Annotated in this window: 51 protein-coding genes and 1 pseudogene; 26 read left to right on the top strand and 26 right to left on the bottom strand. The window is 72.1% G+C overall.

What is annotated here, in order from left to right; translation table 11 throughout:
- Positions 1-322: 322 nt before the first annotated feature.
- The 5 genes from GVL05_RS12335 to GVL05_RS12315 all read right to left on the bottom strand — a co-directional run bounded on the left by GVL05_RS12335 (position 323) and on the right by GVL05_RS12315 (position 4,228).
- Positions 323-778 (bottom strand): MarR family winged helix-turn-helix transcriptional regulator, encoded by a 456-nt coding sequence (locus GVL05_RS12335; protein ID WP_111084361.1) that lies wholly within the window; start codon positions 776-778, stop codon positions 323-325.
- A gap of 186 nt (positions 779-964) precedes the next feature.
- Positions 965-1,615: a GntR family transcriptional regulator gene (locus GVL05_RS12330; protein ID WP_131845752.1), complete on the bottom strand. Its 651-nt coding sequence runs from the start codon at positions 1,613-1,615 to the stop codon at positions 965-967.
- 122 nt (positions 1,616-1,737) lie between these two features.
- Positions 1,738-2,529: a YqjF family protein gene (locus GVL05_RS12325; protein ID WP_159573306.1), complete on the bottom strand. Its 792-nt coding sequence runs from the start codon at positions 2,527-2,529 to the stop codon at positions 1,738-1,740.
- Positions 2,526-2,924 (bottom strand): hypothetical protein, encoded by a 399-nt coding sequence (locus GVL05_RS12320; RefSeq protein ID WP_123938564.1) that lies wholly within the window; start codon positions 2,922-2,924, stop codon positions 2,526-2,528. Before GVL05_RS12320 ends, GVL05_RS12325 begins: the two co-directional genes overlap by 4 nt.
- 29 nt (positions 2,925-2,953) lie before the next feature.
- The gene (locus GVL05_RS12315) at positions 2,954-4,228 is read right to left on the bottom strand and encodes a phosphopantothenate--cysteine ligase family flavoprotein (protein WP_159573307.1); all 1,275 of its coding nucleotides are present in this window, start codon (positions 4,226-4,228) and stop codon (positions 2,954-2,956) included.
- A gap of 64 nt (positions 4,229-4,292) precedes the next feature.
- Between GVL05_RS12315 and GVL05_RS12310 the strand changes: the two genes are divergently transcribed.
- Positions 4,293-5,084 (top strand): NRDE family protein, encoded by a 792-nt coding sequence (locus GVL05_RS12310; RefSeq protein ID WP_159573305.1) that lies wholly within the window; start codon positions 4,293-4,295, stop codon positions 5,082-5,084.
- A gap of 57 nt (positions 5,085-5,141) precedes the next feature.
- Here GVL05_RS12310 and GVL05_RS12305 read toward each other — a convergent pair whose 3' ends face one another.
- Positions 5,142-6,050 (bottom strand): SDR family oxidoreductase, encoded by a 909-nt coding sequence (locus GVL05_RS12305; RefSeq protein WP_159573304.1) that lies wholly within the window; start codon positions 6,048-6,050, stop codon positions 5,142-5,144.
- 88 nt (positions 6,051-6,138) lie between these two features.
- On the opposite strand from GVL05_RS12305, the gene GVL05_RS12300 reads away from it, so the two are divergent.
- The 3 genes from GVL05_RS12300 to GVL05_RS12290 all read left to right on the top strand — a co-directional run bounded on the left by GVL05_RS12300 (position 6,139) and on the right by GVL05_RS12290 (position 8,879).
- Positions 6,139-7,248 (top strand): LLM class flavin-dependent oxidoreductase, encoded by a 1,110-nt coding sequence (locus GVL05_RS12300; protein ID WP_159573303.1) that lies wholly within the window; start codon positions 6,139-6,141, stop codon positions 7,246-7,248.
- Positions 7,249-7,397: 149 nt separating this feature from the next.
- Positions 7,398-8,027, top strand: a complete 630-nt coding sequence (locus GVL05_RS12295; RefSeq protein ID WP_123938566.1) for a hypothetical protein — start codon at positions 7,398-7,400, stop codon at positions 8,025-8,027.
- A 360-nt stretch (positions 8,028-8,387) separates the two neighbouring features.
- Entirely contained in the window at positions 8,388-8,879 is a 492-nt protein-coding gene (locus GVL05_RS12290; protein ID WP_123292028.1) for a pyridoxamine 5'-phosphate oxidase family protein, read from the top strand.
- Between the two features lie 112 nt (positions 8,880-8,991).
- Here the strand turns inward: GVL05_RS12290 and GVL05_RS12285 are convergent, their stop codons facing one another.
- Positions 8,992-10,233 (bottom strand): hypothetical protein, encoded by a 1,242-nt coding sequence (locus GVL05_RS12285; RefSeq protein WP_159573302.1) that lies wholly within the window; start codon positions 10,231-10,233, stop codon positions 8,992-8,994.
- 226 nt (positions 10,234-10,459) lie between these two features.
- Between GVL05_RS12285 and GVL05_RS20185 the strand changes: the two genes are divergently transcribed.
- The gene (locus tag GVL05_RS20185) at positions 10,460-10,861 is read left to right on the top strand and encodes a RidA family protein (RefSeq protein ID WP_235035960.1); all 402 of its coding nucleotides are present in this window, start codon (positions 10,460-10,462) and stop codon (positions 10,859-10,861) included.
- Between the two features lie 101 nt (positions 10,862-10,962).
- On the opposite strand, the gene GVL05_RS12275 is transcribed toward GVL05_RS20185, so the two are convergent.
- From GVL05_RS12275 to GVL05_RS12255, 5 genes are read right to left on the bottom strand one after another with little or no spacing between them, the layout of a single operon-like run.
- A complete protein-coding gene (locus GVL05_RS12275) occupies positions 10,963-12,636 on the bottom strand; it encodes an amidohydrolase family protein (RefSeq protein ID WP_159573301.1) in 1,674 nt (557 codons plus the stop codon).
- A complete protein-coding gene (locus GVL05_RS12270) occupies positions 12,633-13,292 on the bottom strand; it encodes a bifunctional 4-hydroxy-2-oxoglutarate aldolase/2-dehydro-3-deoxy-phosphogluconate aldolase (protein ID WP_123292032.1) in 660 nt (219 codons plus the stop codon). Before GVL05_RS12270 ends, GVL05_RS12275 begins: the two co-directional genes overlap by 4 nt.
- Positions 13,293-13,347: 55 nt before the next feature.
- On the bottom strand, positions 13,348-14,325 hold the full coding sequence (locus tag GVL05_RS12265; protein WP_123292033.1) for a sugar kinase: 978 nt from the start codon (positions 14,323-14,325) through the stop codon (positions 13,348-13,350).
- The gene (locus GVL05_RS12260) at positions 14,322-15,167 is read right to left on the bottom strand and encodes an IclR family transcriptional regulator (protein ID WP_131879380.1); all 846 of its coding nucleotides are present in this window, start codon (positions 15,165-15,167) and stop codon (positions 14,322-14,324) included. The genes GVL05_RS12265 and GVL05_RS12260 overlap by 4 nt, the downstream gene beginning before the upstream one ends.
- Entirely contained in the window at positions 15,167-16,387 is a 1,221-nt protein-coding gene (locus GVL05_RS12255) for an alanine racemase (RefSeq protein ID WP_159573300.1), read from the bottom strand. The genes GVL05_RS12260 and GVL05_RS12255 overlap by 1 nt, the downstream gene beginning before the upstream one ends.
- 159 nt (positions 16,388-16,546) lie before the next feature.
- Here GVL05_RS12255 and GVL05_RS12250 point away from each other — a divergent pair, with 159 nt between their 5' ends.
- Both GVL05_RS12250 and GVL05_RS12245 read left to right on the top strand, forming a co-directional pair.
- Entirely contained in the window at positions 16,547-17,956 is a 1,410-nt protein-coding gene (locus GVL05_RS12250; protein WP_200849218.1) for an MFS transporter, read from the top strand.
- 152 nt (positions 17,957-18,108) lie between these two features.
- On the top strand, positions 18,109-18,885 hold the full coding sequence (locus tag GVL05_RS12245; protein WP_111084345.1) for an endonuclease/exonuclease/phosphatase family protein: 777 nt from the start codon (positions 18,109-18,111) through the stop codon (positions 18,883-18,885).
- A 359-nt stretch (positions 18,886-19,244) separates the two neighbouring features.
- Here the strand turns inward: GVL05_RS12245 and GVL05_RS12240 are convergent, their stop codons facing one another.
- From GVL05_RS12240 to GVL05_RS12230, 3 genes are read right to left on the bottom strand one after another with little or no spacing between them, the layout of a single operon-like run.
- Entirely contained in the window at positions 19,245-19,862 is a 618-nt protein-coding gene (locus tag GVL05_RS12240) for a methionine ABC transporter permease (protein ID WP_111084480.1), read from the bottom strand.
- A gap of 50 nt (positions 19,863-19,912) precedes the next feature.
- Positions 19,913-20,989 (bottom strand): methionine ABC transporter ATP-binding protein, encoded by a 1,077-nt coding sequence (locus GVL05_RS12235; protein ID WP_159573299.1) that lies wholly within the window; start codon positions 20,987-20,989, stop codon positions 19,913-19,915.
- Positions 20,989-21,942: a MetQ/NlpA family ABC transporter substrate-binding protein gene (locus tag GVL05_RS12230; RefSeq protein WP_123292037.1), complete on the bottom strand. Its 954-nt coding sequence runs from the start codon at positions 21,940-21,942 to the stop codon at positions 20,989-20,991. The genes GVL05_RS12235 and GVL05_RS12230 overlap by 1 nt, the downstream gene beginning before the upstream one ends.
- Before the next feature lie 146 nt (positions 21,943-22,088).
- On the opposite strand from GVL05_RS12230, the gene GVL05_RS12225 reads away from it, so the two are divergent.
- A complete protein-coding gene (locus tag GVL05_RS12225; RefSeq protein WP_159573298.1) occupies positions 22,089-22,583 on the top strand; it encodes a 2'-5' RNA ligase family protein in 495 nt (164 codons plus the stop codon).
- A 69-nt stretch (positions 22,584-22,652) separates the two neighbouring features.
- Here the strand turns inward: GVL05_RS12225 and GVL05_RS12220 are convergent, their stop codons facing one another.
- The 3 genes from GVL05_RS12220 to GVL05_RS12210 form a co-directional block, all read right to left on the bottom strand.
- Positions 22,653-23,900, bottom strand: coding sequence for an FAD-binding protein (locus tag GVL05_RS12220; protein ID WP_159573297.1), 1,248 nt, complete (start codon positions 23,898-23,900; stop codon positions 22,653-22,655).
- A 41-nt stretch (positions 23,901-23,941) separates the two neighbouring features.
- The gene (locus GVL05_RS12215; protein WP_159573296.1) at positions 23,942-25,423 is read right to left on the bottom strand and encodes an MDR family MFS transporter; all 1,482 of its coding nucleotides are present in this window, start codon (positions 25,421-25,423) and stop codon (positions 23,942-23,944) included.
- A 137-nt stretch (positions 25,424-25,560) separates the two neighbouring features.
- On the bottom strand, positions 25,561-25,842 hold the full coding sequence (locus GVL05_RS12210; RefSeq protein WP_228504877.1) for an acylphosphatase: 282 nt from the start codon (positions 25,840-25,842) through the stop codon (positions 25,561-25,563).
- A 166-nt stretch (positions 25,843-26,008) separates the two neighbouring features.
- On the opposite strand from GVL05_RS12210, the gene GVL05_RS12205 reads away from it, so the two are divergent.
- The 7 genes from GVL05_RS12205 to GVL05_RS12175 all read left to right on the top strand — a co-directional run bounded on the left by GVL05_RS12205 (position 26,009) and on the right by GVL05_RS12175 (position 32,617).
- Positions 26,009-26,707, top strand: coding sequence for an NUDIX domain-containing protein (locus GVL05_RS12205; protein ID WP_111084339.1), 699 nt, complete (start codon positions 26,009-26,011; stop codon positions 26,705-26,707).
- An 8-nt stretch (positions 26,708-26,715) separates the two neighbouring features.
- Positions 26,716-27,987, top strand: a complete 1,272-nt coding sequence (gene nadA / locus GVL05_RS12200; RefSeq protein ID WP_123338800.1) for a quinolinate synthase NadA — start codon at positions 26,716-26,718, stop codon at positions 27,985-27,987.
- Between the two features lie 56 nt (positions 27,988-28,043).
- Complete coding sequence (gene nadB / locus GVL05_RS12195) at positions 28,044-29,675, top strand: L-aspartate oxidase (protein WP_159573295.1); 1,632 nt, start codon at positions 28,044-28,046, stop codon at positions 29,673-29,675.
- A complete protein-coding gene (nadC, locus tag GVL05_RS12190) occupies positions 29,672-30,550 on the top strand; it encodes a carboxylating nicotinate-nucleotide diphosphorylase (protein ID WP_159573294.1) in 879 nt (292 codons plus the stop codon). The genes nadB and nadC overlap by 4 nt, the downstream gene beginning before the upstream one ends.
- Before the next feature lie 2 nt (positions 30,551-30,552).
- A complete protein-coding gene (locus tag GVL05_RS12185; protein ID WP_159573293.1) occupies positions 30,553-31,743 on the top strand; it encodes a cysteine desulfurase family protein in 1,191 nt (396 codons plus the stop codon).
- Positions 31,744-31,836: 93 nt separating this feature from the next.
- Complete coding sequence (locus GVL05_RS12180; protein WP_131921776.1) at positions 31,837-32,103, top strand: hypothetical protein; 267 nt, start codon at positions 31,837-31,839, stop codon at positions 32,101-32,103.
- Between the two features lie 223 nt (positions 32,104-32,326).
- Entirely contained in the window at positions 32,327-32,617 is a 291-nt protein-coding gene (locus tag GVL05_RS12175; protein ID WP_159573292.1) for a hypothetical protein, read from the top strand.
- Here GVL05_RS12175 and GVL05_RS12170 read toward each other — a convergent pair.
- The gene (locus tag GVL05_RS12170) at positions 32,577-33,089 is read right to left on the bottom strand and encodes an MSMEG_6728 family protein (RefSeq protein WP_159573291.1); all 513 of its coding nucleotides are present in this window, start codon (positions 33,087-33,089) and stop codon (positions 32,577-32,579) included. The two genes, GVL05_RS12175 and GVL05_RS12170, sit on opposite strands and share 41 nt — an antisense overlap.
- Positions 33,090-33,178: 89 nt before the next feature.
- On the opposite strand from GVL05_RS12170, the gene GVL05_RS12165 reads away from it, so the two are divergent.
- On the top strand, positions 33,179-33,775 hold the full coding sequence (locus GVL05_RS12165) for an NAD(P)H-dependent oxidoreductase (protein WP_165901113.1): 597 nt from the start codon (positions 33,179-33,181) through the stop codon (positions 33,773-33,775).
- A gap of 115 nt (positions 33,776-33,890) precedes the next feature.
- Here GVL05_RS12165 and GVL05_RS12160 read toward each other — a convergent pair whose 3' ends face one another.
- Positions 33,891-34,943 carry a Gfo/Idh/MocA family protein gene (locus tag GVL05_RS12160; protein ID WP_159573290.1) on the bottom strand — a complete coding sequence of 351 codons (1,053 nt, stop codon included), beginning with the start codon at positions 34,941-34,943 and terminating at the stop codon, positions 33,891-33,893.
- A 293-nt stretch (positions 34,944-35,236) separates the two neighbouring features.
- Positions 35,237-35,680, bottom strand: a complete 444-nt coding sequence (gene aroQ / locus GVL05_RS12155; protein WP_159573289.1) for a type II 3-dehydroquinate dehydratase — start codon at positions 35,678-35,680, stop codon at positions 35,237-35,239.
- A gap of 142 nt (positions 35,681-35,822) precedes the next feature.
- Here aroQ and GVL05_RS12150 point away from each other — a divergent pair, with 142 nt between their 5' ends.
- From GVL05_RS12150 to GVL05_RS12130, 5 genes are all read left to right on the top strand, one after another.
- Positions 35,823-37,493, top strand: a complete 1,671-nt coding sequence (locus GVL05_RS12150) for a sodium:solute symporter family protein (RefSeq protein WP_123338808.1) — start codon at positions 35,823-35,825, stop codon at positions 37,491-37,493.
- A 22-nt stretch (positions 37,494-37,515) separates the two neighbouring features.
- Positions 37,516-37,851, top strand: a complete 336-nt coding sequence (locus GVL05_RS12145) for a hypothetical protein (RefSeq protein WP_111084327.1) — start codon at positions 37,516-37,518, stop codon at positions 37,849-37,851.
- 277 nt (positions 37,852-38,128) lie between these two features.
- Positions 38,129-38,545 carry a VOC family protein gene (locus tag GVL05_RS12140; protein ID WP_131845730.1) on the top strand — a complete coding sequence of 139 codons (417 nt, stop codon included), beginning with the start codon at positions 38,129-38,131 and terminating at the stop codon, positions 38,543-38,545.
- A 49-nt stretch (positions 38,546-38,594) separates the two neighbouring features.
- A complete protein-coding gene (locus GVL05_RS12135) occupies positions 38,595-39,296 on the top strand; it encodes a DNA-3-methyladenine glycosylase I (protein ID WP_159573288.1) in 702 nt (233 codons plus the stop codon).
- 50 nt (positions 39,297-39,346) lie between these two features.
- The gene (locus GVL05_RS12130) at positions 39,347-40,159 is read left to right on the top strand and encodes a DJ-1/PfpI family protein (protein ID WP_159573287.1); all 813 of its coding nucleotides are present in this window, start codon (positions 39,347-39,349) and stop codon (positions 40,157-40,159) included.
- 63 nt (positions 40,160-40,222) lie between these two features.
- Here the strand turns inward: GVL05_RS12130 and GVL05_RS12125 are convergent, their stop codons facing one another.
- Positions 40,223-40,693, bottom strand: a complete 471-nt coding sequence (locus GVL05_RS12125) for a GNAT family N-acetyltransferase (RefSeq protein ID WP_159573286.1) — start codon at positions 40,691-40,693, stop codon at positions 40,223-40,225.
- A complete protein-coding gene (locus GVL05_RS12120) occupies positions 40,690-41,511 on the bottom strand; it encodes a LysR family transcriptional regulator substrate-binding protein (RefSeq protein ID WP_159573285.1) in 822 nt (273 codons plus the stop codon). The genes GVL05_RS12125 and GVL05_RS12120 overlap by 4 nt, the downstream gene beginning before the upstream one ends.
- A gap of 33 nt (positions 41,512-41,544) precedes the next feature.
- On the opposite strand from GVL05_RS12120, the gene GVL05_RS12115 reads away from it, so the two are divergent.
- Together GVL05_RS12115 and GVL05_RS12110 are read left to right on the top strand one after the other, a co-directional pair.
- Complete coding sequence (locus GVL05_RS12115; protein WP_123292059.1) at positions 41,545-41,934, top strand: DUF5997 family protein; 390 nt, start codon at positions 41,545-41,547, stop codon at positions 41,932-41,934.
- A gap of 38 nt (positions 41,935-41,972) precedes the next feature.
- Complete coding sequence (locus GVL05_RS12110; RefSeq protein ID WP_123292060.1) at positions 41,973-42,479, top strand: hypothetical protein; 507 nt, start codon at positions 41,973-41,975, stop codon at positions 42,477-42,479.
- Between the two features lie 19 nt (positions 42,480-42,498).
- Here GVL05_RS12110 and GVL05_RS12105 read toward each other — a convergent pair whose 3' ends face one another.
- Entirely contained in the window at positions 42,499-42,939 is a 441-nt protein-coding gene (locus GVL05_RS12105; RefSeq protein WP_159573284.1) for a phage holin family protein, read from the bottom strand.
- 197 nt (positions 42,940-43,136) lie between these two features.
- Positions 43,137-44,612 carry an MFS transporter gene (locus tag GVL05_RS12100; RefSeq protein ID WP_111084317.1) on the bottom strand — a complete coding sequence of 492 codons (1,476 nt, stop codon included), beginning with the start codon at positions 44,610-44,612 and terminating at the stop codon, positions 43,137-43,139.
- Between the two features lie 112 nt (positions 44,613-44,724).
- On the opposite strand from GVL05_RS12100, the gene GVL05_RS20270 reads away from it, so the two are divergent.
- Positions 44,725-45,291 carry a TetR/AcrR family transcriptional regulator gene (locus tag GVL05_RS20270; protein ID WP_123338818.1) on the top strand — a complete coding sequence of 189 codons (567 nt, stop codon included), beginning with the start codon at positions 44,725-44,727 and terminating at the stop codon, positions 45,289-45,291.
- Positions 45,292-45,300: 9 nt separating this feature from the next.
- The gene (locus GVL05_RS12090; protein ID WP_123292064.1) at positions 45,301-45,828 is read left to right on the top strand and encodes an Lrp/AsnC family transcriptional regulator; all 528 of its coding nucleotides are present in this window, start codon (positions 45,301-45,303) and stop codon (positions 45,826-45,828) included.
- Between the two features lie 40 nt (positions 45,829-45,868).
- On the opposite strand, the gene GVL05_RS12085 is transcribed toward GVL05_RS12090, so the two are convergent.
- A complete protein-coding gene (locus tag GVL05_RS12085; protein WP_111084314.1) occupies positions 45,869-46,300 on the bottom strand; it encodes a GNAT family N-acetyltransferase in 432 nt (143 codons plus the stop codon).
- Between the two features lie 111 nt (positions 46,301-46,411).
- Between GVL05_RS12085 and GVL05_RS20020 the strand changes: the two are divergent.
- Positions 46,412-46,763, top strand: a pseudogene (locus GVL05_RS20020) (hypothetical protein); the annotation flags it as partial.

Here is a 46,763-nt window from a genome sequence, read left to right as displayed (position 1 = left end):
GTGGTGGGGAGGTCGGGGGTGTGTCCTGGCATCGGTTCCGGTGGTCGGGCGGTTCGTGGTGCGGGACTCCGGGCTGCGCGGCACGTCGGGGCCGGTGAGCGATGCTGCTCGCGTCGAGGTGCGCGCAGCAGGGGGAGTCCGGCGAACCGGGGAGGACCGGACGGTGGTGTGGGGCCCGTCCGTCCGCCGCGACCGGCCCTGGGGAGGCCGCCGTCGGGCGAAGCCGACACGATGACTCGTCAGACTGGATGACGCGTCCAGGATCGCTGGCAGAACCGTCCGTCCACCCGTTGGTAACGGTTCGGTAACGGCTCGTTCGGACCTAGAACGTGTGAGGTTCCTGGGTGCGGTCGCCCTGGGCGACGCGTTCGAGGGCGTCGAGCGCTCCGGCGATCGCGGTGACGTCGGACTCACCGAGCTCGGCGATGAGCTCGGCGACGATCCCGGTGCGGTCCGAGCGCGCCCGTTCGACCGCCGCGATGCCCTCGTCGGTGGCTGAGACCATGAAGGCGCGGCCGTCCCGGGGGTCCGCCTCGCGCTCGATGAAGCCGCGCTGTTCGAGCTCGGTCAGGATGCGGGTCATCGTGGGCTTCGTGACCACCTCGATCCGCGACAGGTCGCCCGGGCGCAGGGGTCCTTCGCGCTGGATGGTGGCGAGTGCGGACACGATCCCGTACCCGAGCGAGGCCGAGTCCGTCCGTGCTCGCCGGTTGATCCGTCCGACCGCCGCGGCCAGACGTGCGGCGACCTCGGTACGGTCCGTCGATCGAGGACTCATGTGCTGCTCCGGGTGGGCGATTGGGTGGTCGCCAGCGATGCTATCGGCTCGCCGGATCCGCAGTCTGGGAGCGTCGTGCGCGTCGGTCGTGGGCCAGCACGGGGTGTCCGGGAGGCCCGTGGAACGCAGACCGCCCGCCTCGCGTGCGCGAGACGGGCGGGTTCCTGTACGGGGGTACAGCCGGACTCAGTGCTTCTCGCCCGGCAGCTGGTGAATCGCCTCGGTCGCGAGCTCGGCGGTGACGTTGTCGCCGGACTCGGTCGCAGTGCGCAGTCGACGGAAGTCCTCGGTCATGCGGTCCCAGTCGACCAGTTCGTCGAGGTTCGGCAGGCGCAGGCGGAAGGCCAGACCGTCCATGGTGTCGCCGCACACGCGCTGCAGGTTCTCGTTGCCGCACTCGGCGACGTAGAGCGCGAACACGTCGAGCGCGTCGTGGTTCACGGCGGGGACGTCGTGCGACTCGAGCTCGGCGATCGTCTTGTCGAGCTGCGCGAGGATCTTCTTCCGTGCGCCGGCGCCGAGGCGCGGGACCGCGAGGCGGACGACGCCACCGAACAGCACCCCGAGGGTCTGCATCGCCTCGATGACCTCAGCGGGGTTCGGCGTCGTGACGCGTGTGTACCGGTTCGGCGCCATCTCGATGAGGCCGGCACGGGAGAGCTGGCTCAGCGCCTCGCGGATCGGCGTGCGGGAGACGCCGAGCCAGGCGATGAGCTCGTCGTCGTTGAGCCGCTCGCCGGGGACGAGCGTGCCGTCCATGATCGCGTCGTGGATCTTGTGCCGGACGGTGTCGCGGAGCAGCTGGTGCTCGGTCGGGGCGCTGCGGGGGACCGGCATGCGTTCTCCTTCGATCGGGGCGCGGTCAGTGCACGCGCACCGATCAACGTACCTGATATGAGACCGGCGTTCCGCTCGGCTCAGCGCGTGTCACCGGTCGGCATCGTCCGTGGCGTGGTCGCTCACCGCACGACCCCACCCCAGGCGTACCGCACCGTGGTGCCGTCGACGACGAGCAGCGAGTCGGGTGCCCGGTCGAACAGCCCCGGCATGCCGACGGCGTCGGGCAGGTCCCCCTCGAGTCGGTCGAGGTGCGCGGCCCGAACGGTCAGCGGCGGGTGCTGTCGCTGCCAGAACAGCGTCTGGGCCAGGTACCGGGCGTGGATGCCGGCGCGGGTGGTGAGTTCGGCGGCCAGTGGCGTGTCGACGACGTCACCGGCGGTGACCCGGATCGAGGCCGCGTGCCGGGGTCTGGCCGTGCCCGAGGGGCGTTCCTGCCGCAGCGATCGCGCCCAGCGCACCGGGTGCAGTGCACGTGCGGGATGCCGGACCGACCGGTGCGCGACGACCTCGCCGCGGCGGCGCGACCGGGCGTGCGCGAAGGTGTACGGCACGCCGAGCAGCGCGTGTGCGGCCACGATCGCCGGCACGTTCGCGGTGTCCACGGTGCGGTACGCGACCCCGCGCCGGCCCTGGTCGTCCACGGTCAGGACCTCGATGGTGACCTCGGTCATGCGGCCGAGGCGGCCGGCGGAGGGGAACGGCGGCACTCGCGTCTCGTGGAAGACGTAGGCCGTGAGTCCCACCCAGGCGCTGCCGTCGACCACGTCGGGGCGCGTCCCCCGCGGGACGAGTCGCGCCAGCGAGCCCGGGTCGTGTCGCCAGTGCGCGAAGACGACGTCGTCCCACGCGTGCTGGGTCACCGGCCGGTGCAGCAGCGGTGCGGCCGCACGGGTCCAGGACGGCTGGGTCACCGCTTCGGTGCGTGCCGACCGACGCGCACGGCCCACAGGACGAGCGGAGCCTGCAGCGGGAGCCGCAGCACGGAGACGAGGCGCATCGCCCGGGTCGAGCGCGGGCTGTCGAGCAGGTCGTTCGCCATCTTCACGTTCGCAGGGAAGACCGCGGCGAACAGGGCAGCTGCAGCCCACCCCGAGGCCCGGCGAGTGGCCGGGAACACGAGCCCGGCGGCGATGCCGAGTTCGGCCACGCCGGACGCGACCGTCGTCAGCCGCGGTGGCAGTGTGTCCGGCACGATCCGGTCGTAGTGGCGCGGCTGCAGGAAGTGGGTGACGCCGGCCCCGCCGAGCAGCACCGCGAGCAGTGTGGCAGTCCGGGTGGCTCGTTTGATCCGCTCACGTCGTCGCATGCCCCCATCGTGCTCGCCCGTCCTCGGAATCAGGTCAGTGCGGTCGCGACGAGGTCGAGGACCGCCGCCGCCACCTCGGCCTTCGTGCCCGAGGTCTCGCGGACCACCTCGCCGCCCGGCACCAGGACCTCGATCGCGTTCTCCTCGCGCTCGAACCCGGCCGACCAGCCGACGTGGTTCACGACGAGCAGGTCGGCGGGCTTGCGGGCGATCTTCGCGCGCCCGAGTGCGATGCGGGCGTCGCGGTCGGGTTCGGTCTCGGCGGCGAACCCGACGATGACCTGCCCGGTGCGCCGCGCCGACACCAGGTCGGCGAGCACGTCGGGGTTCCGCACCAGCTCGAGCGTCATCCGCTCGCCCTGGGCATCCTTCTTGAGCTTCTCGGCGAGGACCTCGGCCGGCCGGTAGTCGGCGACGGCAGCGGTCATCACGACGACGTCGGCATCGACCGCCGCGGCGTGCACGGCCTCGGCGAGCTCGAGTGCTGACCCCACCGGCACGACGGTCGCGTCGATGCCCGCGGTCAGGCCGGCCTCGACGTTCGCGGCGACGACGGTGACGACGGCGCCGCGCGCCGCTGCGTCGGCGGCGATCGCCAGGCCCTGCCGACCGCTCGACCGGTTGCCGACGAAGCGCACCGGGTCGAACGGCTCGCGGGTGCCCCCCGCGCTGACGACCACGCGGACGCCGGACAGGTCGCCCTGCTCGCCACGAGCCCCGGCGCCGGACTGCGTCCCCTCGTCGGTGCCGGCGCGACGCCCCGCCCCTGCACCGCCCGGGCCGTCCAGCACGGCGAGCGCTGCGGCGACGATGTCCTCGGGTTCCGCCATCCGGCCGATGCCGGCGTCGTCGCCCGTCAAGGCGCCGACCACCGGTCCGACCAGGTGCACACCCCGTTCGCGCAGGACGGCGACGTTGGCCCGGGTCGCGGGGTGTTCCCACATCTGCGGGTGCATCGCCGGCGCGACGACGACCGGGGCGTCGGTGGCGAGCAGCGTCGTACCGAGCAGGTCGCTCGCCAGGCCGTTCGCCATCCGTGCCAGGGAGTCCGCGGTCGCCGGGGCCACCACGACCAGGTCCGCGCGACGGCCGAGGGCGACGTGGCGGACCTCGGAGACGTCGTCCCAGACGCTCGTGGTGACGGGGTTGCGGCTGAGTGCCTCGAGCGTCGGCAGCCCGACGAAGCGCAGCGCCCCCTCGGTCGGGACGACGTGCACCTCGTGCCCGCGCTTGACGAGGTCGCGGACCACGCCGACGGCCTTGTAGGCGGCGATGCCCCCGGTGATCCCCACGATGACGGTCAGGCCGCGCTCTGCTGCTGCGTTCACGCCGCTCACGCTACCGGGGGCACGTGCGAGGATCGACGGCATGTGCACCGTCGTCGTCCGCGTCGACCCCGGGTCCGCGTGGCCCGTCACCGTGCTCGCCCTGCGGGACGAGTCACCTGAGCGTCCGTGGGACCCGCCTGCTGCGTGGTGGCCCGATCGCGACCCCGGGGTCCGCGGTGTGCGCGACCGTGCTGCCGGCGGTGCGTGGCTCGCCGCCTCGGACCGCGCCGGACTGGCGGTGGTGCTCAACCGCGGCGAACCGGTGCCGAGTGTCGACGGCACGTGGACGACCCGCGGCGTGGTGCCGGTCGACGCCGTCGCCGACGACGTCTTGCCCGGACACGACGGCACGCTGCCGACCACCCGCGCGTTCAACCTGGTGCGGGCGACGGCCGACGGCGCCGCGGTCCTGACCTGGGACGGCACACGGGTCCGCACGACCGAGCTCGGCCCCGGCGTGCACATGGTGACGCACGGCGAACCGGACGACCCGGCGGCGCCGCGCATCGGGCGGTGGCTCGAGGCCTTCCGCGCCGCGGAGGCCCCGGTCGGGCCACCGGTGCTCGGACCCTTCGACGAACTCCGGACGGTGGACGCGGGCGACGACGCCGGAGACGGGTGGAGCGGCTGGTTCGGCGTCCTGGCCGAGTCTGCTGTGCTGCCGAGCGACCACCCCGACGCGATCCTCCGCGACGCGCACGAGGCCGAGGGGCACAGGACGACACTGTCGATCGTCGCCGCGGCGATCGGTCCGGACCGCACGGTCCTGCAGCACGCCCGCCTGACCGAACCCGGACGGCTGGACGGGTCGGTGGAGCTGCACCGCGCCTGACGCGGGCGGCGCACCGGACGCGCCACGGGCCTCCCGGCCGCGCCCCGCGCCCCGCGCTCAGAGGAGCGGACGCGTCCCGGTGAGGTCCTCGGCGACGGCCCAGAGCGAGCGGGCGAGGTCGGCGCTCCGTGCCGACCCGGGGATCGAGACGGCGGTCGTCGGTCCGGTCAGGCCGAAGGGTCCGGCCGGGCCGTAGTAGGCGCCGCCGACCGCGTTCGGGCCGACCGCGGCGTAGAGCAGCGGCTCGGTGCCCTGCTCGACCGCCTGGGTGAAGGGGAGCGCGCGGTTGCTGGGCCGCACCGGCTTCGCGCGTCCGAGTGAGCGCCCGGCCGACTGGAGGTTCGTGCGGGTGTAGCCGGGGTGCGCCGCGGTGCTGACGAGGGGGACGTCCGCCTCGACGGTCAGCCGGTGCAGGTGCAGTGCGAGGAGCAGGTCGGCGAGCTTGGACTGGCCGTAGGCACGCCAGCCGTTGTACCCGCGTTCCCACTGCAGGTCGCCGAAGCGGATCCGGCCGGGGATCGCGGCGAGGCTCGACATGGTCGCGACCCGCGGTGCCTCGGCGCGCAGCAGCGAGGGCAGCAGCAGGTTCGTCAGCGCGAACGGGCCGAGGAAGTTCGTGCCGAACTGCAGCTCGAACCCGTCGACCGTCTCGAAGCGCTGCGGCGGCGCCATGACGCCAGCGTTGTTCACCAGGACGTCGATCGGGCGGTCCTCGCCGACGATGCCGTCGGCGAAGCGGCGCACGCTCGCCAGGTCCGCCAGGTCGAGTTCGCGCACCTCGACGTCGGCGTTCGGGTGCGCTGCACGGATCTCGGCCGCGGCGGCATCGCCCTTCGCGGTCGTGCGCACGGCGAGCACGACGCTCGCGCCGGCGGCCGCGAGACGGGTCGCGGCTTCCTTCCCGGTGCCACTGTTGGAGCCGGTGACGACGATCCTGCGTCCGGTCTGGTCAGGGAGCTTCGGCATGCGGGCGACCGTACACGCGGGCGCTGGCCATCACGGCTCGGCCGTGCTAGTTTGATGCAAACGCATGGAAGTGCGACCAGGAGGAACCATGAGCAACGCATTCGGCACCGACCGCCCCTCGGACGTCCCGCCGCCCGCACCCGAGCGGATCGGACGCGTGGAGCTCGGCATCGACACCTTCGGCGACGTCACCGAGCTCGCCGACGGCAGCCTCAAGTCCGACGCGCAGAGCATCCGCGACGTCGTGGCCCAGGCCGTCCTCGCCGACCAGGTCGGCATCGACTTCATCGGCGTCGGCGAGCACCACCGCGCCGACTTCGTGGTGAGCGCACCCGAGGTCGTCCTCGCCGCGATCGCCGCCTCGACCTCCCGCATCCGGATGGGCTCCGCCGTCACGGTGCTGTCGTCCGACGACCCCGTGCGCGTCTACGAGCGCTTCGCCACCGTCGACGCGATCTCGGACGGCCGTGCCGAGGTCATCCTCGGGCGCGGTTCCTTCACCGAGTCGTTCCCGCTGTTCGGCCACGAGCTCTCCGACTACGAGGTCCTGTTCGAGGAGAAGCTGCAGCTCTGGGCGGCCCTGCGCGGCGGCGACGCCGTCACCTGGTCCGGCACGAAGCGCGCGAGCCTGGTCGACCAGGACGTCTTCCCGAAGCTCGAGCACGGCGCCATCCCCACCTGGATCGGCGTCGGCGGTTCCCCGCAGTCGGTGATCCGTGCGGCGTCGTACGGCCTGCCGCTCTTCCTCGCCATCATCGGCGGGCAGCCGGCGCAGTTCGCCCCGTTCTCGCGGCTGTACCGTCAGGCGCTCACCCAGCTCGACCTGCCGCAGCAGCCCATCGCGATGCACTCGCCGGGCTTCGTCGCGGCGACCGACGAGGAAGCCGCCGAGCGGTACTGGCCGTACCACAAGGCCGTCACCGACCAGCTCGGCCGGGAGCGCGGCTGGCCGCCCCTCGACGTCGCCGGCTACCACGCGGGCCTGTCCGCCGGTGGCTCGCTGTACGTCGGGTCGCCGGAGACCGTGGCGCGGAAGATCGCCCGGAACATGCGGATCCTCGGCGCCTCGCGGTTCGACATGCGCTACGCGACCGGTCGCCTGCCGCACGAGGACATGCTGCGGTCCATCGAGCTGTACGGCACCCAGGTCGCGCCCCGTGTGCGCGAGCTGCTCGCCGAGCCCGTCCCCGTCCCGTAGGCGGTCACCCCGGCGGGCCTACCCCGCGAAAGCGACAGATCGCCGCGGAACGTTCGCGGCGATCCGTCGCTTTCGCGCACCCGTCGGCCGGGAGGCGCGGGTCGGCTCCGTCGGTCCGGCTCACGGGCACGCCGGGTACGGTCCACGGCATGCCGTCACGCCCCAGCACCCCACCCGTCGAGCGCCGGTTCCGCGGCCGGATCATGGGCGTCGGCACCACCTCGGGCGTCCGGATCGTCGTCGGGATGTGGGACCGCTCGCCGTTCGGGGCGTTCACCGACGTGTTCCTCGAGCTACCCGACGGCACCAGCGTGCTGCTCGCGCCGGACGAGATCGTCGCCGCCTACGTCTCCGGCACCTACCGGTTCGACACCGTGTCCGTGGTAGACGTCCGGGCCCGACGAACGGCCCGTGGCCTGGAGCTCGACGCCGGCGCCCTGCAGGTCTCGGTCGACGTCGGCACGATCTCACCGCTCGGCCGGGTGCTGCGCGTGGTCCCGAAGCCGATCGCCCGCGACCCGCGGTGGCTCGCCGCGATCGACCCGATCGCCCGGCTCGTCGCGCCCGGATCCGGCACCGCCGGCTCGGCGGGGAACGGACGCCGCGAGTACTACGGCGTGACCGGGGCGCACGACGTCACCGGCGTGCGCGGGACCTGGGCGGGGGAGCCCCTCGGCACCTTGGTACCGCTCGACCCGCCCGTGGCGTTCGGCTTCGCGTCGATGCCGCGGGTGCCGCAGGTCGTCGACGTCGAGACCACCATCCGCGAGCCCGCCTGACGCGTTCCGTACGGGTGCATCTTCCGACGATCCACCACCGGATCGACTCGTGGACTGTCGCTCGTTGCGCATGCATCCGGTGCGTGTGCATGTTCCGACGATGCACGCGGTGATCGTCTGGTGGAGTGTCGCTGTGTGCGGACGCATGGAGTGCGCCGGTCCGGGTGCGGGCACTGCGGACCGGCCACCTGCGTGGCCGGACGTGTCCGGGGGAGTCGGCGCGTGCCTCCCGGTCGGGGTGGTGCTGCCGTGTGCCGGACGCGCCCAGCGTCGAGGGGCACACTGGCGGGAACGGTACGGCCCCGCCGGACCCGCGGTCGAACGTCGGGACGGGTGGGGCGCACGACGCAAAGGAGCATCATGACCGACACGCAGACCGACCAGCGCGCCGCCATCTCGGACATCGTCCACGGCGCCCACACGGCCCTGTTGACGACGGTGAGCGAGGACGGCCAGCTGCACGCCCGGCCGCTCGCTGTGCAGGACAAGGCGTTCAACGGGACCCTCCGCTTCCTGGTGCAGGACGGCAGCGAGAAGGTCGACGACATCGCCAGGAACCCGCACGTCAACGTCTCCATCGAGTCGCAGGGCGGCTACCTGTCCATCGCTGGCACCGCCACGGTGACGCAGGACAGTGCCGTGATCGACGAGCTGTGGTCACCGTTCGCCGAGGCCTGGTTCCCGGACGGCCGCGACGACCCCTCGATCCGACTCCTCACCGTGTCGGGCGACTCGGTCGAGTACTGGACGCAGGACACCGGCCCGGTCGGCAGCCTCGTGCAGACGCTCAAGGCCGCACTCGGCAAGCAGAGCCAGCCGGACACCGGGGACCACGGGACCGTCGAGCTGTAGGGGCGGGGCGGGGCGATCCGACTCCGAACGACGGGACCGATGTCGTACGACGTCGATTCCGTCGTTCCGCGTCGGAGCTGTCGTCGGGCCGCTGCCGGCGTCGCCGTCCTCGCTACGGAGGCCCGAGCAGCCAGAGCACCGCGACGAGCACCGGCTGCCCGGCCAGCGCCGCAGTGACGAACGTCCACCGCATCCACGGCTTCGCGACGAGCTCCGGCGAGCCGAACAACGGCGCCAGGGGCATGAGCAGCCGCGGGGTCGAGGCCATCGGCAGCGACACCGCGAAGATGTAGAGCGCGTAGGCGGCCGAGTACAGCACGGTCGTCGACCCGAGCCGCTTCGTCGACCGGCGGAGCAGCCAGATCGGGAACCCGACGAGCAGGAACACCACGATCAGGACCCCGCCGACGCCGAGCCAGCGCCCGGCGATGAGGAACCACGGCGACAAGGGCACGAAGTCCACGCGGCCGATGAAGTTCACCCACCACGACATCTCGGTCTCGAGGTAGGCGTTCGGCGTGCCGGTCACGTGCGACGCGATGACCGGCCACGCGAGGCCCGCCGCCACCATCACGGCACCGGCGGCCACGACCTGCACCTGCTCGCGGAGCGGGAAGGTGTCGAGAACCCGCCCGGTCTCACGGCGAGCCCGGACCCACCGCACCAGGGCGATGACCCCGAGCACGAGCGGGACGGCCAACGCACCCGGACGGGTGAAGGCAGCGGCGACCCCGAGCGCGGTGAGCAGCCCGTACCGGCGACGCTCCAGGGCGAGCAGCGCGCCGAACGTGAGCGCGAGGAACATGCTCTCCGCGTACCCGACCTGCAGCAGGAACGACAGCGGCCCGCACGTGAAGAAGAAGACTGCCCACATCGCGGCGGCGTTGCCCGCACGGTCGCGGACCAGGCGGTGCAGCAGATAGGTCGCCAGCAGACCGGCCAGCACGGAGATGAGCGGGGCGCCGACGGTGAACGGCAGCCCGGTCGAGGCGGTGAGCATCCGGATCGTGAACGGGAATGCCGGCAGGAAGGCCCAGGCGTTCTGCGCCACGTTGCCGACGGCGTCGAGCGGCAGCACGTCGGGGTACCCGTGCAGCGAGATCTGCTCGTAGTACTGACCGTCCCAGGCGGTGAGGAACGCCGTGAAGCCGTGCCCGTTGCCCCAGATGGCGTTGTCCGGCATCGCCCGTCCGATGAGCGGGTACGCGAGTGCCAGCCACAGCGTCGACACGATCCGGCCGCCGGTCCAGACGAGCAGCACGGCCGCCCACGCCGGCAGGGAGGTCACGGTGTCGAGTGCGCGGCGCCGTCCGGTCGCGGCGGTCCCGGTGACCGCGCCGTCGAGCCGGCTCATGCGCGTGCTCGGCGCGAGCCCGTGCGCGCTCGGCGGCGTTCGGGCAGGGAGGACGGCACCCGGCCAGGGTAGTCGCCCTCCACCTGGGTGGTCGGTGCGGCACCCCGGACGGGAGGCCCGCCCTGCGTTCTGCAATACGGAATCGGTCGGGTGCGTGGTCGGCTCTCGAGGCGGCCTTCCGCCTAGCCTGGAGTCCGCCCACGACCGACGAACCACAGGAGCAACCGTGCCGAACCCCACCGCGCCGAAGACCGCCATCGTGACCGACAACGCCCCGAAGCCCGCCGGGCCCTACAGCCAGGGCATCGTCGCCAACGGCTTCATCTACACCGCCGGGTTCGGCCCACAGGACCCCGCCACGGGTGCGATCGCCGACGACGTGGCTGGTCAGACCGCGCAGGTGCTGGCCAACGTCGCAGCGGTCCTGGCCGAGCACGGTGCCACCCTCGACGACGTCGTGAAGTCCACCGTGCACCTCGAGCACTCCGACCGCGACTTCCCAGCCTTCAACGAGGAGTACGCGAAGCACTTCTCGCAGCCGTACCCGGTCCGCACCACCGTGCAGTCGCACTTGGCGAACATCCTGGTCGAGATCGACGTCGTGGCGGTGCTGCCGAGCGCTTCGTGACGTCGGTGCAGGCTGTGTGAAGCCTCACCGAGCCGCGGCACCGTGCTGCGTCGCTGACCGTGCTGCGTCACCGGCGGTGCTGCGTCACCGGCCGTGCTGGGTCACCGACCCCCGGTGCCCGCTGCTCCCTGCCCGTGGTCGATCCGACCCGGGTGGCGACGCAGCCCGGCACCGGGGGTCGCGTGCGTCAGGGCGCCTTCGGCCAGCACGGGGACGCCGGCGACGAGGACGTCGTCGATGCCCTCGGCCAGGCGCATCGGTTCGTCGTAGGACGACCGCGCCGCGACCCGATCGGGATCCACGACCACCAGGTCGGCGACCGCCCCGACGGTGACTGCGCCCCGTCGACCGAGACCGAGTCGCTCGACCGCAGTGGCGGACAGGTGCCGCGAGGCCTCGAGCCACGTCAGGAGCCCCGTGCGGGCGAAGTCCTGCAGGTAGCGTGCGAACGTGCCGTACGCGCGTGGGTGCGGGTGGGTGCCCACGAAGATGCCGTCGGAACCGGCCGTGTGCCCGGGCAGTCGGAAGAGCGGCGCCAGGTCGTCGGCAGTCCGGGGACGGGGCACGCGCATCACGGCGGTGACCTGCAGTGCCGAGTCGACCAGGACGTCGATGGCCAGGTCCACCGGATCCGTCCCGGTCGCCTCGGCGGCGTCGGCGAGGGTGCGGCCCTGCAGCGCGTGGAACTCGGCGGCGGGCACGTGCGACAGCGTGATCTGCTCCGCCCAGCCAGTGCCGAGGTCGGCGCGGGACAGCACGCGGTCGAGCACGGCCGCCCGGACCGCGGCACGACCCTCGTCGTCGGCGATCGCGTGGGCGAGGTCCTCGGTGCCGGGGCGGGCGAGGGCCGCGGGCAGCAGCAGCATCGACAGGATCGTGCAGCCGCGCGAGTACGGGTAGGCGTCGAACGACATCGGGGCGCCCTCGGCCTCGAGTTCGGCCAGTGCCGTCACCGCGAGGTCGACGGGCGCGTGCAGGTGGGAGACGTGTGCGCGGACGCCCGACGCGCGGACGATGTCGGCGATCTCGTCGAGGCCGGCGCGGGCGTTCCCCTCGTAACCACCGCGCATGTGTGACACGTAGAGGCCGTCGACGGCAGCGACCTCGGTGCAGAGCGCAGCGAGTTCTGCAGTGCCGGCGAACAGGCCGGGGACGTAGTCGAGCCCCGTCGCCAGGCCGACCGCACCGTCCGCGAGGCCGTCGCGCACGAGCTCCCGCATCGCGGCCAGCTGCGCGCTGTCCGCCGGCCCGGGGTCGTCGCCCATGACCTCGTGCCGGACCGTGCCGGCGGGCACGAGCGTCGCGACGTTGATCGGGGTCGTTCCGTCGTAAGTCGTCAGCAGGCCGTCGACCCCGCCACCGCGGTACGTCGGGTGCGGGCCGTCGATGGCGGCGAAGTACGTGTCGGCGTACGAACCGTCACCCGGCGCCGGTCCGACGCCGTCCTGTCCGGTCACGATCGTGGTCACACCCTGGCGCAGGAGCGCGAGCTGCACGCCCTCGTCGAACACGAGCGACCCGGCGTGCGAGTGCGCGTCCACGAAGCCCGGCAGCACCAGTCGTCCGTCGCAGTCGATCACGTGCGCGTCGGCAGGGGCGTCCAGGTCGGCACCGACGGCGCGGATGACGGCGTCGGTGACGAGGACGTCGGCGCGCACCGGGGCCCCGTCCGCACCGAGGACCGACCCGCCGCGCAGCAGGACGACGCCGCCGGCGGACTGCTCGCCGGTGGGCTGCTCGGAGCCCGTCAGGTGCTCGGGATCGCCGGTGGTCATCGGTCGAGCGCCGCGACGAGCCGGCCGGCCCGCTCCCGCAGGGCGTCGAGGTCGCCCGAGGTCAGCGCGTCGCCGACGAGCGGGGACCCGAGTCCGACGGCGACCGCACCGGCGGCCAGGTAGTCCGGGGCGTCGTCGACCCCGATGCCCCCGGTCGGGATGACGTCGACGAAGTCGAGCGGTGCCAGGACCTGCTTCAGGAACGCGGGGCCGCCGAGCTGCGCCGCCGGGAAGACCTTCACCGCGCGGGCTCCGAGCCGCCACGCGTGGACGATCTCGGTCGGGGTCGCGGCACCGGGGTACCAGCCGAGGCCACGCTCGTGCGCGCGCTCGCCGAGTTCGGCGTCGAGGTGGGGACTGACGGCGAACGAGGCGCCGGCGGCGGCGGCCTCGTCGAGCTGGCGGACGTCGAGCACCGTGCCGACGCCGATGGAGGCCGCGGAACCGTACCGCTCGACCGCCCACGCGATGCCCTCGCGCCAGCGTGGGGTGTTCGTGGTGATCTCGATCGCCGTCACGCCGGACTCGACCAGGGTGGCGATGACGTCCTCGACGTGGTCGCCGGTGCCGCCGCGGAGGATCGCGATCGCCGGTCCGGCCTGGTGGCGGTGCCGTGCGCCGGCGTGCTGCTCGGTGCTCGTGGTGTCGTTCGTCATGGTGCGCTTCCTCGAGTGGTGGTGTTCGGCGGACACATTGTCGGCGGACGCGGTGTCAGCGGTCGACGTGGTCGTGCACGGTGTGGTCGGTGTCCGACGGGTCCGGGGCGTGGTGCAACGCGGCCGGGTCCGGTCGGCGCCAGTCGCTCTCGACGGTGCAGGCGAGGGCGCCGGCGTCGGCGGCCCGGTCGAGCGCCTCGGCGGCGTCCGCTCCGCCCATGCTCGCCGCGAGCCAGCCCGCGACGAACGCGTCACCGGCACCGACCGGGTCGACGACGCGCACCGGGGTCGCGGGCCGACGGACGAACACGCCGTCGATCGACGCCACGGCGCCGCGAGAGCCGAGCTTCACGACCGCGCGGCCCCGCGCCAGTGCGGCGAGGTCGTGCGCGAGTGACTCCTCGTCGTCGTCCTGTTCGTCGCGGTCGAGCACGAGTCGGGCCTCGTCGTCGCCGGCGAACACCACGGCGGACCGTGCTGCGACGGCTCGGTACCGGTCTCGTGCAGCGTCGGCGCCGATGAGCTTCGGCCGGTGGTTGACGTCGAACGACACCGGCACACCGGCGGCGGCAGCCCGGTCGAGCGCTGCGGTCACGGTGTCGTGTGCGGACTCGGAGAGCGCGAGGGTGATCCCGGTGACGTGCACGAGCGCAGCGGTCTCGACGACGCTGCCGGGCAGGTCCGTCGCGGCCAACGCCGAGCCGGCCGAACCACGGCGGTGGTAGGTCACCCGGGTGCGGCCGTCGAGCAGCCGCTCCTTCATCATGATGCCGGTGGATCGCTCGGCGTCGGGGACCGCGAGGACGTCGACGCCCTCCCCACCGATGTCGGCGGCGACCCGGTCGCCGGCGGGGTCCGTGCCGACCCGACCGATCCACGTGGCCGGCACCCCGGCGCGGACCAGGCCGATCGCGACGTTGCTCTCCGCGCCGCCGGTGTCCACCCGCATGTGCTCCAGGTCCGGCACCGCGCCGACGTCGCGCCCGGTCAGGAGCAGCATCGTCTCGCCGAACGTCAGCACCGAGCCGGTCACCGGGCACCCCGCGCGAGGGCGAGCTGCGCCGACGAGGACCCGAGCGCGACGGAGATCTCGTGGGCGGTCCGAACGACGCCGTCGCCGAGTTCGCGGACCGCCGCTGCGGGGAACCGCGAGGCCAGCCCGGAGATGCTCATCGCGCCGACCACCTGGTTCGCGTGGTCGAACACCGGGGCGGCGACGCACCGGATGTCCGGCTCGTTCTCGCGGTCGTCGATGCCGTACCCCCGTCCGTGCGTGCGGTCGACCTCGTGCCGCCACCGGTCGTCGTCGGTGATGGTGTGCTCCGTCATGACCTGGGCCGGCTCGGCGAGCACCCGGTCGAGCAGCTCCGGTTCACCGAACGCGACGATCGCCTTGCCGGACGCCGTGTTCCGCATCGGCAGGCGGTTCCCGATCCGGGAGCCCATGCGGACGGTGCCGCGGGTCTCGACCTTGTCGACGTAGACGATGTCGGTGCCGTCCGGCACGACGAGGTGGCACGTCAGCCCGGTCTGCTCCGCCGTCCGACGCAGGAACGGTGCGGCGGCGGAGCGCAGGTCGATCCCCTCGAGGTAGCTCTGCCCGAGCAGCAGGGCACCGAGGCCGAGCGTGAACCCGGCGTCCGCGGTGCGGCGCAGCAGGTCGTTCTCGAGCATCGGGGCCGTCAGGCGGAGCACCGTCGACTTCGAGGTGCCGAGCTCGGCGGCCAGCACGGACAGGCTGACGGACACCGCGCCGCTGCGGGTCCGGTCGGCGATGCAGTCGAGCAGGCGGAGCCCGCGACGCAGGGACAGTGCGGCGTTCCGGGCAGGACCGTCGCCGTCCGTCGGCACCGGGGCCGCGGTGGTCGCGCGCATCAGAACCACGTCGCGATCGTCCGGAGCACGGTGTCGTCGTCGGCCAGGACGTGCACCTGCCGCCACTTGTCGAACACCGTGCAGGGGTGCGAGATGCCGAACACGACGACGTCGCCGGGCGTCAGCTCGGGGGCGCCGTCCGCCAGCGCGAGGTAGCAGTGCTGGTCGTCGAGGCGGGTGACGGTGACCGCCCCGGGCGGCGGGACGATCTGTGGGGCGCCCGCCGGGCCTCCTGGCAGGGTCGGCCGTACCGACCGCACCACCGGCAGCCCTTCGTCGAAGGAGATGTCGCGCTTGCCCACGGCGACGAACGCGAGCCCGGGCTCCGGGCAGGACGTCACGCGTCCCCAGACCTCGATCGCGGCGACGAGCGAGCCCTCGGCCGGGTGCCGGCCGAACGGCGTGCGCTCGGCGTAGAAGCCGTCGTCGTGGGTCAGGTACGCACCCGACCGCAGCAGCACGTCGAGGTCGTCGGTGCGGGCTGCCACGGCGTCCACGACGGCGTCGAACCAGGCGCTGCCGCCCATGCTGAGGAGCCCGCGACCGTCGACGAGCCCGCGGACGTCCTCGGCGACGTCGAGCACGCCGGCGACGTACTCGCGGGCAGCGTCGACGCCGGGCAGTCCGCCCTCGTACCCGGAGACACCGCGGAGCACGAGCCCGGCGTCGTGGGCGAGCAGCGCGAGGGCACGCGCGTCGTCGGGGGAGCGGACCCCGGTGCGCCCGCCCGGGAACCCGAGCTCGACCAGGACGTGCAGCTCGCCGGCGACGGTACCCTGCGCGGCGACGGCGGCGGTGACACCTGCGGCGGAGTCGACGTAGCAGAGGACGTCGGCGTCCGGGTCGACCGTGCGCCGGGACGCGAGCCAGGCGAGGCCGGCGGGGTCGAGGACCTCGTTCGCGACCAGGATCCGGTGCACGCCGTGCTCCCACGCGACCATCGCCTGCTGGACCGACGCGACCGTGACTCCCCATGCCCCGGCGTCGATCTGCCGTGCGGCGAGGTCGGGTGCCATGTGCGTCTTCATGTGCGGCGCGAACAGCAGCCCGTGGCGGTCGACGTAGGCCTGCATGACGGCGGTGTTGTTCGCCAGGGCGGACTCGCGCAGCGTCATCACGGGCAGGTGGGCGTGGTCGAGGACGTGGTGCGGAGTGCCCGCTGCCGGGTTCCAGGCGCCCTTCGTGGTCACGGTCCGGGTCGTCGAGTCGGCGTCGGTCATCGGTGAGCCTCCTGTCGTCGCGCAGCCTCCACGCTCCCGCTCGGCGGACCCGCAGGGCAACGCGCTGGTGCGCATCATTCTGCAATGCACAACACGATCGCGGAACCTCCTGACACGATCCCCTCGCGACCCGGCACCGGGCATAGCCTTTGACGCGACATGGCGACGACGATGACGACACCCAGACGGCGGACGGGCAGCACGGCGGTCGCCGTGCTCGTGGCGGGGACCTTCTTCATGGAGCTCCTCGACGGCACGATCCTGGCGACGGCGGCGCCCGCGATGGGACGCGACCTCGGCGTCGACTCGGCCGCCGTCGGCGTCGCGATCACCGCGTACCTGGTCACCCTGGCGGTGTTCATCCCCGTCTCGGGCTGGCTCACCGACCGGATCGGGTCCCGCACCGTCTTCGCGGGCGCGATCGCGCTCTTCACGATCGCATCGGCGCTCTGCGCGATGTCGACCGGCCTCGTCGACCTGACGCTCTGGCGCATCCTGCAGGGGCTCGGCGGCGCGCTGATGGTGCCCGTCGGCCGGCTCGTGGTGCTCCGGAGCGCCGGCCGCGAGCAGCTCGTCACCGCCATCGCGATCCTCACCTGGCCCGCCCTCGCCGCGCCGATCATCGCCCCGTTCATCGGCGGCGTGCTCGTCGACACCCTGACGTGGCACTGGATCTTCCTGATCAACATCCCGCTCGGCGTCATCGCGTTCGTCGCCGCGCTCGTCCTCGTCCCGCAGGAGCGCGCCGCGCAGCGTGTGCCGTTCGACTGGTTCGGGTCGCTGCTCGCGTGCTTCGGCCTCGGGTCGCTCGTCGTCATGGCGTCGCTGCTCGCGCTCGACGTCATCCCGGTCCTGGCCGTCGTGGTGTCCGGTGTCGTCGGTGCCGTCTGCTGCTGGTTCGCGATCCGGCACTTCCGCCGGGCACCGCACCCGATCATGGGGCTCGAGGCGTTCCGGCTCGAGACGTTCCGGGTGTCGCACGCCGGCGGCAGCCTGTTCCGCCTGGCGGTCTCCGCGGTGCCGTTCGTGCTCCCGCTGCTGTTCCAGGACGCCTGGGGCTGGAGCGCCGTGCTCGCCGGGTCCGCCGTGCTGTGGGTCTTCGTCGGCAACCTCGGCATCAAGCCGATGACGACGCCGTTCCTGCGCTGGTTCGGCTACCGCCCGGTGATCATCGTGTCGAGTGCGATCGCGGCGCTGACCGTCGTCGCGATGGCGTTCATGACCGAGGACACCCCGTTCTGGCTGCTCGCGGTCCTGCTCGTCGTCAGCGGCGCCGCCCGCTCCGTCGGCTTCACGGCGTACAACACCATCGCCTTCGCCGACGTCGAGCAGGCCGACATGACCCCGGCGAACACGCTCTCGTCGACGCTGCAGCAGACCGCCGCCGGGTTCGGCGTCGCCGTCGCCGCGGTCGTGATCCGCGCGGCCGGCGGTCTCGGTGGCGACGGCCCGTACTCCGTCGCGTTCTGGGTCATCGCGGCGCTGCTCGCCGTCGCGTGCGTCGAGGGCATCCTGATGAGCCGCACAGCGGGGGACACCGTCCGCCCCGCCCGCCGGGTCCGCGCCTGACCCGGGCGGTTCTGCGCGGCCCATGACTGTCCGTTTCCGTCACGGTCACACGCGCGAAACCCGACAGGCGTTACAGTCTCAGCATCCGTTTGCGAACGCCGAGTACGGTTGCCGCGGCAGGGTGACCCGGACCACCCGGACAGGAAGGCAGCATGGCCGCGCCAGAACAGCAGAGCACGATCGCCACCGACGCAGGCGTGCCGCCCACTGCCCTCCGGGTCGTCAGCTACAACCTCCGGGAGCACACCGCGAACGGTGAACTCGCCGCCCTGGCCGAGGCCTCCGACGCCGACGTCCTCTGCGTGCAGGAGTGCGACAGCAACGACCTGGCCCCGTCGATCGGTGGGCTCTCGCTCGCCGCGTCCACCCGCACGAACCGCCTCGGGCTCGCCATCTACAAGCGCGACGACCGCTTCGAGGTGCAGGACTTCAGCATCCACTCGCTGCAGAAGTCCCTGCACGACCGGGTCCTCGCACCCGCGCACGAACGGCTCATCGCGATGCACCTGCGCGACACCGAGGCCGACGCCGAGGTCGTCGTCGCTTCGTTCCACGCCTCACCGCTGACCGCGACGAACTCCCTGCGTCGCAAGCAGATCGAGGCGGCGCACCAGTTCCTCCGCGAGCTCGCGAAGGACGTCCCCGCGGTCATGGTCGGCGACTTCAACTACCCCTGGTTCCAGACGAACCTGCGTCGCAAGATCGAGCAGGGCGGGTTCGCACTGTCGCTGTCCGACCAGCCGACGTACCTGCGGTACCGCAAGTTCACGGGCCACTTCGACTTCGCGACGAGCGTCGGGCTGCACATCGCCGGCGTCGAGACCCTGCCGGCGGGTATCTCCGACCACCGTCCGATCCTGGTGCGCGCGCACTACGAGCACCCCGGAGCGACCGGCACGATCGAGACCGTGGAGTCGCCGGCCGCCTGACCCGCGAGCATGTCGTCGAGTGGTCAGCAAGTGTCGGCCGGCGGTCCGGCAGACGACACGTCGTGACCACTCCGCGGGCGACGGCGGGAAGTCGTGACCGCTCGGCGGGCGACGCTGGGCGCGCCGGTGGAGCCGGCAACGCACTGGAGGCCCGGTGCCGGTCTCGTGTACCGGCACCGGGCCTCCAGGCGGTTGCGGCCACGGCACATGGCGAGGCGGCGAAACGCGCCGCGCCCGCCGTCGCGTGGTCACGAACTGTCGGCCAGCGTTCCGCCGAGCGACACGTCGTGACCACTCGGCGGACGTGAGCGGGGAGTCGCGAGCCCGCGACGCGCCGCGCCGCGAGCGGCGCCTCCGCGTCAGCGACGCAGGGTCGCGCGCGCCAGCCGGTTGCCGACGAACTGGCCGAGCTGCACGATGACGACGATCGCCGCGACCGACACGTACACGATCCACCAGTCGTACCGCTGCGATCCGTAGGTGATCGCGTACTCACCGAGTCCACCGCCGCCGATCAACGCACCCTGCGCCGTCATGTCGACGATGCCGATGTAGATGAACGTGTAGCCGAGGATGAGCGGCCCGAGGCCCTCGGGGATCAGGACGGTCAGCAGGATCGAGATCGGGTGCGCACCCGACGCGCGAGCCGCCTCGACGACGCCGGGGTCGACCGCGAGCAAGTTCTGCTCGACGATGCGCGACACCGCGAAGGCCGCTGCCAACGAGATCGCGAAGGTCACCGCGGGCACGCCGATCGTGGTCTGCACCACGACGCGCGACAGCGGGGCGATCGCGGCGAGGAAGATCACGAACGGGATCGGCCGGACCAGGTTCACGACGACGTTGATGATCGTGTACGCGGTGCGGTTGCCGAGCAGGTTGCCCGGCCGGGTCGCGTAGAGCAGCAGCCCGAGGGCGAGCCCGATGACGCCGGCGATGACGAGTGACACGAGCGACATCACGATGGTGTCGCGCATGGCGGCGAGGAAGACGTCGAACGTGTCGATCACGCTCTGGAACGAGTTGTTCACGCTGCTGCCTCCTCGTCGGTCGTGACCCCGTCGGCGCGCAGGGCGGCGACGGCGCGGTCGATGGCGTCCGGTGCACCAGCACCAGCACCAGCACCGGCGTCGGCGACCCCGCCGGCCGTGAGCTCGTACGTGAGCGAACCGATCCGGCGCTCGCGGATCTCGCCGACCCCGCCGTACACGAGCTCGGCGGTGACCCCTGCCGACCGGAACACCGCGTCGATCCGGTTCTGCAGCCCGGCCTCGTCGGTGATCTGCACGGTCACCAGACGACCGGGGTGGCGTTCGCGCAGGCGAGCGAGCGTGTCGACCGAGGGGCGGTCGTGCAGCGCGGTGCGGACGAACCGCTGCGCAGCACCCGTCTTCGGCGCGGAGAACACGTCGTAGACGTCCCCGACCTCGACGACGCGACCCTGCTCCATCACGGCGACGCGGTCGGCGATCTGCCGGACGGCGTCCATCTCGTGCGTGATGACGATGATCGTGACGCCGAGTTCCTTGTTCACCCGGCGGAGCAGCCCGAGCACCTCGGACGTGGTCTCCGGGTCGAGGGCGCTGGTGGCCTCGTCGGCGAGCAGCAGGTCGGGCGACGCCGCGAGGGCCCGCGCGATGCCGACGCGCTGTTTCTGACCGCCGGACAGCTGCTCCGGGTAGGCGTGGGCGCGCTCGAGGAGCCCGACGAAGTCGAGCAGCTCGGCCACGCGACGGTCCCGCTCGTCCTTCGGCACACCGGCGACCTTGAGCGGGTACGCGACGTTGCCGGCGATGGTGCGGGACCGGAACAGGTTGAACTGCTGGAAGATCATCCCGATGTTGCGACGCGCCAGACGGCGATCCCGCTCGGGGATCGCCGTCAGTTCCTTGCCCGCCACGGTAACGGTCCCGGAGCTGGGGAGCTCGAGGGCGTTCACCAGACGGACCAGGGTGGACTTGCCCGCACCGGAGTACCCGATGACGCCGAGGACCTCTCCCTGGTGCACGTCCAGGGAGACGTCCTCGACGGCCACCACGGTCTCGCCGGTGTCGGCGCGGCGGTAGTGCTTCGAGACGCCGCGGAGTTCGACGAGGACCGGCACTACTCCGCTGCCGCCTTCGCGTCGGACTCGACCGTGGTGAGCTCCTTCTGCAGCGAGGCGGCACTCTCGTCGCTCGGGACGGCGTCCGGGTAGTCCTTCGCGAAGACCTTCTGCACGGCGTCGTCCTGGAACAGCTTCGCCAGGTCGAGGTACGTCTTGTTGGTCTTGTCGGCGTCGCGGACGGCGAAGACGTTCACGTACGGGGCGGCGGAGGCGCTCTTCGGGTCGTCCTGGAAGATCGCGTCCTTGGTGTCGAGCCCGGCCGAGGTGGCGTAGTTCACGTTGACGATCGCGCCCTCGACGGAGCCCTGCTGCAGGGCGTTCGCGGTCTGCGAGGCGTCGAGCGTCTGCACGTCGACCTTGTGCGAGGTGATGTCGGCCGTGGTCGAGAAGGCGTTGCCGCCGTCCTTGAGCTCGAGCAGGTCAGCGGCCTGCAGGACCAGGAGCGCACGGGCCTCGTTGATGGCGTCGTTCGGGATCGCGACCTTCGCGCCGTCCTCGAAGTCCGCGACGTCGGAGACCTTCGTCGAGTACAGCGGCAGCGGGTAGACGGCCGTCGCGCCGATCGGCTGCAGGTCGTCGTCCGAGGTGACGTTGTAGTTCGCCAGGTACTGGATGTGCTGGAACTGGTTGATGTCGATCTGCTTGTCCTTGAGCGCAGGGTTCGGCAGCGAGTAGTCCGAGAAGTTCTGGAGCTTCACGGTGACGTTGAGCTGCTCCTTGGCGGCCTTCACGTACGTGTTCCAGTAGGGCAGCGACTTGTCCGAGACACCGATCGTGACGGTCTTCGGCGCAGCGTCACCGGCGGCAGCGCCACCGCTGTCACCACCGGAGCGCACGACTCCGACGATGACGGCGACGACGATCGCCACGACGACGATGACGGCGGCGACGATCCAGCCGATCGGGCGCTTGCCCTTCGGCTTCTCGGGCAGTGCGGGGGCTGCGGACATGCTGGTGCTCCTCGTGGGCCGTGCTGTGCGGGGGAGCCGCGGTGGTCCGCGGCGTGGAGTCGAGTGTGACGGGAGCGGGTCCCCGGTGCGAGTTCCGTTCCGCCGTGTTACATCGCCGTCACGGGGTGCGTTGGTTCACTCGGTACGTGCGCAGCATCGAACTCGTCCTCGACGGCCCCTCGGACGCGGCGGTCCGGGCACTCTGGCAGACCCTCGTCGCCGTGGAACTGCCGAGCCTCGGCCACTCGGGCACGAACGACCCGCACGTCACCCTCGTGGCCGGCGAGGCCGTTCCCGTTCCGACGGACCTCGACGTCGCGGTGCCCGAGGCCCTGCGCGTCGCCGGTGTCCTGCTCTTCCCCGCCGGCCCCGGTCGCCACGTACTCGGCCTCGGCGTGGTCGTCGACGAGCCACTGGCCCGTTTCCACCGCGCGGTCGACGCCGCCGCTCCGGGCTCGGTCGACTCGTCGCTGCCCGGTCGGTGGGCGCCGCACGTCACCCTCGCTCGGCGGATCCGCGACGTCGACCTGCCGGCGGCGCTCCGGGTCCTCGCTGCGGACGGGCCCCTGCCCGAGGAGCTCACCGTGGGCGGTCTCCGGCACTGGGACGGGGGTGCGAAGGTGGTCACCCGCTTGCGCTGACGCACGCTGCGGACCGGCACCGGGGCGCGGGTGCGCAGGTGCGCAGGAGCGTCGGACTGGAGGCGCGGGTCAGGCCCGCAGCACCCGCTCGCCGAACGCGGATGCGAACGTCCGGTCCGGGTCGGCTCGTGCGATCAGCCCACGGACGTCCGCCACCCGCGGGTACAGCTCCGCGATCGCGTCGCCGTCGAGCGAGCTCATCTTGCCCCAGTGCGGTCGCCCGTCGAACGGTGCGAGCCGCGCCTCGAGGTCGGGCAGCAGCGCGGCGACCGCCTCCGGGTGCTTCTGCCAGGTGAACGCGATGCAGAGCACGTCCTCGCCCTGGGTCGGGCTCAGCCAGAGGTCGTCGGCCGCCATCGTCCGCAGCTCGCACACGTGCAGGTGCGGCTGGATGCGGTCGGCCAGCCAGCGTAGGGCGTCGAGCGCCGCCGCCGCGTGCCGGAGCGGGACGAAGTGCTCGCTCTGCACCTCGGACCCGTGGCTCGGCACGGACTCGATGGGGAAGTGCGGCAGCCGGTCCCACCAGGGGCCCACCGAGCCGTCGCGCGCCGTGTGGTGGCCGTCGCCGGGGGAGCCGGGCAGCCGGGGAGCGCCGAACAGGTCGTCCGGCACGGCGGTGTCGTCGGCGCCGTCGGGGACCCGGGACTTCACGAGCGCCTCGCTGATCTCGTCGCCGAAGACCGTGTAGGCGCACACCGAGTACCCGGCGGCGTGGACTGCGGCGACGTGGTCGGTGAACGTGCTCCACGGGAACGGCCCGTACGAGTCCTGCCGCATCCGGTACGTGGGTTCGAGGTCGAGCGTGACCCGGGTCACGACGCCGAACAGCCCGAGGTGCAGGGCGGTGCCGGGGAACGCCGGGTCGGTGCGGTCGACGGTCCGGAGCGAACCGTCGGGGCCGAGCAGTTCGAGGGACCGGACCGCGGTGGTCAACGAGCCGAGGGTGGTGCCGGAGCCGTGGGTGCCGGTGGCGACCGCGCCGCCGACGGAGATGTGCGGGAGCGACCCCATGTTGTGCAGCGCGAACCCGGCGCGGTCGAGGTCGGGCGCGACGACGCCGTACCGGGTGCCGGCTCCGAGGGTCGCCGTCCGCCGCTCGGGGTCGACGACCAGGTCGGTGGGGACCGCGGTCAGTTCGAGCAGGACCCCCGGGGCGTCGGCGGAGTCGTTGAACGAGTGCCGGGTGCCGAGCCCGTGCACCCGCGGGGAGCGTGCGACGACCTCGGCTGCCTCGTCGATCGAGCCCGGTCGGAGTACCTGCTCGGCCGTGTACGTGACCGTGCCGGACCAGTTCAGTTCGCTCGCCGTCGACCGCATGCCGCCCACGATGCCACGTGGACCCGTGGGCGGCACCGCGGTCAGTGCGCGGGCGGGGGCGTCGGTGCGCCCTCGGGCACCGCCGGACGGGTGACGAAGACCGATGCCAGGATGCCGAACAGCGAGATCACCGCGCCGACCAGGAACGCGGTCTTCACACCGGAGGCGGTCGCAGCGGCCACGGCGTCCGCACCCGCGCCGGTCGCTGCCGTGGCGGCGCCGATCGTGAGCAGGGTGACGAACAGGGCGGTGCCGGCGGCTCCGGCGAGCTGCTGCGCCGTGCCGAGGACCGCGCTGCCGTGCGAGTAGAGCTTCGGGGGCAGGCCACCGAGCGCCGCCGTGAACAGCGGGGTGAAGGTGAGCGCCAGGCCGATGCTCAGCACGACGTGCGCCCCGAGGACGAACCACACGCTGGTGTCCACGCCGACCGTGGAGAGCGCCCAGAGCACCGCGCTGACGATGATCGAGCCGGGGATGAGCAGCACGCGCGGTCCGCGACGATCGTAGATGCGCCCGACGATGGGGGAGAGGAGCCCCATGAGCAGCCCGCCGGGGAGCAGCAGCAGTCCGACGTTCAGGACCTCGAGCCCGAGGACGCGCTCCAGGTAGATCGGCAGCAGGATGAGCGTGCCGAACATCGCCATGAAGCTCAGCGCCATCGCGACGATCGGGACGGTGAAGCCGCGGGTCTGGAAGGTGCGCAGGTCGAGCAGGGCACTGTCGGTGCGCTGCAGTCGGGTCTGACGGAGGATGAAGACCGTCAGGGCGACGGCACCGACGACGAGCGCGGTGACCGGGACGAACAGGCCGGTGGTGCCGGCCTCGCCGATGCTGGACAGGCCGTAGACGATCCCACCGAACGCGAACGCGGACAGGATCACCGAGAACACGTCGAGCGGTGCCCGGCGGGGCGTCGAGACGTTGCGGACCTTCACCATGCCGAGGATGAGCGCGGCGATCGCGATCGGCAGGACGAAGCCGAACAGCCAGCGCCAGTCGAACGCGTTGAGGATGAGCCCGGAGATCGTCGGGCCGATGGCCGGCGCGACCGAGATGACGATCGAGATGTTGCCCATGATGCGGCCACGGTGGGCCGGGTCGACGAGGGTGAGCACCGTCGTCATCAGGAGCGGCATCATGATCGCGGTGCCGCTGGCCTGGACGATGCGGCCGACGAGCAGCAGCGTGAACCCGGGTGCGAGCAGGGCGATCAGGGTGCCGGCCGAGAACAGGCCCATCGCCCAGACGAAGACGGGGCGGGTGTTGAACCGCTGCAGCAGGAACCCGGTGATCGGGATGACGACCGCCATGGTGAGCAGGAAGCCCGTGGTCAGCCACTGCCCGGTCGCCGCACTGATGTCGAGGTCGTCCATCAGCCGCGGCAGCGCCACGCCCATGATCGTCTCGTTGAGGATGACGACGAACGCGGAGACGAGCAGCAGCCCGATCACGAGTCGGGTCTCGGCAGCGGTCGGTTGCGAGACGCTTCCCGTGCGGGGGGCGGAATCGACGGCCTGGGTCATGCGGGAGCTCCTGGTGGATCACGACTGGTGGAACGAGGTAGCGCAGGACGCGCAGACAGGGCAACCGCCTGAGTGGATTCGATTATTCCGCTCCGCTCCGCACCGACATCCGCACGTGAACGGTCGGTGCGACCGGGTCAGTGCAGGATCGCGAACCCGTCGGCGTCGCCGTGCGGCACGACCGGCCGGAACTCGACGTCCGTCACGGTGGCCGACGGCGGCCCGCTCCGCAGGCACTCCATCAACGTCTCGACCGCGACCGACGGCCCCTCGGCCTCGACCTCGACGGTGCCGTCCCAGAGGTTCCTGGCGTACCCGACGAGGTCGAGCCCGTCGGCCTTCCGTGCCGTCCAGTACCGGAATCCGACCCCCTGGACGGTCCCCGACACCACGGCATGCATCCTCGTCACCGTCGTCATGATCCTCACCGTATCCACGCGGGGCCTCCCGGAGTTTTCGGCCTCGTGACGATCTGTTTCCGGTTCGTGACGACCCGGAGCCGCCTGCGGGCGCAACACACCGCGAAGCGGTGATAGTGTCATCGCAACCCGAACACTTCGAGTCAGAATGACATTAAGGTCCACCATGGACGAAGCAGGCATCCGCGTCGCGGTCTCGACCGTGATCGTCGCGCTGCGCCCGCACCCCGACACCGGGGCGCCGGCGCTGTGGATGCCGCTGGTGCGCCGGGTCGCCGAACCGTTCGAGGGGTCGTGGGCGCTGCCCGGCGGCTGGGTCGGCGTCGACGAGGGACTCGAGGACTCCGCCGCGGCCCGACTGCGCGAGACGACGAACGTGCAGCCCCGCTACCTCGAACAGCTCTACGCGTTCGGCGACGTCGGCCGCTCACCGAGCCGGGTGGTGTCGATCGTGTACTGGGCGCTCGTGCACCCGGACGAGGCGAACGTCGTGCCGGACGACTGGAACGTCCGCTGGTTCCTCGCCGATGAGCACCCGCCGCTCGCCTTCGACCACGACCGGATCGTGGAGTACGCGCTCTGGCGGCTCCGCACCAAGATGTCGTACTCCCGCATCGCCCAGGCCTTCCTGGGGGACCGGTTCACCCTCGCCGAGCTGCGCGGGGTGTACGAGGCGGTGCTCGGGCGTGCGCTCGACCCCGCGAACTTCCGTCGGCAGGTCGAGAAGACCGACGCGATCCTGCCGACCGACGAGACCACGAGCGGGGGCCGGCACCGTCCGGCCCGGCTGTACCGCTCGAACCCCGACCTGGCCTACGCGGACAACGGCCCGCTGCAGCAGGGCACACGACCGCAGAACCGATAGGAACCACCGTGTCCATCGCGACGACCATCGACCTCATCTCGAACGGCAAGGCCGGCGGCAGCACCTGCACGCCCGACCTCGCCATGCCCACGTGGGACTTCGACTCCCGGCCCGGGTACGGCCCGGGCTCGTCGATGACCGACGTCATCCCGACGAGCGCACCGCGGCAGGGCGTGCTGCCGGACGAGTACAAGACCGCGCCGACCGACGAGCTGCACGCGCGCATCGAGCGGGCGAAGGCGACGCTCGGCGACCGGGTCGTCGTCCTCGGGCACTTCTACCAGCGCGACGAGGTCGTCCGGCACGCGGACTTCCTCGGTGACTCGTTCCAGCTCGCCAACGCGGCGCTGACGAAGCCCGACGCCGAGGCCATCGTGTTCTGCGGCGTGCACTTCATGGCCGAGACCGCCGACATCCTGGCCCGCGACGACCAGCGCGTCATCCTGCCGAACCTCGCGGCCGGCTGCTCGATGGCGGACATGGCCGACATCGACAGCGTCGAGGCCGCCTGGGCCGAGCTGACCGCCGTCTACGGCACCGAGCCCGACGCCGACGGCCGGGTGCCCGTCATCCCCGTCACCTACATGAACTCCGCCGCCGACCTCAAGGCGTTCTGCGGGCGCAACGGCGGCATCGTCTGCACCAGCTCGAACGCCGCGACGGTGCTCGAGTGGGCGTTCGAGCGTGGGCAGCGCGTGCTGTTCTTCCCCGACCAGCACCTCGGTCGCAACACCGCCAAGGCCATGGGGATCAGCACCGACCTGATGCCGATGTGGAACCCCCGGAAGCCCCTGGGCGGCAACGAGACGAGCGACCTCGAAGCGGCGAAGGTCATCCTCTGGCACGGCTTCTGCTCGGTGCACCGCCGCTTCACGGTCGACCAGATCGACCAGGCCCGCCGCGAGCACCCCGGCGTCCAGGTCATCGTGCACCCCGAGTGCCCGATGGCCGTCGTCGACGCCGCCGACCACGCCGGCAGCACCGACCTGATCCGGAAGACCGTCGCCGCGGCCACCGAACCGACGACGTTCGCGATCGGCACCGAGATCAACATGGTGAACCGGCTCGCCGCCGAGTACCCGCAGCACACGATCTTCTGCCTCGACCCGGTCGTCTGCCCGTGCTCGACGATGTACCGGATCCACCCGGGCTACCTCGCCTGGGTGCTCGAGGCACTGGTGCGCGGCGAGGTCCTCAATGAGATCGTCGTCCCCGCCGAGGTCCAGGCCGACGCCAAGGTCGCGCTCGAGCGGATGCTCGCGGCCAAGCCCCGCGGCTGAGCCCCGAGCCCGAGCCCGAGCCCGAGCCCGAACCCGAACGACCGAGGGAGACCACCGTGCACGTCGTCATCGTCGGCTCCGGCATCGCCGGACTGACCGCAGCGATCCGTGCCAGCGCCGTCCACGACGTCACGCTGGTGACGAAAGGCGCGCTCGCCGACAGCGCCACCGCGTACGCCCAGGGCGGGGTCGCGGTGGCGCTCGGAGCCGACGACTCGCCGGCACTGCACCAGGCCGACACCCACGTCGCGGCAGCCGGCAGCGCGGACGCGCGCGCCGTCGAGGTCCTCTGCACCGACGGGCCGGCCCGGGTCCGCGACCTGCTCGCCCTCGGTGTGCCGTTCGACCGCTCGACCGACCCGTCGGCACTCGACCGGTACGGCGACGACCTGGCCCGCGGGCGCGAAGCCGCGCACGGACGCTGGCGCGTGGTGCACGCCGACGGCGACGCGACCGGCGCGGCGATCGAGCGTACGCTCATCGACGCGCTGCACCGCCAGCACGTCACGATCCTCGAGCGCACCTGCCTCACCGACCTGGTCGTGCGCGACGGCACCGTCGTCGGCATCGACGTCCTCGACCTGCTCGGCGAACCCCGACGGATCGACGCCGACGCCGTCGTGATCGCCTCCGGGGGAGCGGGACACCTGTACCGCGAGACCACCAACCCGCTCGTGGCGACGGGGGACGGCGTGGCCGCCGCGTGGCGTGCCGGAGCGGTGGTCGCTGACCTGGAGTTCGTCCAGTTCCACCCGACCCGCCTCGCGGTGCCGGACGGCGGGCTCGTGTCCGAGGCCGTCCGCGGCGAAGGAGCCGTCCTCCGCGACGCGCGCGGACGCCGCTTCATGACGGCGGTGCACCCGGACGCCGAGCTCGCTCCACGCGACGTCGTCGCCCGCGGCATCGCCGCCGCCGTCCGCGACCAGGGCGGCGCACCGGTGCTCCTCGACGCCACCGGACTCGGCGCGGACTTCCTGACCGGACGCTTCCCCGGACTCACCCGGGCCACCCGTGCGGCCGGTTTCGACTGGACCCGACAGGGTGTGCCGGTGTCCCCGGCGGCCCACTACTCGATGGGCGGCATCGCCACCGACGCCGAGGGGCGCACCAGCCTCCCGGGGTTGCTCGCGATCGGCGAGGCCGCGTGCACCGGGGTCCACGGCGCGAACCGACTGGCCTCGAACTCCCTGCTCGAGGGGCTCGTCTTCGCGGTCCGCGCAGCGGACGCGGTCGCCGGAACCCGGCCCGGCCTGCTCCGCCTGCGGGGGAACGCAGACCTGCGCGTGACCAGCGTTCCCCGAGTGGCGGACGTGATCCGCGCCTCCCGTCAGGCCCTGCCTGGAGGCGCGACCCACCTCGACGACGTCGGTGCCGTCCGGCAGGCGGTCCAGGCCGTCATGACCGACCGCGTCGGGCTGCTGCGTGACGCGACCGGACTGGCGAGCGCCCGGCGCGACCTCGACGCGCTCACCGCGCCCGCCACCGGCGGCGTGCGCGAGCACGAGGACCGCGCACTGCTCGACCTGGCACGGCTGGTGGCGCTCGCCGCCGAGACCCGCACCGAGTCCCGCGGTGCCCACGCCCGCACCGACCACCCCGACACCGATCCGGCAGCCCCGGCCTCGTACGCCTGGGTCGCCGAGACGGTCACTCGACACATCGCCGTTCCGCAGGAGGTTCCCGCATGACCATCGACCCCGGCACCATCCCGCCGCACGCCCTCCGCCGCGTCATCGAGACCGCGCTGGAGGAGGACGCGCCCTGGGGCGACGTCACCAGCGAGACGCTCATCCCGGCCGACGCGACCGCCACGGCGACGCTCGCGGCCCGTGAACCCGGAGTACTGAGCGGCGGGACCGTCTTCGTGGCGGTCATGCACGCGGTCGACCCGTCGATCCGGGCCACCCTGCACGCCGACGAGGGGGCCGCGTTCACCGCTGGCGACACGCTCGCCACCGTGACGGGATCGGCGCGTTCGGTGCTCCGCGCCGAGCGGGTCGCGCTGAACCTGGTGCAGCGCATGTCGGGGATCGCCACCGCCACCGCGGCCCACGTCGCGGCCGCCGCGGGCACCTCGGCGCGCATCGTCGACACCCGGAAGACCACGCCAGGGCTCCGTGCGCTCGAGCGGTACGCCGTGCGCTGCGGCGGCGGGCACAACCACCGCACGTCGCTGTCCGACGCCGTGCTGGCCAAGGACAACCACCTGGCCGTGCTGCTCGCCGGCGGCATCGGCATCGGTGACGCGATCACCGCAGCACGGCAGCGACTCGGGCACACCGTGCACGTCGAGGTCGAGGTGGACCGCATCGACCAGATCGAGCCCGTCGTCGCGGCGGGCGTCGACACGATCATGCTCGACAACTTCACGCCGGCCGAGCTCGAGACGGGTGTCGGCATCGTCGCGGGTCGCGCGCTCGTCGAGGCGTCGGGCGGGGTGTCCCTCGACACCGTCGCGGCCATCGCCGCGACCGGGGTCGACGTCATCTCGGTCGGGGCGCTCACGCACTCGGCCCGGGCGCTCGACCTCGGGCTCGACATCGCGGTGACGGCCGGGGACTGACCGTGTTCTACCTGGACCGGGCGGCCACGACCCCCGTCCGCCGCGAGGTCCTCGAGGCGATGTGGCCGTACCTGACCGGGGTGTTCGGCAACCCGTCGTCGACGCACGGTGTCGGGGACGAGGCCGCGCGCGGGCTCGCGGCCGCACGGGCCACGGTCGCCGGCGTGCTCGGCTGCCGACCGGCCGAGGTCGTCTTCACCACGGGTGGGACCGAGGGTGCGAACACCGCGGTCAAGGGGATCGCGCTCGCCGCCCCACGCGGACGCCACGTCGTCACCAGTGCGATCGAGCACGAGGCCGTGCTCGAGAGCTGCGCCTACCTGGCACGTTTCCACGGCTTCGACGTCACGGTGCTGCCGGTCGCGTCGGACGGCCTGGTCGACCCGTCGGTGCTGCGCGCGGCGCTCCGGCCGGACACGACCCTCGTGTCGATCGCGCACGCCGACAACGAGATCGGCACCGTGCAGGACGTCCCGGCGCTCGCCGCCGAGGCCCACGCGGTCGGCGCGCGCTTCCACACCGACGCCGTGCAGTCCGCGCCGTGGCTGCCGGTCGGGCTCGACGTCCTGGGCGTCGACGCACTGTCGCTCTCCGGGCACAAGCTCGGGGCGCCGAAGGGGACCGGCGTGCTCGCGGTCCGGTCGGGGGTGCCCGTCGAACCGTTGCTGCACGGCGGGGGACAGGAACGGGGCCGACGCTCCGGCACCGAGGACGTCGCCGGCGCGGTGGCGGTCGCGACGGCGCTCGGGCTGGTGGCTGCCGGCGGTGCTGCTGCCGCCGGTGGTTCTGCTGCCTCTGGCCCTGCTGCCGCCGGTGGTTCTGCTGCCTCCGCCGCCGCGACGACCGTCCGTGACGCCGTGCTCGACGGGGTGCTCGCCGCCGTCCCCGGCGCGTTCGTCACCGGATCGCGTGAGCACCGGCTGCCCGGGCACGCGTCGTTCTGCTTCCCCGGGGTCAACGGCGAGACCGTGCTGCTCGAGCTGGAACAGCGCGACGTCGTGTCCTCGTCGGGCAGTGCCTGCGCCGCCGGCAGCACCGAGGCGTCGCACGTGCTCACCGCGCTCGGGATCCCGGACGAGGTCGCCCGGACCGCGCTCCGACTCACCTTCGACGGTTCACTCGCCGCGGAGGACGTACCGGTCGTCGTCGGAGCCGTCGCGGACGCCGTGGCCACCGTCCGTGCACTCGGCTGACGTGTCGAACGCAGGGTGTACTAGACGTTCTACTCCATGAGTGGGGTCGTGTCCCCCCTTATGCGGACACGGAATCTGCGCCAGAGTGTCCACATGGCAAACGTGATGATGACCCGGACACGACGGGACGACCGCTTCCGAGCGGTGCAGCTCCTGCCCGCACCGGCGACCCTCGTCGCGCTCGCCCTGGCTGCGCAGCACGACCTCGGCACCGCCCCCCTCGGGCTGATCGCCGCCGTCGGAGCGCTCGCGACCGTCGGGAGCGCCCTGCTCCCCATGATCCGACCCGCCGCCGCTCGACGATCGATGCCCGCACCGATCGAGACGGACCGGTACCGAGAGGACACCGAACACCCTTGAGGTCCGACACCGCCCGGCTCCTCCCGTGACCCGGCCGGTGCCCCAGACCGGATGCCGATACCCCTGATCGACATCCGGAGCGGGGCGCGACGTTCCCCCTGTCGTCGCGTCCCGCCACACACCGCGACCCGCCGTGGGCCGACGTCGACCCCCTGAACGACGTCAGTTCCCCTGCAGCCCACGGCGGGCTCCCGGTGTCTCCCGCTCCCGCTACCGTCGGGGCATGCCCTCGTACCGTGTGACCCTGGCGATCGGCGCGCTCGCTGCCGGCACCGCGCCCGACGCCGTCCTGCCCGCTGCGGCCCGGCTGGTCGCCGAGCACGCCGTGGTCGAGGCGCAGGACGTCCGTCTGCCGCGCGGCGTGCCGTGCGCGGTCGTCCGGTTCGAGTCCGACGACGACGCCACGGCAGCGGTCGTGCGCGACCGGGCCGTGCACGGCCTCCGCGACGTGGTCGAGATCCGCTCCGACGTCGTCACGCGCCGCGACGGTGCGCGGTGGATCCCGGTGGCGTGACGGCTGCGGCCGTGCTGCCCGGTGCGTCCGGCGTGCCCGGCCAGACGTAGTCGAGGTCGTCAGGCGCATCCGGGAACAGTGCGCGGTAGTGCTCCGGCGCCTTCTGCACCAGCTTCGAGCGGTGTGACGCGTGCAGGGCCTCGTCGTCGTTCCACGGCGGGATCGGGACGTCGCCGCGCTCGTACGCCGCCAGGTCCTCCGGGACCCGCCCGAGGTCCAGCAGCGTCTTCTCCAGACAGGTGTCCACGTGCCCGCGGTCGAGCCAGACGCGGCACGTCGCCTCCTGGTACGCCATCAGCGCCGGACGGTAGCCGCGCCACATCGCGGTGACCGGGTGGTGCTGCCAGCCGTACCCCGGCAGCGTCAGCGCTCGCATCACCTGCAGGGTCTCGACGCGCTGCTTGCCCAGGCGCCGGTCGTCGAGGACCTCGGCAGAGGCCCGGAAGTCGGCGTACGGCAAGAACGTCTGCATGCCGCGGGACGGTACCCGTGGGGCCTGGCACCCGACACATGTCGTCACACGCGGACCGCCTCGGTGGCAGGCGTGTGAGCATCGACCGCATGAGTGGAGAACTGGTCGTCGGCGTCAGCGGTAGCCCTTCGGACCCCTCGAGGACGTCCACCCTGGTCGCGGCCACGGTGGCGCGCCTCGGGCAGGAGATCGAGGGAGCCCGCACCGAGACCATCGAGATCGGCCCGCTCCTGGCCGACCTCGGTGCCGCGTCCTCGCGCGAGGCGATGTCCGAGCGCACCCGGGCGGCACTCGAGACCGTCGAGGCCGCCGACGTGCTCGTCGTCGGCAGCCCGGCGTTCCGCGCCGCCTACTCCGGCGCGTTCAAGCTGTTCTTCGACTGGATCGGGCAGTACGACCTCGTCGACACCCCGGTCCTGCTGACCGCGACGGGCGGCAGCGACCGTCACGCCCTGCTCGTCGAGCACCAGATGCGCCCGCTGTTCGGCTTCTTCCAGTCGACGACGCTGCCGATCGGGGTGTTCGGCAACGAGCGCGACTTCACCAAGCGCGAAGGTGGCTACGACATCGGCAACGTCGACCTCGAACTCCGCATCGACCAGGCCGTGCGCCGGGCGATCCCGATCATCCGCGGGGGCTTCGCCACCGCCGGCCTGGCCGACGTGCGGCGCCCCGCGGACTTCTGACACGGGGCCGCCGCTCTCCCGCGCGTTCCTGGTCGATTCGGGCGTACCTGGTCTGGAGTTCTCACCAGGTACGCCCGAATCGACCTCGCATCGCAGATGTCGTGGGAAAGAACGCCTACGGAGCGGGGACGGTGACCGTCTCGCCCGACACCGCCGACCGGCGCGCCGCGTCGAGCACCTCGACCACGTGCACCGCGTCGTCGACGGGCACCGGCACCGGACCGAGCCCGCGGACGGCACGCGCGAACCGCTCGTAGTAGTCCGTGTAGGAGCTCTGCGCCGACGGGACGTCGACCGTGCCGGACTCCGTCGTGAGGGTCCCGGGCGAGGGCTCGACTCCCCAGGTCGACCGGTCGTCGGCAGGTGACGCACCCGCCACGGCTGCCTGTGCCTGCACGTCGGTGCTCGTGGCCTCGTACGTCCCGTCGACGCCGTCGAGGCGGAGCTGCCGTGCACCCAGCCACCCGGCCTTGTTCGACGTCAGGACGGACTCGACACCGGACACGTGCGTCGCTGCGAGCGTGAAGCCGGCGTCGATCTGGCCGTCCTGGTCACGGCCGAGCGAGCGGGCATCGCGAACGTCGAGCGTGCAGGACACCCGGGCGATCGGTCCGAACAACGACACGGCCTGGTCGACCAGGTGCGAGCCGATGTCGGAGAGCACGCCGCCGCCGATGCCGGTCGCGATGCCGTGCCGCTCGACCAGGTCGAAGCGGGACCAGAAGCGCAGTGGCGTCCCGACCCGTCCGGCGTCCAGCACGCTCCTGAGGGTCGTGAGGTCGGTGTCCCAGCGGCGGTTGTGGAAGGGCGTGATCACGACGCCGGCGTCGGCCGCGGCCTGCCGGATCTCGTGCGCGGTGGCCGGGTCCGGGGCGAACGGCTTGTCCGCGACGACGGCGACCCCGGCGGCGATCGCCTGCAGGACGAGTTCGCGCCGGGTGGACGGGGGAGTGGTGACGACGACGGCGTCGACGCCCGCGGCGATCAGGTCACCGAGGGAGTCGTGCACGGTGACGCCGGGCAGGTCGGTCGCGAGCTGCTCGCGCTTCGCGGCCGAGCGGGCGACGACGCCGACGAGGTCGATGCCTGCCGCGTCCAGCAGGAACGGGCGGTGGAACGCCCGCCCTCCGATGCCGTAGCCGACGAGTCCGATGCGCACTTTGTCCATACATATGAACCTAGCGCGTCCAGCCAGAGTTGGGAACGTTCCAACGAGGCGGACGGGAGGCCCGCTGCGGCCCCGCCACGGGCCTCCCGTCCGCCTTTTGCGCACGTGTCGGGCGCGACGTGCGCGCGTGACGGGCGTGACGGGCGCGACGTGCGCGACGTGCGCGACCGCCGGGTTCCACGACTTGCCGTCCGCGTGGCGCCGAGGTTCCACTCCGGGGCGGCAGCGGCGCCGAGGTTCCGAGATCTCGGAACCTCGACGGGGCGAGAGACGCCCGTGCGGCGTGACGGGCGTCAGGCGATGAGGGACGCGACGTGTGCGACGGCCAGGCGGTAGCCGTCTGCGCCCGCGCCGGCGACGACCGCGGTCGCGGCGGTGGCGACGTGGTCGACGTGCCGGAAGGGCTCGCGCTTCCACGTGTTCGACAGGTGCACCTCGACGACCGGGACGGACAGCGCCTCGACCGCGTCGTGCAGCGCGACCGAGGTGTGTGCGTAGGCCGCGGGGTTGATCACGACCGCGGCGAAGTCGTCGAGGGCCTCGTGCAGCCACTCGACCAGTTCGCCCTCGCGGTTCGTCTGCCGGAAGTCCGCGTCCAGCCCGTGCACGGCCGCCTCGGTGTGCACGATCGCCTCGAGCTCGGCGAGCGTCACGGTGCCGTACTGCTCCGGGTCGCGCCGCCCGAGGATGTCGAGGTTCGGTCCGTTGAGGACGAGGATGCGCGCCTGGTCGGTCATAGGGCGAGCCTAGCGATCGCGGGCCACGGGGTACCGCCGGCAGACACATGCCTCGGCTATGTGAACGGTCACAATTCGGTGTAACGTCTCCGTCCGGGTCGGCGGAGTTGTCGACTGCAACACACTGACGTGGAGATGTTGAATGGTTCTCGCTGCAGCGAACGAAGGGATCCGGCTCGACTTGGGCTGGGTCGACTACCTGATGGTCATCGTGTACTTCGCGGTCGTCATCGGGATCGGGTTCACCGCCCGCAAACAGGTCCGGACGAGCATGGACTTCTTCCTGTCCGGGCGCTCGATGCCGGCGTGGATCACGGGCCTGGCCTTCGTGTCCGCGAACCTCGGTGCGACCGAGATCCTCGGCATGGCCGCCAACGGTGCCCAGATCGGCATGGCGACCCTGCACTACTACCTGGTCGGCGCGGTGCCGGCCATGGTGTTCCTCGGGCTCGTGATGATGCCCTTCTACTACGGCTCCAAGGTCCGGTCGGTGCCGGAGTTCATGCTCCGCCGCTTCGGCAAGGCCCCGCACCTCGTGAACTCGATCGCGTTCGCGGTGTCGAACGTGCTCATCGCGGGCATCAACCTCTACGCCATGGCCATCGTCATCGAGGCGATGCTCGGCTGGCCGGAGTGGCTGGCCATCGTCGTGTCCGCCGGCTTCGTGCTCGTCTACATCACCCTCGGCGGGCTCTCCAGCGCGATCTACAACGAGGTCATGCAGTTCTTCGTGATCATCGCCGGGCTCATCCCGCTGACGATCGTCGGCCTGCACCGCGTCGGCGGCTGGGACGGGCTCAGCAAGGCGATCACCGAGACCCAGGGCGTGCAGCACCTGCAGGCCTGGGCCGGCACCGGCTTCGGTGACGTGACCAACCCGATCGGCGCCAACTGGCTCGCGATCGTGCTCGGCCTGGGCTTCGTCCTCGGCTTCGGCTACTGGACCACCAACTTCACCGAGGTGCAACGCGCGTTCTCGGCGAAGAACATGTCCGCGGCACGCCGGACCCCGCTCATCGCCGCGATCCCGAAGCTGTTCATCCCGGCCATCGTCGTGATCCCCGGCCTCATCGCCGCGGCGGTCGTCGGCAACCAGTTCGCCGACGGCTCGCTCACCTACAACGACGCGATCCCGAAGCTCATCCAGATGTACCTGCCGACCGGTGTCCTCGGCGTCGCGGTGACCGGCCTGCTGGCGTCTTTCATGGCCGGCATGGCGGCCAACGTCTCGTCGTTCAACACCGTCTTCACGTACGACATCTGGCAGCGCTACATCAAGCCGAACATGCCGGACATCCACTACCTGAAGACCGGTCGCTGGGTCACCGTCGTCGGCGTCCTGGTCGGCATCGCGACCGCGTTCATCGCGGCCCAGGCGTCGAACATCATGACGTACATGCAGACGCTGTTCTCGTTCTTCAACGCGCCGCTGTTCGCCGTCTTCATCCTCGGCCTGCTCTGGAAGCGGATGACCACGCAGGGTGCGCTCTGGGGCTACGTGCTCGGCATCGTCACGCCGACGATCACCTGGATCGCGTACCTCGTGAACCCGGACCTGTTCGCCACGGCGACCGCAGAGACCCTGTACGGCGCGATCATCTCGTTCGTGACCGTCCTGATCGTCGGGTTCATCGTCTCGATGTTCACCACGCCCAAGGACGAGAAGGAGCTCGGCGGTCTGGTCTACGGCATCGGCAAGATCGACCTGCACGGCGACTCCGTCGCGACCGACACCGCCTGGTACCGCTCGCCCGCGCTGCTCGGCACCGTCGCACTGATCCTGTGCGTCGTCCTGTACCTGCCGTTCCTCTGATCCGCGAAGGAGATCACCGACCATGAGTGACACCACCACCCCCGGCGCGCTGACCGAGGAGCAGAAGGCCGCCCTCGTCCGTTCGACCCGTCGTCTCGACCTGCGCCGCATCCTCGGCGGCCTGTTCGTGCTCTACGGCGTCATCGTGACGATCGTCGGCATCGTCCACTGGGACACCGACCCCGAGAAGACCGGCGGCATCCACATCAACCTGTGGGTCGGACTGTCGATGCTCGTCGGCGGCCTGCTGTTCTTCCTCTGGGACCGCCTGAACCCGGTGCCGGCCGAGGACATCATCGGCCAGGCCGAGGCCGAGGCCGACCAGAAGGCTGCCGGCGAGGGCCGCGCGTCCGCCTGACCTCGGGCGCGCGCCACTGAGCCGACTCGGAACGACGAAGCCGCTGTCGCTCGACAGCGGCTTCGTCGTTCCGAGTCGGTGTCCTGGATCACTTGACGTGGCCCGCGCTGGACTCGTAAAATTGATATGTCGACCGCGTGCTGCTCGGTCGAAAGTGAGCCCCGGAGAATCCTGCAGCCAGCGCGGGCCCGGGGTATTGCGTTTCCCGTACCGCGACGGAACGGTTGCGCATCGCCGCGCCACGGGCCAGGTTGAGCGTGACGAAAGGAACCTCCCCATGGACACGATGGTCTTCATCAACTTGCCCGTCACCGACCTCGACCGTTCGAAGGCGTTCTACGAAGCCCTCGGCTACTCGATCAACCCGATGTTCAGCGACGACACCGCTGCGTGCATCGTCATCAGCGACACGATCTACGTCATGGTGCTCACCCACGCGAAGTTCGCCGACTTCACCGACAAGACGATCGCCGACGCCGGCACCGTCGAGGTCATCAACTCGCTCACCGCCGGGTCGAAGGACGAGGTGCACCGCATCGTCGACGCCGCCGTCGCGGCCGGCGGGAGCGAGGACCGCGCGCCGATGGACCTCGGCTTCATGTTCCAGCGGAGCTTCACCGACCCGGACGGCCACCGGTGGGAGTACGTGTGGATGGACCCGCAGGCCGCCCAGGACGGCCCGCCAGCCGAGTGACCACACGGCTGGCAACGACGGTGTCGGCGGCGCACGCCAGGATGGTGCGATGAGCACCGAGCCCGCAGCCACCGAGCCCGCAGCCACCGAGCCCGCAGCCACCGAGCCCGCAGCCACCGAGCCCGCAGCCACCGAGCCCGCAGCCACCGAGCCCGCGCTCCACTCCGACCTGGTGATCGGCGACGACGGACTCGCCCGGCCGGTGTGGGCATCGACGGACGAGCTGCTCCGCGACTACTACGACACCGAGTGGGGCATGCCGGTGCGGGACGAGCGCGGCGTCTTCGAGCGGCTGTCGCTCGAGGCGTTCCAGTCCGGCCTGTCCTGGCGCACGATCCTGGCGAAGCGTCCGGCGTTCCGTGCGGCGTTCGCGGACTTCGACCCCGACACCGTCGCGGGCTTCGGCGAGGACGACGTCGCTCGGCTGATGGCCGACGCCGGCATCGTCCGGAACCGGGCGAAGATCCTCGCGACCATCACGAACGCGAACGCGACGGTCGCCCTGCGGCAGGACGGCGGGCTGTCCGACTTCGTCTGGTCGTTCCGTCCGGCGACGACGCCCGAACCGGAGTCGTACGCCCAGGTCCCGACGACCTCCGACGAGTCCGTCGCACTGTCGAAGGCACTGCGGAAGCGCGGCTTCGCGTTCGTCGGTCCGACCACGATGCACGCCCTGATGGAGGCGCTCGGCATCGTCGACACGCACCTGCTCGGCAGCCACCGGCGCGGGACCTCGGGCGTCTGGAACTGACCAGGACGCCGACCCCACCGCCGGCGAGGGCACCGGGCTAGGGTCGCGGCATGAGCACCGACCAGCCGAACCCGCGCGTGCGTCCTGTCCACCCGGCCGACGCCGACGTCGTCGACGTGCCCGTCGACGTGCCCGCCCCCGCGCCGGACACGGCCGGGGACGCGGCGACGGCGCCGGGTCACGACCCCGCCGAGGTCCGGATCGCCTTCCTGCTCTTCCCGGACCTGACGCAGCTCGACTTCACCGGCCCGGCGCAGGTGCTCTCCCGGGTGCCCGGCGCACGCGTCGAGTACGTGGCGGCGACGCTCGACCCGGTGCCGACCGACTGCGGGTTCGCGCTGGTCCCGACGACGACCATCGCCGACGCGGGTCCGGCGGACGTCCTCGTGGTCCCCGGCGGTGACGGTGCCTTCGACGCGATGCTCGACCCCGAGGTCATCGGGTTCGTCCGGCGCGAGGCCGAGCGCGCCACCTGGGTGACCTCGGTCTGCACGGGTGCGTTCGTCCTCGGTGCCGCGGGGCTCCTCGCCGGCAAGCGTGCGACGACCCACTGGGCGTCGAAGCCGATGCTCGAGGCGTTCGGGGCGCAACCGGTCGACGAGCGGATCGTCGACGACGGCGCGGTCGTCACGGCGGCCGGCGTCAGTGCAGGCATCGACATGGCGCTGTGGCTGGCGGCCGAGCTCGCGGGGCGGGCAGCGGCCGAGGCGATCCAGTTGCAGATCGAGTACGACCCGCAGCCGCCGTTCGACGCGGGCTCCGCGGAGCGCGCCGACGCCGTCGTGGTCGCCCGTGCACGGGCTGCGGCCGAGGCAGCTCGCGGGGACCGGGTCACCCGCGCAGCGGCTGCCGTCCTGCCGTGACGACGCAGCTGCCCTGACGAAGCACCTGCCGCGACGACGCGGCTGAACCCAGCGGCAGAACCCTCAGGCCAGCGGCTTCTGCATCTGCGTCGCCGTGACCTCGTACCCGAGCGAGGCGTACAGGTCTTGCGCGCCGGTGTTGTAGCCGAACACGTTGAGCCCGATGCTCGTCGCGCCGTGCTCCGCTGCGGCCTGGTGGCCGAGGTCGAGTGCGCGGCGCGCGTGCCCGCGACGACGGTGCGGTTGGTCGATCTCGACGTCGAACACCCACCAGTCGGTCCCGCCCGGAGCGAACGGCCCGATCCAGAGGTACCCGACCGCGGTGTCGTCCTGGTCGAGGACGTCCCACACCAGGTGGCCGTCGGCCGGGGCCCCGCCCGGGAACCACTGGTCGAGCGACTTCTGCTTGTTCGCCTCGGCCTGTTCGCGGGTCTCACCCGCCTGCATCCTCGACGCCACGTACTCGGCCATCGTCCGGTCGAGCCAGGCCGGGAGGCGCGTGGCCGGCATCTCCTGCAGGCGCGTGTCCGTCATCGGTTGCCCTTCGAACCCCGGCTCGGCTTGCCGCGCATCTTCCCGCGGCCGGGGGTGGGGCCCTTGCCGGTGTTGGACTTCTTGCCGCTGCCGGACTTGCCGCTGCCGGGCGACTTGGCCTTCGCCTTGCCGCCGGCGCCTCCGGCACCCGCTCCGCCCTTGGCCGACCCGCCCTTGCCTGCTGCGCCCTTGCCCGACCCGTCGGAGCCGCCACCGGCCTTGGAACCGCCGCCTGCCGCACGCAGGGCCTCTTCGACGTCGCGATCGGTGCCGGTCGGCTGGTTCCGCGAACTGTTGGCGGTGCGTCCGCGGACCACGCCGATGAACTCCTCGGTGGTCTCGGTGGCGTCCTCGTCACGCCAGACCAGCGCGATCTGCGTGCCGGGGGCGCCGAAGAGCGGGCGCGCGACGAGGTCCTTGCGGCTCGCCGCGCGGAAGAGCGACTGGGGGAGCACGACCACGCCGACGTTCGCCTCGACCAGGTCGAGCGCGGCGGCGATGTCGGCCGGCACCGGACCGGCGTCGACGACGTGCACCTCGGCGTCGGCGAGGTCCACCTCGGCCAGGTCGGCGAGGGGGGAGTCCTTCGGCATCGCGACCACGGCCGTCTCGGTCCAGAGCGGGATGGCGTTGTGCTGGTCGGAGACGGGCATGCGTGCGAAGACCATGTCGACCTCGCCGGCGAGCGTGTCGTCGACGTCGTCGGACCCGATCGGCCGCAGCCGCAGCTCGATCGAGGGGTGTCGATCCCGCCAGACACGGGCCCACTTGGCCGGGGAGACCCCGGGCACGAATGCGATGGTGAGTGCCGCGGTCATGCAGACGAGCATAGGGGCCGTACTCTAGGGGGCATGGCGCAGGAACAGACCATGAAGCCCGAAACGGCTGCGAAGAAGCTCGGCATCTTGCTGGCGGCCGCTCCGGAGTCCTTCCAGGGCGCTCCCGTCACACGGACCGCCTTCGACGAGCTCCGGACCGAACCCCCGACGTGGCTCGAGGACCTCCGACGCGACGGCCCGCACCCGCGACCCGTCGTGGCGCAGAAGCTCGGCATCTCGATCTCGGGGCTGACCCGTGCGGGGATCGACGACGCGCTCACCACGGCGGAGATCAAGACGCTGCTCGAGCAGAAGCCCGAGTGGCTCGTCCGCGAGCGCGAGACGCAGGCCGCCGTGCACGTCGAGAACGCCCGTGTGAAGCAGGAGCGCGCCGCCAAGGCCGCTGCCCGCGCCGAGGACTGACCCGCCCGGCACCGCGCCGCCGCAGCTGAGGACCCGCCGTGCACGAGACCGTCGCCGACGCCATGCTCGTCGTGCCGCAGTTCGCGTCAGTGTGCTGCATCGTCGGGGACCGCTACCGACCGCGCCCCGGCGTGATCGTGCCGGCCGCGGTGATGCTCGTCGCGATGCTCATGCCCGTCGTGCACGCGGGCGCGGTGTGGACGCTGTTCGCGGCGACGCTCCTGCTGTTGCTCGCACCGCTGCCGGTGATGCGCCGACGCCGTGCCGACGGCCGCCGCGCCGAGCCGATGGACGTGCACCGCGCGCTGTCGGCGGTCGTGATGGCCGGCATGCTCCTGATGGGCCACGCGACCGGCGTCGCCGACGGGCACGCGGGACACGGCATCGCGTTGTCCGCGGTGCTCGGTGCCGGCGTGATCGGCTACTGCGCGTTCAGCGGGTGGCTCCTGCGGTACGAGTGGGCGCAGGAGGACCGCCGGGCTGTGCGCAGCGGCGAGGTCTTCGCGATGACGGTCGCCGTCGTCGGCATGACCCTCGCGATGTAGCGCTCGAGCGTCGTCGGGGTCAGTCGGTCGTGGCCGACGAGTCGCCCGAGTGCGTGACACGGTCCTTCGCTGCGCGGATGGTGTCCTTCGGCACCGGCGGCACGCCCCGTCGGATGCCTCGGAGTCCGACGACGAACAGGACGGCGGTGACGACGGCGAACACCACGAACGTGATCCCCGTCGCCGCCCAGATCGGCAGCGCCAGGGCCAGGAGTGCCACCACGAGGCCGGCCAGCAGCACGAGTGTGGTCAGTGCGAAGGCCACCGCGGCGCCGGTGAGCACCAGCCCGGTCTTCGCGCCGTTCGCCCGTTCGCTGATCTCCCGCCGAGCCGAGGCCACCTCGTCACGGACGGCGCGCAGCACGGGTTCCAGCGCCTTCTGCACCAGGCCGGCGGTGACGGTGTCGCGGAAGGACGGCTTGCTGCTGGTCGTGGTGTCGTCGTGGTCCGTGGTGCTCATGGGTCTCCTGTCCGGGGCGCGGTGATCGCGTCCACCTGCTGTGACGCGTCCGGTCCGATGATCGTCACGTCGGCGGCGGCGCGCTCGGTCGCTTCTCAGCTTGCGGAGCCGCCGGTAGCGGCGGGCGCGACCGCCGGGAGGCCCGCCCCGCGTCGACGACGCAGGACGGGCCTCCCGGGGTGGTCGGGCCGAGAGCCCTACTCGGCGATCTCCTCGAGGTCGTCGATGCCACGGGCCGCCGCCGCTGCGCGGCGCGCGCGCATCGACGGGGCCGCGAGCGCGGCGAGCACGGCGAGGACCGCCACGCCGGTGCACGCCCAGAACCCGATGGTGAAGGCGTCGTCCGTCGGCAGACCCTGCGGGGTGCTGTGCGAGGTGATGAGCGCCGCGATGACCGCGGTGCCGACGCTCGAGCCGATCGTGCGGACGACGGTGTTGGCGCTGATGGCCTCGCCGGTCTGGTTCGCGGGGACGCTCTCGATGATGGCGTTCGAGCACGCGGCGAGGGCCAGGCCGATGCCGATGCCGGTCAGGATGCCGGAGACGACGACCTGCCAGAGCTCGCCGTGCGCGATCGCGGGCAGCAGGAACGCCGCGACGATGGCGATCCCGCCGAGCAGCATGGGCGGCTTCGGACCGACCTTGCGGACGAGGATGCCGGCGATCGGCCCGGCGACGATCATCATCAGGACGGTCGGCAGCAGGAAGAGACCGGCCTGGGTGACGTCCTTGCCGAAGCCGTAGCCGAGGGCGCTCGGCAGCTGCAGCAGGGTGGGCACGAGCACGAAGGTTCCGAACATCGCGAAGCCGAAGACGAGCGCGACGACGTGGGCGGTCCAGACGCCGCGGACGGCGAACAGGCGGACGTCGATGAGCGGTTCGGCGACGCGGAGCTCGACCAGGACGAACGCGACCAGTGCCACGGCGCCGAGGACCAGCAGGCCGATGGTCTTGCCGTCACCCCAGCCCCAGGTCTCGCCCTCGCTGACGGCCAGCAGGATCGACACGAGCGAGACGGCGAGGACGAACGTGCCGACCATGTCGAGACGGCCGGGCTTGCGGACCGGCGACTCCGGCATGCCGAAGATCGCGCCGAGCAGGGCGATGACGACGAGCACGGCGGGCAGCCAGAACAGCCAGTGCCACGACAGGTGCTCGACGATCGGGCCGGCGGCGACGATGCCGACGCCGGCGCCGATGCCGAAGATCGCGGAGAGCAGACCGATCGTGACGCTGACCTTCTCCTTCGGCAGCTCGTCGCGGACGATGCCGATCGACAGCGGCATCACCGCGCCGGCGGCGCCCTGCAGCGCACGGCCGACGATGAGGACGCCGAGGTTCGGTGCCAGCGCGGCGAGCACGGCACCGACGAGCAGGATCGACAGCACGACGATCAGGACCTTGCGCTTGCCGATCATGTCGCCGAGGCGGCCGAGGATCGGCGTGAGCACCGACGCGGAGAGCAGGTAGGCGGTGAGCACCCAGCTCGTCGCGCTCGTCGAGGCGCCGAGGTCCTGTCCGATGGTCGACAGCGCCGGGGCGACGAGCGACTGCAGGACCGCGAACGACAGACCGCCGAGGGACAGGTAGACGATGATCGCCGTGCTGTTCGGCCGGTGTCCGGCGGTGGTGGGGTGCGAGCCCGTGCGGGGGCTCTGCATGGTGTCGGTCATCGTGCTCCGTGTCTCGGGTGATGTAAACAATTGCTGACTTGACGAGGGTACGCAGTTCTCACGCGATGTCAACACTTGCTTACATCCCGGGTCGGGCCGGTACGCTTCGACCATGAGCAAGGACGCCGCCGCCACCCGACTGCTGCTCGTGCGGGCGGCGCGGCACCGGTTCGCGTTCGACGGGTACAAGGCGACGACGGTGCGCGACATCGCCGCCGACGCCGGGGTCAACGTCGCGCTGATCAACCGCTACTTCGGTTCGAAGGAGGGGCTGTTCCGTGCCTGCCTCGACCGGGTGGTGCAGGACCTCGGGGTCGAGCAGCCCGTCGAGCGCGGCCTCGAGCGCGCGCTGGCCGGCCTGGTGTCACACGTGGTCCGCGCGCCGACCGACGACGACTCCCTCCAGCTCATGCTGCTGCTCCGGTCCTCCGGCGACGACGGTGCCGACGCCATCCGCCGCGAGACCCTCCGCCGGTACGCGGAACGGCTCGCCACGGCCGTCGGCGGCGAGGTCACCGAGGAACTGCTCGTCCGGGCCGAGATCGCGCTGTCGGTGGTGCTCGGGATGACGATGCTCCGGCGGTCCACCGCTGTGGAGCCGCTCGCGTCGGCCGACGACGACGTCGTGGCCGGGGCACTCGACGACGCGCTCCGCGCCCTGCTCGCACCGTCGCGGTAGCGTCGAGCCGTGTCCGACCGACCAGCCCGCCGTCCCGACCCCGCCCCGCGCCTCGACGAGGTCGACGAGCGCATCCTCTGGACCCTGGCCGGCGACGCCCGGATCCCGAACAACCGGCTCGCCGCCGCGGTGGGCATCGCGCCGTCGACGTGCCTGACCCGGGTCCGGGCCCTCGAGGACGCCGGGGTGATCCGCGGCTACCGGGCCGAGGTCGACATCGCGCGCCTCGGCTTCTCGATCGAGGCGATGGTCTCCGTCCGGGTCCACGCTGCGGCCCGCCACGAACTCCGGGACTTCGCGAAGCGACTGCTCCGGGTGCCCGTCGTGCAGGACGTCTCGTTCCTGGCCGGCGACAAGGACTTCCTCGTGCACATCGCGTGCGAGTCGACCGAGCAGCTGCGGGACTTCGTCGCCGACGAGCTCAGCGGCGACCCGTCGGTGGCGACGACCCAGACGAACATCGTGTTCGAGCGGCTCGTCGCCGACCGGTCCACGCAGGGCCGCTCGTTCGACGAGCTCCGCCGCTGGCGCGCCTGACGAGCCCGCCCACGCAGACGCGCCTGACGCGCCGGTCCGGTCAGCGCTGCCGGGTCATCGGGACGTGCGGGATCCGGTCCTCGAGGTACTCGTCCCCGGAGCGCACGAACCCGAAGCGGGCGTACCACTGCTCGAGGTGCGACTGGGCGCCGAGGGCGATGCTCGCGGAGCGGGACTCGGCGATCGCGGCCTCGATCAGCTGCCCCGACAGACCCTGCCCGCGGGCGTGCGCCGCCGTGACGACGCGGCCGATGCGCTCGGTGCCGTCGGGTTCGCGCAGGAGCCGGAGCGTGGCGTCCACCGAGCCCTGACCCGCCCAGAACTGCACGGTGCCGGGCTCGAGGTCACGCCCGTCGATGTCGCCGTACGCGGCCCCCTGCTCGACGACGAAGACGTCCTGTCGCAGGCGGAGGATCTCGTGCAGCGTGACGATGTCCAGGTTGCGGGTCGGTGCGGAGAAGATCGAGACCACGGACGGCCTTTCCTGAGAATTTCTTCCAGAACGGGGTGCGTTCCGGAGCGGACCGGCGTACATTGCCGGTCAACCACTCTACGTGCGCAGCCGAGTTCAGGAGGTGAGCGCATGGACACGACGTCGCGCGCCCCCTGGCTCGCGGTGCTCCGGATCGCCCTGCTGGGCGTCGGGACCCTCGCTGCCCTCGTGCTGCTGTCCCTGGCGTTCGGGGCCCGTCCGGCCTCGGCTGCCGAGGCCGCGTCCACTCCGCCCGCCCAGACGCAGCAGCGCGGGATCGTCAGCGGTGTGGTCGACGGGCTCGGCGAGACCGTGCACGACGTGTCCGGCGGTGTCGGACAGGTCGTCGGCGGCGTCGTGGACCCCGTCCGCGCAGCGGTTGCGCCAGCTCCGAAGCAGGCACCAGCACCAGCACCGGCACCGGCACCGGCACCCCCGAAGCCGGCCCCGGCACCCCCGGCAG

It is taken from the genome of Curtobacterium sp. 18060 (assembly GCF_902706105.1).
GTDB lineage: Bacteria > Actinomycetota > Actinomycetes > Actinomycetales > Microbacteriaceae > Curtobacterium.
The sequence above is the reverse complement of the archived record's forward strand: the minus strand, read 5'-3'. Positions and strand labels throughout refer to the sequence as shown.

Excerpts from the sequence above, each read along its gene's own strand:
- GVL05_RS12335 (WP_111084361.1), bottom strand. The coding sequence starts at position 778 with ATGAGTCCTCGATCGACGGACCGTACCGAGGTCGCCGCACGTCTGGCC.
- GVL05_RS12330 (WP_131845752.1), bottom strand. The coding sequence starts at position 1,615 with ATGCCGGTCCCCCGCAGCGCCCCGACCGAGCACCAGCTGCTCCGCGAC.
- GVL05_RS12320 (WP_123938564.1), bottom strand. The coding sequence starts at position 2,924 with ATGCGACGACGTGAGCGGATCAAACGAGCCACCCGGACTGCCACACTG.
- GVL05_RS12310 (WP_159573305.1), top strand. The coding sequence starts at position 4,293 with ATGTGCACCGTCGTCGTCCGCGTCGACCCCGGGTCCGCGTGGCCCGTC.
- GVL05_RS12305 (WP_159573304.1), bottom strand. The coding sequence starts at position 6,050 with ATGCCGAAGCTCCCTGACCAGACCGGACGCAGGATCGTCGTCACCGGC.
- GVL05_RS12300 (WP_159573303.1), top strand. The coding sequence starts at position 6,139 with ATGAGCAACGCATTCGGCACCGACCGCCCCTCGGACGTCCCGCCGCCC.
- GVL05_RS12295 (WP_123938566.1), top strand. The coding sequence starts at position 7,398 with ATGCCGTCACGCCCCAGCACCCCACCCGTCGAGCGCCGGTTCCGCGGC.
- GVL05_RS12290 (WP_123292028.1), top strand. The coding sequence starts at position 8,388 with ATGACCGACACGCAGACCGACCAGCGCGCCGCCATCTCGGACATCGTC.
- GVL05_RS12285 (WP_159573302.1), bottom strand. The coding sequence starts at position 10,233 with ATGAGCCGGCTCGACGGCGCGGTCACCGGGACCGCCGCGACCGGACGG.
- GVL05_RS12275 (WP_159573301.1), bottom strand. The coding sequence starts at position 12,636 with ATGACCACCGGCGATCCCGAGCACCTGACGGGCTCCGAGCAGCCCACC.
- GVL05_RS12270 (WP_123292032.1), bottom strand. The coding sequence starts at position 13,292 with ATGACGAACGACACCACGAGCACCGAGCAGCACGCCGGCGCACGGCAC.
- GVL05_RS12260 (WP_131879380.1), bottom strand. The coding sequence starts at position 15,167 with ATGCGCGCGACCACCGCGGCCCCGGTGCCGACGGACGGCGACGGTCCT.
- GVL05_RS12255 (WP_159573300.1), bottom strand. The coding sequence starts at position 16,387 with ATGACCGACGCCGACTCGACGACCCGGACCGTGACCACGAAGGGCGCC.
- GVL05_RS12250 (WP_200849218.1), top strand. The coding sequence starts at position 16,547 with ATGGCGACGACGATGACGACACCCAGACGGCGGACGGGCAGCACGGCG.
- GVL05_RS12245 (WP_111084345.1), top strand. The coding sequence starts at position 18,109 with ATGGCCGCGCCAGAACAGCAGAGCACGATCGCCACCGACGCAGGCGTG.
- GVL05_RS12240 (WP_111084480.1), bottom strand. The coding sequence starts at position 19,862 with ATGCGCGACACCATCGTGATGTCGCTCGTGTCACTCGTCATCGCCGGC.
- GVL05_RS12230 (WP_123292037.1), bottom strand. The coding sequence starts at position 21,942 with ATGTCCGCAGCCCCCGCACTGCCCGAGAAGCCGAAGGGCAAGCGCCCG.
- GVL05_RS12220 (WP_159573297.1), bottom strand. The coding sequence starts at position 23,900 with ATGCGGTCGACGGCGAGCGAACTGAACTGGTCCGGCACGGTCACGTAC.
- GVL05_RS12215 (WP_159573296.1), bottom strand. The coding sequence starts at position 25,423 with ATGACCCAGGCCGTCGATTCCGCCCCCCGCACGGGAAGCGTCTCGCAA.
- GVL05_RS12210 (WP_228504877.1), bottom strand. The coding sequence starts at position 25,842 with ATGACGACGGTGACGAGGATGCATGCCGTGGTGTCGGGGACCGTCCAG.
- GVL05_RS12205 (WP_111084339.1), top strand. The coding sequence starts at position 26,009 with ATGGACGAAGCAGGCATCCGCGTCGCGGTCTCGACCGTGATCGTCGCG.
- nadC (WP_159573294.1), top strand. The coding sequence starts at position 29,672 with ATGACCATCGACCCCGGCACCATCCCGCCGCACGCCCTCCGCCGCGTC.
- GVL05_RS12180 (WP_131921776.1), top strand. The coding sequence starts at position 31,837 with ATGGCAAACGTGATGATGACCCGGACACGACGGGACGACCGCTTCCGA.
- GVL05_RS12175 (WP_159573292.1), top strand. The coding sequence starts at position 32,327 with ATGCCCTCGTACCGTGTGACCCTGGCGATCGGCGCGCTCGCTGCCGGC.
- GVL05_RS12170 (WP_159573291.1), bottom strand. The coding sequence starts at position 33,089 with ATGCAGACGTTCTTGCCGTACGCCGACTTCCGGGCCTCTGCCGAGGTC.
- GVL05_RS12165 (WP_165901113.1), top strand. The coding sequence starts at position 33,179 with ATGAGTGGAGAACTGGTCGTCGGCGTCAGCGGTAGCCCTTCGGACCCC.
- GVL05_RS12160 (WP_159573290.1), bottom strand. The coding sequence starts at position 34,943 with ATGGACAAAGTGCGCATCGGACTCGTCGGCTACGGCATCGGAGGGCGG.
- aroQ (WP_159573289.1), bottom strand. The coding sequence starts at position 35,680 with ATGACCGACCAGGCGCGCATCCTCGTCCTCAACGGACCGAACCTCGAC.
- GVL05_RS12150 (WP_123338808.1), top strand. The coding sequence starts at position 35,823 with ATGGTTCTCGCTGCAGCGAACGAAGGGATCCGGCTCGACTTGGGCTGG.
- GVL05_RS12145 (WP_111084327.1), top strand. The coding sequence starts at position 37,516 with ATGAGTGACACCACCACCCCCGGCGCGCTGACCGAGGAGCAGAAGGCC.
- GVL05_RS12140 (WP_131845730.1), top strand. The coding sequence starts at position 38,129 with ATGGACACGATGGTCTTCATCAACTTGCCCGTCACCGACCTCGACCGT.
- GVL05_RS12135 (WP_159573288.1), top strand. The coding sequence starts at position 38,595 with ATGAGCACCGAGCCCGCAGCCACCGAGCCCGCAGCCACCGAGCCCGCA.
- GVL05_RS12130 (WP_159573287.1), top strand. The coding sequence starts at position 39,347 with ATGAGCACCGACCAGCCGAACCCGCGCGTGCGTCCTGTCCACCCGGCC.
- GVL05_RS12125 (WP_159573286.1), bottom strand. The coding sequence starts at position 40,693 with ATGACGGACACGCGCCTGCAGGAGATGCCGGCCACGCGCCTCCCGGCC.
- GVL05_RS12120 (WP_159573285.1), bottom strand. The coding sequence starts at position 41,511 with ATGACCGCGGCACTCACCATCGCATTCGTGCCCGGGGTCTCCCCGGCC.
- GVL05_RS12115 (WP_123292059.1), top strand. The coding sequence starts at position 41,545 with ATGGCGCAGGAACAGACCATGAAGCCCGAAACGGCTGCGAAGAAGCTC.
- GVL05_RS12105 (WP_159573284.1), bottom strand. The coding sequence starts at position 42,939 with ATGAGCACCACGGACCACGACGACACCACGACCAGCAGCAAGCCGTCC.
- GVL05_RS12100 (WP_111084317.1), bottom strand. The coding sequence starts at position 44,612 with ATGACCGACACCATGCAGAGCCCCCGCACGGGCTCGCACCCCACCACC.
- GVL05_RS20270 (WP_123338818.1), top strand. The coding sequence starts at position 44,725 with ATGAGCAAGGACGCCGCCGCCACCCGACTGCTGCTCGTGCGGGCGGCG.